This window comes from Flintibacter muris, from assembly GCF_943192995.1.
Lineage (GTDB): Bacteria > Bacillota > Clostridia > Oscillospirales > Oscillospiraceae > Lawsonibacter > Lawsonibacter muris.
This window is the reverse complement of record NZ_CALPCP010000008.1, coordinates 57,672-115,196: the sequence shown is the minus strand read 5'-3', so window position 1 is coordinate 115,196 and position 57,525 is coordinate 57,672. Positions and strand designations below refer to the sequence as shown.

The window sequence follows — 57,525 nt, the reverse complement described above, 5'->3', positions numbered from 1 at the left end:
GCAACTTTCAGGAGCTGAAAAAGATCATTGAGGACATCCTGCCCACCCATCTGGGCATTGAATACGACTTCTGGTACCTCACCTGGAGGGAACTGGAGGCCAATTTCCCCAGCTGGAAGTCCATTGAGGACCCGGAATTTTCCTGGAGTGAGCTGGAGACCTGTGTGGAATATCTGTAATCAAAACGCCCTGCGGCACAGTCCGCAGGGCGTTTTTTACTGAAAAGGGTCCCAGGCCAGGCCGTCACCTTGAACCGGCTCAGACGTGGGGACAGTATAGCTCTGATTTTTGAAGAAGGAGGCCCGCTTCCAGCAGTCCTGGTAAATTTGAAAGGTCACCGCGCCGTTGGGCTCCACCGTCACATCCTGGATATTGTCGAAGAAATAGGCGTAGACCTCCTCCTCTTGGACACTGAGGACTGCGCAGTGGACATTGATCCATTTTTCCTCCTCCTGCTCCAGCCGGAGCAGGCAGTCGGTTTGGCCGTCCCCGTTTACGTCGGCCCAGGCGGTCTCTTTCAGCTCCAGAGGCTGTTTCCCGTAAGGGTAGGCCGCCCCGGGCCGGAGATACTCCTCCAGCGTGGTCAGGCCGGTGTCCCCGTGAAAGCCGTCCCCGGACACACCAAAGAAGGGAGCGTTCCCATACAGAACCTGTTCCACGACAGCCCGTACCTGAACCTCGTCCATGGGGGCGGGGAGCTCCCGGTTCTGGTAATCGCAGACGGGCAGTACCAGGGCGGGGCTGTCCGCCGGGCGGAGCTGGGTACAGGTATAGCAGGAGGGGACAAGCTGAGCGCCGGGAATGAGCTGAGCAGGATCGGTGTAGCCCTTTTCACGGGTGTCCTCCTCAGTTTCGGTGAGGAGGGTCTCCCAGGGGCCAATGACCCCGCCCTCCCCTATGGAAAATTTCTCAATGCTGCCATAGCCCATGTGGCCGAAGCGGATGATTACCCCATCCTCCTCCGGGACGGTGTACAGGGAGGAGTGGCCCGACTGGAAGGAGCCCAGGCTGGAGATCTGCCCGCCGTGGAAGGTGTAGACCAGAGTGTAATAGTCCGCCTCGCAGTTGCCGCACTTCAAAAAGAGCTCAGGGACGCCGTCCTTGTCCACGTCGTAGAGGGAGTAGGAGTCGCTGGGCATATCATCTCCGGAAAAGGACAGCTCCCCCATCGTATGCTGGTATTCCGCCGAGCGCAGGTTTGCTAAAAATTCGGTGTAGGCCTCCTGCCAGGGGGCATAATCCCCCGGAGGCACATCGGCGGTCTGGGGCAGGGAGCGGGAGGGCTCTGTCTCTTCCTGAACAGTGATGGCGGGAGAGGGAACAGAGACGGAAGCAGAGGAGGGTGGAGCGGCGGGGGCGCAACCGGTGAGGCACAGAGCCAGCAGCAAGCAAAAGATATATTTTTTCATCTCTGGTTCTGTCCTTCCATGCCCAGCTTGGCTTTCAGTGCCTCCTGAAGTACGCCGGAAAAGTTTAGGTGAGCGGCTTCCGCTGCCTCGTTGAGCCAGGCGGGGAGAGAGAGCGTCTTCTTTACAGACCGGTTGTTTTTTCTGGCGTACTCCGCCGCATTGAACGGAATCATGACCACGAAATCCTCTCCTTCCGGAGAAAGAGCGGAGGGAGTGGTGGCCTGGGGGTATTCGCTTATCCCCTCCAGCATCAGCCCAATGGCATCTTTGGCCATCTCCACCGCTTCGTCTATGGTGTCGCCTTGGGTGGAGCAGCCCTCAATGTCCGGGATAAAGACCGAGTAACCCACCTCCTCGGGATGGAACACGGCTGGATAATATGCGTTTTTCATAGTGCAGCGCTCCTTTTGCAGACAGTTTGAATTACTTCAGTCCTGCGTCTTTCAATATCTTTTGCTCCAGACCCTTTTTAAGTCTTTTGTGTGATAGGGTACAATAACCGTCCTTTTGGTCGTTTCGTTCCAGAATTTCCGGTGTAAACCGTTGGAGTTAATGCACACATACCCATTGGCCCGGAGAAGTTGAACCATTTCCCGCGGGGTCATTGGCATTTGACATCACTCCGTTTCTATATATCAGTATATACGTGTTTTACGTATCTGTCAACAGAAAAACAAAACAGAGGGATGCTGTGTCCATCCCTCTGTTTTTGAAAGTATTATCCCTGATTCTGTGCCTCCACCAGGCGGACGCCGCAGTAGGTTTCCCGCAGTTTGGGCTTTTCGATCTTTCCGGTGGGGTTGCGGGGGACGCTGGCGAAGATGATTTTCCGGGGCCGCTTGTACCGGGGCAGGTCCATGCAGAACTGGTTGATCTCGCTCTCGGTGCAGTTCATGCCCTCCTTCACCTGGATAATGGCGGCGGCAATCTCCCCCAGCCGCTTGTCGGGCAGGCCGATCACGGCCACGTCATGTACCTTGGGGTAGGCGGACAAAAAGTCTTCAATCTGCACCGGGTACAGATTCTCGCCGCCAGAGATGATGACGTCCTTCTTCCGGTCCACCAGGAAGACAAAGCCGTCCTCGTCCTGGCGGGCCATGTCGCCGGTGTGGAGCCAGCCGTTTTCCAGCACCTCGGCAGTAGCCTCCTCGTTGTGGTAGTAGCACACCATCACGCCGGGACCCTTGACGCACAGCTCGCCTACATCTCCCTGCTTCACAGGCTGGTTCTGCTCGTCCACAATTTTAATCTTCCAGCCATAGCCGGGGACTCCAATGGCCCCCACCTTGTGGACGTTGTCCACCCCCAGGTGGACGCAGCCCGGGCCGGTGGACTCGGACAGGCCGTAATTGGTGTCATATTTGTGGTGGGGGAAGTACTCCAGCCAGTGTTTGATAAGGGAGGGGGGCACCGGCTGGGCCCCGATATGCATCAGCCGCCATTGGGACAGGTGAAAATCTTCGATATTCATCTCTCCACGGTCCAGGGCAGCCAGAATATCCTGGGCCCAGGGCACCAACAGCCAGACAATGGTACATTTTTCCTGGCTGGCCGCCTGGAAAATGGCGGAGGGGGAGTTGCCCTTGAGCAAAACCGCCTTGCTTCCGGTAAACAGGGAGCCGAACCAGTGCATCTTGGCCCCGGTGTGGTACAGGGGCGGAATGCACAAAAACACGTCCTCATGGGTGGTCTCGTGGTGGATGGCCTCCATCCGGGCGGACTGCATCAGGGCGGTGTGCTTGAGCAGAATGGCCTTGGGGAAGCCGGTGGTGCCGGAGGAGTAGTAGATGGCCCCCTCATCCTCGTCGTCCACCAGCACCTTGGGAGGGCGGCTGGAACAGTTGACGGTGGCCCACAGGTAGTCCTCAGCGAAGGGGGGGCAGTGCTCCCCCACAAAGAAGAGGAGCATCTGTCTGGAAATTTTGGGGACAATGGTCTCCATCCGCCCAATGAACTCAGGGCCGAAGAAAAGCACGTCGGCATCGGCCAGCTTGAGGCAGTATTCAATCTCGTCTGCGGTGTAGCGGAAGTTCAGGGGGACGGCCACCGCCCCGGTTTTCAGGATGCCGAAATAGATGGGCAGCCAGTCCAGGCAGTTCATCATCAGAATGGCCACCTTCTGGCCCTTTCGGATGCCCCGGCCCAGCAGCATGTTGGCCACCCGGTTGGCCTTCTCGTCAAAGACGGACCAGGTGATCTCCCGGCGGTAGGGGGCGTCGCCGGTGGGCTGGATCAGCTCATACTCCTTCCAGGTGACCCGCTGCTCCTCCCGGACCTCCGGGTTGATCTCCACCAGGGCGACCTCATCGCCGTACAGTTTGCTGTTGCGCTCCAACAGGTCGGTGATAGGCATTGCGCATGTTCCTTTCTAAAAGCGGGCGGATACCCGCGAAACTTTATTGATTTTAACCGTTAAAGTATTGTAGCGCATATTTCCCGTCCTGTCAAGAAAATTCCCGAACCCCACAGAAACCGTCATATTTGCAGGGCGGGACGACTTGGTCACCGCAGGTTGGCGGCTGCTGCCAAGGGCGCGCCGGGGCCGTCCGCAGAAATAAACAGGTCTGCCCGTGACAGGCGGGCGGCCACAGGCCGCCCTTACATATGTCAGCAAAGCTGATGATTGCTATAAACCCATAATTTTTCCCGCGTCCGCTCTTTACTTTCGCACTTTCCTATGCTAAACTTTATAGCGGTGAATTTTGCGCTGAAAAGCTGCTGGAAAAGGAGGGGTTATCATGGCGAAAGGGGACAGGAGAGAGCGGAGCATGGCCCTGTACGAGACCATCCTGAAACTGAAGGATCTGGACGAGTGCTGCCGGTTCTTCGACGATCTGTGTACCCCCACAGAGCTGCGCTCTTTGGAGCAGCGCTTTGATGTGGCGGTGTATTTGCAGCAGGGGCTGGTTTATCTGGACATTCTGGACAGAACGGGGGCCTCCAGCGCCACCATCAGCCGGGTCCGGCGGTCCATGCTGGACAACGGCGCGGGCGGCGTGATGCGGGAGGTTATCGCCCGGGAAGGGCTGCACGAAAAGGAATAAGCCTCTCTCTGAGAGGGAGGTGGCACGGCGGAGCCGCGGCGAAGGGAGTGCGTCAGACAAAAACTCCCTCAGTCACCGCCTTTGGCGGTGACTGCTCCCTCAAGGAGGGAGCCACTATAAGGAAGAAAGCAGGAAAACGATATGAAGCAACTGATGTTGGGCAACGCCGCCGTTGCCCGGGGACTGTATGAGGCGGGCTGCTGCGTGATCTCCAGCTACCCCGGCACCCCCAGCACCGAGATCACCGAGGAGGCCGCCAAGTATGATGAAATCTACTGTGAGTGGGCCCCCAACGAGAAGGTGGCTATGGAGACCGCCTTCGGGGCCTGTCTGGCGGGCAAGCGGTCCTTCTGTGCCATGAAGCACGTGGGCCTAAATGTGGCCGCCGACCCCCTGTTCACCATGAGCTACACCGGGGTCAACGCCGGTATGGTGGTGGGGGTGGCCGACGATGCCGGGATGCACTCCTCCCAGAACGAGCAGGACTCCCGCCACCACGCCATTGCCGCCAAGGTGCCCATGCTGGAGCCCTCCGACTCCGCCGAGGCTCTGGAGTTTACCAAGCTGGCCTATGAGCTGTCCGAGCAGTTTGACACCCCGGTGCTGTTAAAGATGTGTACCCGGGTGGCCCACTCTCAGTCGTTGGTAGAGACCTCTGGCCGGATGGAGCCCGCCGTAAAGCCCTATGAGAAGGATATTGCCAAGTACGTCATGATGCCCGGCAACGCCATCCGCCGCCACCCCTTTGTGGAGGAGCGCACCCGCAGGCTTCAGGCGTGGGCGGAGACCGCCTCCATCAACCGGGTGGAGATGTCGAAGGCGGAGAAGGGCGATACCACGGTAGGCGTCATTACCTCCTCCACCTCCTACCAGTACGTAAAAGAGGTCTTTGGGGACGCTGTCTCTATTCTCAAGCTGGGTATGACCAACCCCCTGCCTGTCAAGCTGATTCAGGATTTTGCCTGTAAAGTGGAAAAGCTTGTTGTGGTGGAAGAGCTGGACCCCGTCATAGAGAACCACTGTAAAGCGCTGGGCCTTGCTGTCTCCGGCAAGGATTTCCTGCCCGTTGAGGGGGAGTTCTCCCAGAACCTCATCGCGAAAAAGATGGGGGAGGAGGTCTATGAGGGCCGCGCCATTGACGACCCCATCCCGCCCCGTCCTCCCGTCATGTGCGCCGGGTGCCCCCACCGGGGACTGTTCTACACCCTGAGTAAAAACAAATGTACCGTTCTGGGTGATATCGGCTGCTACACCCTGGGGGCGGTGGCCCCCCTGGCCGCCATGGACATGACATTGTGTATGGGGGCCTCCATCTCCGCCGTCCACGGCTTCAACAAGGCTCTGGGTGCGGAGGCCGAGGGCAAAACCGTGGCCGTCATTGGTGACTCCACCTTTATGCACTCGGGCATGACGGGCCTTGCCAATATCGCCTATAACCAGTCCAACTCCACTGTGATTATTTTGGACAACTCCATTACCGGCATGACCGGACACCAGCAAAACCCCACCACCGGCTACAATATCAAGGGCGACCCCGCCGGAAAAATTGACCTGGAGGCCCTGTGCAAGGCTATGGGCTTTACACGGGTCCGGGTGGTGGACCCCTACGATTTGAAGGCCTGCGATACCGTTTTAAAGGAGGAGCTGGCCGTGGAGGAGCCCTCCGTCATCATCAGCCGCCGCCCCTGTGCACTGCTCAAATACGTCAAGCATAGCGCTCCCCTGAAGGTGGACGTGGTCAAGTGCGTGGGCTGCCGCAGCTGTATGAGAATCGGCTGTCCCGCCATCTCCATCAGGGAGGGCAAGGCCCATGTGGACGCCACCCTGTGCGTGGGCTGCGGCGTGTGCGAACAGCTGTGCGGCGTGAAGGCGTTCCAGAGTACCGGGAAGGAGGGTTGAGCAATGGAAACCAAAAATATTATGATTGTCGGCGTGGGGGGCCAGGGCTCTCTGCTGGCCTCCAAGCTGCTGGGCCACCTGCTGATGGAACAGGGCTATGACGTGAAGGTGTCCGAGGTCCACGGCATGTCCCAGCGGGGCGGGTCGGTGGTGACCTACGTGCGCTACGGCGATAAAGTAAATTCCCCTGTCATTGACAAGGGGGAGGCGGACTACATTGTCTCCTTTGAGCTGCTGGAGGCCGCCCGGTGGCTGAGCTACTTAAAGCCCGACGGCCAGATCGTCACCTCCACCCAGCAGATCGACCCCATGCCCGTCATCACCGGCGCGGCGGTCTATCCCGACAACCTGGTGGAGAAGATGCGCTCCGCCGGGGCTAAGGTGGACGCCCTGGACTGCCTCAAGCTGGCCGAGGAGGCCGGCTCAGCCAAGGCAGTGAACATTGTCCTTATGGGCCGGCTGTCCCACTACTTCGACCTGCCCGACCAGGCCTGGCAGGAATCTCTGGAGGCCATGGTGCCCCCCAAATTCCTGGAGCTGAACAAAAAGGCTTTTGAGCTGGGGAAAAACGCGTAAACGAGGTGCAGTGCGATAAGAGTGGTGAAATTTTTCAAGGAGTTGGGCTGGCTGCTTTACGGCCTTGCCGCCGCTGCCCGGGCGAAAATAAAACAGAGAAAGCTGCCGCCCTACTTCGCGAAAAACCTGCCGGAGCGGTATGTCAAGTCCCCGGTTTATGACGTCTATTTCGATTGGTACCAGGGGCTGTGTTATGCGACCATCACCCTGGATTTGCGGCTGGATGGGTTTGACCCCACGGGGATCGACCTCAACCGCAAGGAGACCACCGGCCGTCTGCAGCAGGAGGCTCTCCGGATTGGGGAGGCGTATCTCAGCAACCCGCCCATTCCGGTCAATCTCTCCTTTGCGCTGATGTTTCGGGATGGTTCTCCCAAGTATATACTCCCGGCAGGAACATTTCCCCGCTGATTCCCCGTCCACGGAAAAGCCCCTCTTTGTGACGGGGGAGTCTGGCAAAGTTCTTTTTGGTTCTTTTTCTTTCAAGAAAAAGAACATACACATAATCCGAAAGGAATGATCCCCATGGAAAGATACTACCAGCCCGAGATCGAGTGTGCGTCCCGGGAACAAATCAAGGCCTGGCAGGACGAGCGGCTTGTGAAGCAGGTGCGCCACGTCTGGGACAACGTGCCCTACTACCGGAAAAAGATGGAAGAGAAGGGCCTCACCCCGGACGACATTAAGTCCAGCGACGACCTGTACAAGCTGCCCTTTATCACCAAGGCCGACCTGCGGGAGGCCTACCCCTACGGGCTGGTAGCCAAGCCGCTGAAGGAGTGCGTGCGCATCCAGTCCACCTCCGGTACCACGGGCAAGCGGGTGGTGGCCTTCTATACCCAGCACGACATTGACCTGTGGGAGGACTGCTGCGCCCGGGCCATCATGGCCGCCGGGGGCACCGAGGAGGATGTGTGCCAGGTGTCCTACGGCTATGGCCTGTTCACCGGCGGCCCCGGTCTGAACGGCGGTTCCCACAAGGTGGGCTGTCTCACCATCCCCACCTCCTCGGGCAACACCGAGCGGCAGATCATGTTTATTCAGGACCTGTCCGCCACCATTTTGTGCTGTACCCCCTCCTACGCCGCCTATATCGGCGAGACCATGAAGGAGATGGGCCTCACCCCCGACCAGATCCCCCTGAAAGCGGGCATTTTCGGCGCGGAGGCCTGGAGCGAGGAGATGCGCCGGGACATTCAGAATACTCTGGGTATTAAAGCCTACGATATATACGGCCTGACCGAGCTTTCCGGCCCCGGCGTGTCCTTTGAGTGCTCCGCCCAGACGGGTATGCACATCAACGAGGACCACTTCATTGCCGAGATTATCGACCCCGACACCGGTGAGGTCCTGCCTGAGGGCTCCAAGGGCGAGCTGGTGTTCACCTCCATTACCAAGGAGGCCTTCCCTCTGCTTCGCTACCGCACCCGGGATATCTGCATGCTCACCCGGGAGAAGTGCTCCTGCGGCCGCACCCACGTGAAGATGTGCAAGCCCATGGGCCGGTCTGACGACATGCTCATCATCCGGGGGGTTAACGTCTTCCCCTCCCAGATTGAGACCGTCCTGCTCAACCACGGCTACCCCGCCAACTACCAGATTATCGTAGACCGGGTGAAGTCCACCGACACCCTGGACATCCAGGTGGAGATGACCCCCGAGATGTTCACCGACAACATGGGCGAGATCAACCGCCGCCAGAAGGAGCTGGTGGACGGCCTGCGCTCTATGCTGGGCATCACCGCCAAGGTCACCCTGGTGGCCCCCAAGTCCATTGTCCGCAGCGAGGGCAAGGCGGTCCGGGTTATCGACAAGCGGAAAATTTGAGGAGGGTACCATTATGATTAAGCAGATTTCTGTCTTTTTGGAGAACAAGCCCGGTTCCCTATACGCCATGACCGGCGTGCTGGCCCAGAACCAAATCGACATGCGGGCCTTTTCCCTGGCCGAGACCAGCGACTTTGGTATTGCCCGCATCATTGTGGACGACGTGTATAAGACCACCACTGTGCTGAAAGACGCCGGCTTTATCAACAACATCACCCCGGTGCTGGGGGTGGCCATCCCCGATGTGCCCGGCGGGCTGAACAAGGTCCTCCAGGCCCTTACCGACGCCAAGGTAAACGTGGAGTATATGTACGCCTTTCTGGGCGGCAAGGATGTGGACCACGCCTACATGATCTTCCGGGTGGAGGACAACTCCGCTGCCACAGCCGCCCTCTCCGCCCGGGGCATCAAGACGGTGGAGCAGGAGGAGATCGACAAGCTGTAACCGCAAAGTGTGACCCCCGCCCTGGCCGTCCCCGGAGGCGTGGGTGCTCCAGCCGGAAAATCCACAGGTGGAGGCACTGGGAAAATGCTAAACGAAATAACATACGAAAAGCACTTCAATTCAAGCAAAGGGAACAGGGTAGAATTTTGGATCACTAATTTTGATTATTTCGACGGTATTGATTATTTAGCAAAACTATTTTGTAAAAAATACCAAATGCAGGCAGATAAAAAAGTTGAGGGTATTTTCTTTGACTTTATCAAAGTTCATACCAATGATATTGAATATGTTTTAATATGGCATGAAGACATTGGAACCTTATTATACAATCTCAATCAAAATACTGATAACATTGCACAATTAGAAGCACAATTAAGTGCTATTGTTCAAGAGATAAATTCAAGTCTATCTGGAAATTGACTATAAATAAAAGCACCCTCGCCGGCAGGCCCTCAACAGGCTTGCTGGCGGGGTCCTTTGTTTGTCTCTGATAAGTTCCCCTGCTTCAGAAAGTACGGCAATCTTAATTATGCCTTGCCATTCGATAAGGTACAATAAGTTGCGCAAAAAAAAAGACAGATATGCTTTATAAGCGCAGGAAAACACTTGCGCTATGCCTGGAATGCCACGCCAAAATGCACAGCTCTTTAAGCTGACATCTGGAGAGCCGGATACATTGAGAGGTGTACGTCCGGTTCGGAGGGAAGCGTTTGGAACCCTGCCGTAGCAATACGGTAAGGCGCTGGGCGCTTACCCTACTGATGACCAGCCTTGCCCCTATCCCCTTCGCCACTATCGCCAACCGGGAGGCCGGGCACATGGGGAACAACTATTTCAAGTCCCTTTTCGCCGTGGGGTTCCAGGGGATGCTTATCATGGTCTGCATGGCGATCTACGCCGTTCTGGTGCAGGGTATCGCGGCGGGCAGCGACATGATGGGGGCCATCTGGACCTGCATGGGGTACACGGTGCTGTTGTGTTTCGTTCTCTTCAAGACCGGGAGCCTCTCGAAATCCATATGGGGCGCTCACTAAAATACTGTTGTAAAATATGCTGTTGAATTTTACATCAAATCAGGGTATACTAAGGGCAGGAAAGGAGAATATGATTATGCCGAATATCAAACCGATCTCTGATTTGAGGAATTACAGTGATGTGCTCCGTGACGTATCTGTGGGCGCACCGGTCTTTCTCACTAAAAACGGACGCGGGCGCTATGCAATCATTGACATGCAGGACTATGAAAAAACACGGGCTACTCTGAAGCTCATGGGCGAGCTTGCAAAAGGGAAAAAATCTGGAGAGGAAAAGGGATGGCTTTCGTCCTCGGATGTGAGAGCACATTTTCGGGCAAAGGCAAATGATGAATAGCACCCACTACTCCCCGGAAGCCCAGAACGATTTGGACGAAATCTGGGAGTATATTACCTTTGAATTATGTAATCCGCAAGCCGCTGAAAACACCGTAAACAAAATCATGGACACTGTTGATGAACTGGAAAATTTTTCAGAAATCGGCGCTCCGCTGTCCTCTGTGACAGATATAGAAAGCGACTACCGATTTCTCATCAGTGGAAATTACATGGTTTTCTACCGTGTGAATGGGCAGGATGTGTACATTGACCGTGTTCTCTACGGCAGACGGGATTATCTTCGGATTCTGTTTCCTGATTTGCCGCAGAATGACAACGAAGGATAAAACAAAATATAGTAACGATGGAACCGCTGGCTGACGCTGGCGGTTTTTTATTGCTCCGGGCCAAGCTGGCCCGAAGTCTGGAAGGAAGGATACCATGCCGGGACGGGCTCCACGCCGCTACAAGATGGACGAAAACAAAACCGTGCGCTCTGCCTTTCACGGAAAACCCCCGGAGGAATTTACGGAACGGGATATGGCGGCAAATCTTATTGATTGCTGTCAATTTCAATATAATGTATCAGGGCCGGGGAATCATTCCCCGGCCCTTTTCTCCGCCTGTGCGGTTTCTTCTCCGTCAGCAGAAATGTACATTTTTTCTCATTTCCGCCGGGCGGCAATCAGAATATCCAGCGCCTCCTCGCTGGCTCTGAACAAGGTTAAATACATCTCTTTGCAGTCGGGCATACTACCCCTCTCGACAATTATATGGGTGCTGACCATATTTGTCAATATCGGCGTTACCCATATTTTATAGTCTTTTTGGGTGATCGGTATGACTTTTCCGCGGATCCGAGATTTGCGTGAAGATAAGGATAAAAAGCAGATCGAACTGGCAAAGTATCTGAATGTGGACCAAAGCACATATTCGGATTACGAGCGCGGTGTGATTAACATTCCCGTTGAACAGCTGATTAAAATCGCGGATTTTTACAGCGTCAGCCTGGACTATCTGGTAGGACGGGATGACATTCCCAATCGAAAACAGAGAAAATTTTCAACGTAAGTTTTCCGCTCCGCCGCACATACTGACAGCAAAAGCGTCAGGAAAGAGGATGAGGCGGTGAACGGGAAAAAAATATGTGCTCTTTTATGCCTTCTGGCCCTGATAACCGGTCTTCCCGGGGAGGGGACGCCGGTACCGGCGGGGGCGCCGGTTGAGATAGAGGTGAATACCCCGCCCCTGGTGGCCCTCACCTTTGACGACGGCCCCCGCTCCTCCACCACCGGCCCCCTGCTGGACGGCTTGGAGCTTAGGGAGGTGCCCGCCACCTTCTTCCTGGTGGGAAACCGCATCCCGGGCAACGAGGAGCTGGTCCGCCGCATGGCGGCGGAGGGCCATCAGATTGGCATCCACACCTACGACCATGTGGAGCTGAAGGGCCTGTCCCGGCGGGACTTTGACCTTCAGGTGGGCAAGACCCGGGCCCTGATTGCCGAGTTGGCGGGAGAGGGGAATTACTGGCTGCGTCCGCCCTACGGGCTCATGGACGAGCGGGCGAAGAGCTGGTGCGGCGGCCCTGTCATCCTGTGGTCGGTGGACCCGGAGGACTGGAAGGACAACAATATCGACCGGATAGTGGCCTGCGTGGTAGAGCAGGCCTCCGACGGTGATATCATCCTGCTCCACGACCTGTTTCCCAACTCCGCCCAGGCCGCCCTGCGCATTGTAGACGCCCTGCTGGCCAAGGGCTACTGCTTTGTCACCGTAGAACAGCTGATGGAGGAACGGGGCGTTGTTCCGGAGGCAGGGGTGCGGTACAGAAAAATAAATTAAATTTTTCCAAAAACGATTGTATTTTTTGCGGTAATCGTGTAAACTGGGGACAACAGTTTTTCATAGGAGGTACAATCATGAAGGTTGCCCGCTTTGTACTGAAGATCGTGGCGCTGTCCCTGGCTGCTGCCGCCGCTGTGTGTGCCATTATTGCCTATTGGGACGGCCTCGCCGATATGTGCTGCACCGTTAAGGGTAAGCTGCAGCGCTCCGCCCACATCGACGAGTACGACGATTACGAGGAGTAATCCAAAAAGACCGCCGGTTTTGCCGGCGGTCTTGTCTTTTGTCAGTTTGCCCGGCTGTACCACCGGAGGCAGGATACATCTCCGCACCGCCGCAGCATGGCGGCGGTCAAGCAGCCGTCGGTGAGCAGGGTGGCCAGGGCCAGCCAGCCTACCAGAGGCGGAATGCGGACCAGCCAGGGGGACAGCAGCGGGTGGAGCCAGTACACCAGCCCCAAAGACAGCATCCCCCAGGCCAGGGAGAAGGGCAGGCACACCTTGCCCTGGATATTGCCGGGCAGGCCGTCGTAGTTCCAGAAGGACACCCCCAGCGCCTTTTCGTGATACAGCGCCGCCAGATACTCCGCCGCCGTGGCGGCAAGACTGCCCAGCAGAAACAGCGCCCAGGGCTGTCGGACTGCCCAGGCCGGCAAGGCTAAGATCAGGCAGGCCCCCGCCCCGTACACCGGGCACAGAGGCAGCACCAGCAGCCCCTTCCGGTCGGCGCGCCCGCCCACCAGCCTGGCAAAGGCCACCTCCAGCAGAAAGCCAATAAAGCTGTATACCATAAAATTCCAAAGCCAGACCAACATAGATTCCCTCCGTTCCACCCGTTAGGGTGTGGAGACAGAGCGGATTTATACGGCCTTCCGCGGCGGGATTGGCCGCCAGATGGGAGCCATTCCAACCGTACGCCGGGATTGTCACGCCCTACATTGATCTCTGCAAATTGTAGGCTTCACTCCTTGCGCAAACTGGCGCTTTATGGTAAGATATCGTGAAAAAAAGAGAGGGGAAAATGGAATGAGACATTTGATTGATTTCGGGGACCTGTCCCGCCAGGAGTGGGACGAGCTTTACCAGCGGGCCAGTCGGATTATGGACGATCCCCAGAAGTTTATTGACATCTGCCGGGGTAAAGTGATGGCGTCCCTGTTTTATGAGCCCTCCACCCGCACCAACTTCTCCTTTCAAACCGCAATGCTCCGTTTGGGAGGGACGGTCTTCGGCTTCGCTGACCCCAACTCCTCCTCGGTGGCCAAGGGCGAGACACTGAAAGACACCATTAAGATGGTCTCCGGCTACGCCGACGTGGTGGTCATGCGCACTCCCTGGGAGGGGGCGGCCAAGGCGGCCTCGCTGTACTCCCACGTCCCGGTGGTCAACGCCGGTGACGGCGGCCACATGCACCCCACCCAGACCACCGCCGACCTGACCACCATCACCCGCCTGCTGGGCCATGTGGACGGGCTGTCTGTGGGCCTGTGCGGCGATTTGAAAAACGGCCGCACCGTCCACTCCCTTATCAAGGCCATGGCCAAGTTTGAAAATATCCAGTTTTTCCTGATCTCCCCCCGTGAGCTGGCTGTTCCCGACTATATGCGCGCCTTCATGAGGGAAAATGATATGCGCTTTACTGAGGTCACCGGCCTGGAAGCGGTCATCCCCCAGTTGGATGTGCTGTACATGACCCGCATTCAGCGGGAGCGGTTTGTAGACCCTCTGGAGTATGAGCGGAACAAAGGCATCTACATCCTCACCCGCCGGAAGCTGGAGCGGGCCAAGGAGAAGATGCTGGTGATGCACCCCCTGCCCCGGGTGGATGAGATCACCGTAGACGTGGATGACGACCCCCGGGCCGCCTACTTCCAGCAGGCCCGGTACGGCATGTTCGCCCGCATGGCCCTGCTGGCCGATTTGGCCAACCAGCCCCGCCTGGACCGGACCGAGGCGGTGGAGATCGGCACAAAGCCTGTCTGCCGCAACCCCCGGTGCATCACCCAGACTGAACACTACCTCCCCCCTCTGGTGAAAAAGAACGGCAGCGTGGACTGCTGCGCCTTCTGCGATGGGACTCTGGAATGAGGGACGCACCCTCGCCGGGCGGGCGTTCTTTTTTTCGAGCGAAAAAGAACTAAAAAGAGCTTATGTGATAACGATGCAACTTGATGCGTTGAAGCATCAGGGGCAGCGGTGTGACCTAGGCCAGCGTGGTGTTGACCACCGGGATCAGGATAAAGGGAACAGTCAGCAAGGGGTTGAGTACAAAAGGCGTACCAAACAGGACAGGCTCATTGATATTGAAGCAGCCGGGCAGGAAACCCAGCCGTCCCAGGCTTTTCAGCCGGGTGGACTTGGCGAAGAAAGCCATGAAGATGATTGCGCCCAAGGTACAGCCGGCGCCAGACAGCGTGATAAACTTCACAAAGCCATGGGTCACGGTAAACCCGCCCATTTTAAGGACATGACAGTATCCGGGAGGTAATGCCATGTCCTTTTCTCGCAGTCTGTTGTCAAAAAAAGCCCGCCCCCTCTGACGGGAATCCCTGACCACAACTGTGAAAATTGTAATATCCTGTCGCCCCGACACGTCCGTATGGCCTTGCGCTGTGCGGACGTTTTTATATGTCCAAAAAATGACCGTAGTTATTTATTTGACAAAGGCCGTAACAAAGAAAAATAAATCCTTGCGATCTAAGAAAGTTCAGGTATAATGGTCTTACCAAAGAACAAAGGAGGTTTTCTCAATGTCCGACTGTTTATTTTGCAAAATTATCGCCGGGGAGATCCCGTCCAACAAGGTCTATGAGGATGACCAGTGCCTGGCCTTCTACGACATCGACCCTCAGGCACCCACCCACTTTCTGGTAATCCCAAAGGCTCACATCGGCTCTGTGGCTGAGGTCAACGGGGAGAACGCCGCTGTAGTGGCCCACATCTTCATCGTTATCGCCCAGCAATGCAAAAAGCTGGGGCTGGACAGCTACCGGGTGGTGTCCAACATCGGGGACCAGGCGGGGCAGAGCGTCCCCCATCTCCATTTCCACGTGCTGTCCGGCCGGGACATGACCTGGCCTCCGGGCTGAGGCGGCTATGTTCGTCAAAAATCCGGATTACTTCCTTACCATTGTCAAGGAGCGGAGTATCTCCAAGGCGGCGGAGCGGCTGTACCTGTCCCAACCCTATCTGAGTCAGTATCTGGCCAAGCTGGAGGCCGGCCTGGGGGTGGTCCTTCTGGACCGCTCTCACTCCCCGCTGCGGCTGACTCCGGCGGGGGAGCTGTTTCACGCCTATCTGGAGCGGCAGAGCTTTCTGGACCGGCAGCTGGTCAGCGACCTGCGGGATTTGCAGAACAAGAAGCGGCCTCTGCTCCACATCGGGGTGTCCCCCTGGCGGGGGTCCACCCTTCTGCCCGATATCCTGCCCCTGTTTGAGGAGCAGTACCCGGATGTTCAGGTGGTGCTCCACGAGGCTCCCGTCCCTGAGCTGGGTGAGCTGGCAGCGGCCAATGTGATCGACTTCTGCGTGATGCAGCCCCCAAACGATCTAGCCGAGCTGACCTACGAGCCGGTGATGCAGGAGCACATCTTCCTGGTGGGACACCGGGACCACCCCCTCCTCCAGGAGCTGGACAGCACCTATGACAATCCCAAGCCCTTCCCTGATCTGCGCCTTCTGGAGCACGAGCGGGTGGTGATGCTTCCCCCGGACTGGCGGCTGTCCAAGCTGCTGTACAACACCTTTTCTGTCCACAGCGTGGAGCCCCATAATATTCTGGTGACCACCAACACCACCACCGCCATCAACCTGGCCGCAGAGAAAATGGGGTTTGCCTTTTTGCAGGAGAGCGGCGTCTCCCGCACTCCCTATCTGGACCGGCTGGCCTGCTTCACAGTGGGCGAGCCGCCATTGACTTGTCCGTTGGCGGTGGTCTACAAGAAAAACGGCTTTCTGTCCCCCGCCGCCCGGACCTTCATCGATTTGGTCAAGGATTTTTACAGCCGGTACGACCGGGCAGGCGAGTAGGGAGTGTCCCTTTTACAGATTTTAATGTAGGGGCGGCCTGCGGCCGCCCGCAAAAAAAGATGGCGTTTCCTGTATCAGGCGGGCGGCCAAAAGCCGCCCCTACAGATCACACCAATTCTGATGATTGCTATAAAATGCGCAATAGGACCCTTCTTCACAGACAAAATCCCTTGACAAATTCCACACTATTCCCAAAAGGCCGGAGGCGAAAGCCCCGGCCTTTTCCATTGCACCATCTCCTCCTCTTTTCCATACAATGGGGTAGAAACCCACCGCCCCTCTCCGGGCGGTTCTGGAGGTATTGTCCTATGAAACACGAATTGAACATCTGGGTGGTGGGCGGCGACCTGCGGCAGGCCAAGCTGGCTCAGCTGCTGGCTGAGGATGGCCACACCGTCCATACCTACGCTCTGGGGGAGCCCCAGGAACCGGTTCCCGACCTCACTGTAGAAACCACCCTGCGCCGGGTGGACAAGGCGGACTGTGTGGTACTCCCCCTCACTATCTCCGCCGGAAACGGACTGCTCAACGCGCCTTTGTCCCTTTTGGAGCATCCCCTTGCCCCCATACTGGATCAGCTGGTTCCCCACCAGTTTCTCTGCGGCGGACGGGTAGATCAGTCGGTTTACGCCATGGCCAAGGAACGGGGGCTGGTTATCTACGACTACTTTGCCCGGGAGGAGCTGGCTGTGGCCAACGCCGTCCCCACGGCGTTAGCGGTGGGACACAGGTAAAAGTTTGATTGACAAGCTGCGAGAATTTGAGTAAACTGAAGATAGCGTTTAAGGAACGAGGTGAAGGGTATGCTGTCCAATACTGGAATCAAAGATCAGGTGCAGGCAGAAATCTGTCGGTTCGCGGAACGGCATCAGTTGGATAAGGTGATTCTGTTCGGTTCCCGCGCAAGAGGGGATTATCACCGGGCTAGCGACATTGATCTGGCGGTCTGGGGTGGCAGAATCGCGCGGTTTGCGGTGGATATCGATGAGGAGACGTCTACCCTGCTGAAATATGATGTGGTGGACATGGGGCAGGATATTTCTTCCGATCTGCTGGCGTCAGTCCAAAAGGAGGGACGGGTTCTCTATGAAAAAGTTTGATCACTACCGGGCCAATCTGGTGGTCCTGTCCCAAGCGGACCAGCAGGACCTGGAAAACGAATTTGTCACGGGCGGAATCATTGACAAATTTATGATCCAGTTTGAACTAGGCTGGAAAGTACTGAAGGAATTACTTCAGTATGAGGGCAGGATTGAGGCTAAATCTGGTTCACCTCGGGAGATATTAAAAACCGCTTTTCAAGTCTACGATTTTATTGACGAGGATATATGGATCGCCATGCTTAATGACCGTAACAGCATGAGCCATGTGTACGACGGAAATGCCGCCAAGAGGCTGGCCCGAGTTATCATTGATTCATATATTCCTGTGTTCCAGGGATTGGAGCGCAAAATTGTGGAGCGATATCCTGAAATTGACTCATATTGATGAGAAACCAGACCGGAGGCCCGGCTGAGCCATGTGCTCACGCCGGGCCTCCGTTTGTTTTGGTAAGCAGCAGATAGATGGCCTCCATCAGCTCGCGCTGGGCCTGACTACAGACGCATTGAAGAAGGAGCCACTCAGCGTGGACAGCGTCAATTGCACGGGCCGCGTCTGTTGTCTTGTAGTATGTTCTCATTCGGGCTGTCTGCATCGTTGCCAAGGGTCCTTTTCGCGACCGCCCTTTCAACGGCGGTATTCTGTTGACTTCATCCGCCTGTTGATTCAGTTCTGCAATGATACGTTCCAGTTCAGCTTGTTCCGGTGTGGTTGAGATTTGATTGCGGGGTACTCTCGCGGCCAACGGCTCAATGACAGGAAAAATCTCGGAATCGTCTGTTTCAGGAGATTCCAACAGCTTACGGTATTTATGGATACTGTCCAGCCATAAATCGGTGGCATCTCCTTGTTGCTTTGACATAACATACAGCTTTCTGACAAGGGCGCTCCAATGGGCGATATAGATCGGGTTTGATTTGGCGGACAGTTTCTGCTCCAGCCATTGATCGAAGACAGGGTATCCTGATCGTCGGAATTTTAGTAATTGACGGAACATATATTGAACAGAAAATAAGTCCGCGATCTGATAAGGGAAACACTGAACGCAGGCTTCGATACACCTCCACAGGGCATCCCAAGATTCTTTGGAAAAGTCGAGCCCACACCTCGCACAGGCTTCGGCGCAGATCGAAGTGATTTGCTGAAACAGTTCTTGATCTGCGTTAAGGGACTGGACAGTAATCGGAAGCGGACGGCGGACACATCCATCCTGGATTGCGTTAGCAACGCCCCAGTTACCCTGATACAGAAACCGGTGAACTGGGGAACGGAACATTTGAAAGATAATATCGGGTCGGTTCAGATAAACCGGCTGTTTACTTTTCATGAAGGACTTGCATATAAAATAGTACGCAATATCCTCCGTGTTGACGTTTGGAGAAATAAACGCCTCCATTTGGATAAGATACTTTTGGAACGCACTGTTCAGTCTGTCCACATAAGGGATCAGTTTCCCCCCTGTAACGGATCGTTCTGCAAAGCGGTGCTGAAACCTTGTCATATCCAGATACAAGTACTGTTTCAAGGCCGGTAATGCGGTTTTCCACTCGGACAAAGTACTTTGATGGAAGGCTTCGATTTGATTCAGGATGGCGCTCTCCTGTTCGTATGCAAGAGAGGGGCAATACTCTGTGACCTTTTGACCGGCACCGCAAGCTAACATGTGCCGTTTCATGGATCGATTCGGAGAATCATAGAACCGTTCCCTTGTTTGAGGAAACAGGAGGCCGCGATCTGTCAGGAATATCCTGGCCCAATCCAGTAGTTCGGAATCACACCCACCCGCTTCGACAGCACAGAGCAAAGCATGAACACCTTCGGTTTTGGAATATATGGAGTTCCCTATGGTAAAGGAAACATTATACCGAGAAAGATATTCGGCCCACGGAAGATATTCCGTGGGCTGAATACGCTTTTCAGAATAAACCCGACGAATCAATTTATAATAACCATCCATATAATCACCACCAAAAGTTTGAAATTTACGCATTATTTTCAGAAATACAAAAGATATCAGTGGAAATTGCAGCCCCTGCGCTAAAAACGCCAAAATTTGTTACGATGCTCCTGGGCCCAAAAAACAGAAAGGAGGGAATTCCTTGAACTCTGTCTTTCGTATCGCGCTGCTGCGCAGTCTGCTGAAGGCGGGGCTTATCACCAAGGAAGAGTATGAAGCCCTTGCCACTTAACGGCCCGCTGCGGGTGGCGGCCTACTGCCGGGTGTCTACGGACAAAGAGGATCAGCTGAACTCTCTGTCCGCCCAGCGGCAGTTTTTCCAGAAGTACATCACGGAGCATCCGGGCTGGTCCCTTGTCCGCGTTTTCGCGGACGAGGGCTTGTCCGGCACCTCGATCAAACGCCGGCCCCAGTTCGCGGAAATGATCAGCCGCGCTCTGGACGGTGAGATCGACCTGATTATCACCAAAGAAGTCTCCCGGTTTGCCCGGAACACTGTGGATACCCTCCAGGTGACCCGGAAACTGAAAGAAAAGGGAGTGGGCGTCCTATTCCTTAATGACAACATCGACACAAGGGACAACGACGGCGAGTTCCGACTGACTATCATGGCCAGTGTGGCTCAGGAGGAGTCCCGGAAAATATCCGAGCGGACACGATGGGGGCAGCTCCAGGCAATGAAGCGGGGGGTAGTATTTGGAAATCAATCCTTGTATGGCTACACCCTGGCCAACGGCCAGCTGACCGTCGAGCCGGAACAGGCGGAGGTGGTACGCTTAGTATATCATAAGTTTCTGGTGGAACGCAAGGGGTCTCATACCATTGCCCGGGAGCTGACCGAAGCGGGTATCCGTCCGCCCCTCAGGCCCAACGGGGCCTGGTCCTCCACAATGATAGTGAAACTCCTCAGGAATGAAAAGTATTGTGGGGATTTGCTGCAGAAAAAATACCGGACGACCGACTATCTCAGCCACCGCAAGATACTCAACGACGGAACAGAAGAACAGGTGCTTCTGCGGGACCACCATGAGCCCATCGTCAGCCGGGAGCAGTTTGAGGCCGTTCAGTCAGCTTTGTCGGAACGGGCCAGTATGGTGGAGGACAAGGGCCGGTTTTCAGCCCGGTACTGGTTTTCAGGAAAGGTCCGCTGCGGTGCGTGCGGGCGCAGCTTCACGGTGAAGCGCACACGCCGGGCCAACGGTACGGATTACCAGCGGTTCGTCTGCCGGGGACATTTTGATACCACCGTCGGCTGTCAGATGAGGGCGGTTCACGGGCCGGTTATTCTAGCCTGCGCTCAGCGTGTCCTCCGGGAGCTGGCATTGGACGGAGAGGCCATCATTGGCGGCCTCTTGCAGGAGCTGGAACAGCTTAGGCAGGCGCGGCAAGAGGACAGCGGCGGGACTCAGCGGATTCAACAGGCGATTCAAAAACAGTCGGACCGGCGGGACCGGGCATTGGAGGCTTTTTTGGACGGTAGCCTGAGCAAAAATGACATGCAGCGAATGTTAACACGTTGTGACGAAGAGATCGAACGGCTGCGGACACAGCTTGAGGAAGTCGAGAAAGAGAAAAAGCGTCTGAGCCACAATACGGAACGATTAGCGGAAATTCGAGTCCTGCTGGAGCGGGAACTGGCGGGTGGTGATGCTGTCCTGGATGAAGTGATCCAGCGGATCACCGTCTACCCGGATTACTTCATCGTCGAAGTGGCGGAGCTGCCGATCCGGTTTCTGGTTCGTGCCGGGGGGAGCGGCACGGGGCGGGGCTACAAGGTAAGCGTCACCGAGTGCCGCCCGGTCACGGAGTGAAGGCATAGGCAGGCAGGGCTCCCCCTTGCCTGCTCAATAAGCAAAGGAGGATCATTTTGAAAACTCAGGTGATTGAGATCGTAACGAATAAGCAGCAGTTTTTTGTAGTGGAGAATGAATCTGTTGCCCTGTTGACCGAAAAAAAATTAGAGAAATATATCCCTAATTTCTCGGACATGACCCTGGAGGCCCGGGAAAAACATTTCAAAAAGTGGCTGAAGAACGATGTGTACCGCATCTGCTGTGTGGAGTGCGGCCCCCAACTGCCTAATACCAGGAGAAAAATCAGGATAGATGGGCACAAGAGGATAAGTACCGAGGATGATTTTCGGCAGGCTGCACAGACCTTCCTGGCAGTTTTGGAGCTGTTTGATCCCCAAAGAACAGGATACCGACTCATAACTGATATCCTGTGCGGACAGCACGCTATGGCTTTGCGGACGGCGGAGCCGTCCTTCCACGCAATGAGCGCGACATCCTCCAGCAATCCGGAGGTCGAATCGCTGCTGTGCGGCATAGTACGGGCAGTGACCACGATTCGAGAATGGAAAGGAAAGAACTGGAGCGTCCAGCGGGGTGCGGTGCTGGACTATCGGACGGAGCAATATCTGCCGCTGCACATTCAGGATCACACCAGGCTAAAAGTCAAGTACAAAGAAACCAAGTTGACGCTTCCTATGCCCTATACCGACACGTCTGCTCTGGTGATTGGCGCATCGTCTCCACAGATCAACGAACTGACCCCGTATATTGAGGACGCATCGGTTATTTTTCTCAACTGCGCCCGGACAGAGCTCGCGCCGACACGGCAAACATCTCAGGCTATGATCCCCAAATTGCCGCTCAGCTCAGGGAGGAAACTTCGAGGATTGCCGTGCTGCTGCACTGGTGGTGGGATGGAGCCCTGGAAGATGAGGATATTTGGGCCAGGCAGGTTGTTCAAAAGGCAAGGCTGTCTTTCGGGAAACCAGACAGCCGGTACATTCAAGCGACATTAGACCCCAAGCTACTGCGGGATGCCATCCGGTATCAGGTATTACTGAGTTTCCTGGTGGAACTGCAGAAAGCAAAACTGATGTCCAATGAAGAACTGGAGCCGTACCGCCAAGGTGCAAAAGAGGTATTTGACCCTGAGCCGGGACAGAACGTGAAACTCCGACATGTGGAAGAATCTGATGTCTTTCTGGAATTGATGAGGAACCTGATCAGTGAGCGAGGCAGCGCCGTTGTCCCGGAGGACCGGCGTTTTGTCAAGGCGGACAAGCCTATGGCGGCGTGGCGTGTTATCGGCGGAGAGCGATTCTTGATCTTCCCAGAAGATACTTGGGCCGTGGAGTACAAGCGCACTGCACGGAAAGAAAAAGGTCTCGACTGTTCTTTTTTTCAACGGGACAGGTGGACACAGGATTTGCAGAAAATCCTGGCTGGGGAAGGGTTAATCAAAGCTCCGTCTTCCGGATACCGGTACCGGTATGATCTGATGGCAAACGGGACACGGGACAGCACTTACGTGGTTGCGATCCCAGCCCAGTTGCTGGAAAACCCGGCAAATATCTGAGCAAAACAGCAACCCTTCCGGCAACGCGTGCTGCCGGGAGGGTTGCCGGACAGCACAGAAGAATGTAGAACAAAATATAGATAGATAATGGAGAAATATGGATAAAAATCAGAATAAATTGGCGGAAGTAAAAGATGCAAATATCCCGGCAAAAAATTGGGAGGCCTCCGGCGGTTATGTGTTAAGAGCACTTCAGAGTCCCCCTGTTGAAGGGGTTAGAGAGAACACAGTTCCCACAGTTCCCGAAAGGCTCTGTCCAACTCTCCCTAACCCTAATCGTGGGTTCCAAGCCCTTAGCGACTATCTGATTCAAAAAATTACCAAGCGGATCATGAAACATATGAGCCGCCTGTGCAGGGAACGGGGCGCAGAGCTGGACCTGGACTACTGGGAGTACTGCACCCGAAAAATTCTAGGCCAGCACTCAACAAAGGAGGCAATCATTATTCCCGCTCCGGCCGGTTCAGGGAAATCAACTTGGATTGAAGCGTTCAATCAGGCGATGGTAGAATTATTCTGCGATGAGCCAGATTTATCAGATAATTTGATTGGGATTACAGTTGTACTCCAGAAAGTGGAGGACCTGAACCGGCTAGCGGAGGTATTGAATGAAGGGACCGAGGAAGACCGACCCAATATGGTGGCGTTGCAAGCGCTGACCGAATCCGGGAAACGGATGGGCTTTTGCATGAATCAGGATGTTAAGTCCTTCGAGGATTGCAATCCATCTACCTGTTCCTTTTCCAATCGATGTAGAATTCTGAAATTTCGTGAACAGGCTTTGACAGCACCGATAGTTGGCCTGACGCAAGAGCGATTTTTAATGCTCCGGGACTCTGGATATTTGAGCTCTGTGTTATACCGGATCGGGAAAGACGGTCGCCCCTATCCAAGGCGCTATTTGATCTTCGACGAGAAATTCCAGATGGCTCCGACTCAGGTATTGGATAAAAATGTCATAGACGAGGCATCCAAGGAACTGACCCGGCTGATCGAGAAAAAGGGAGTCTCGGATCAGCAAGTCCGATACTACCAGCAACAGTTGGACTACCAGATTAACCGACCCTATCAACACCTTCGCAGTAAGCTGCGCCTGGAAATGAACTATAGGATGGAAGATATCCAGGTTGGCTACTGCGATATGAAGGATGTGGAGTCCATGGAACGAATCAAGTATGAAGCGTTCCGCGACTCTGTATTAGAGCGAAACAAAAAATTTGCGACCAAAAACCTGCGGATTGCTTTCGCGGTGATGGATGAGCTTTACGCTGGAAAGCCCTGTCTGTTTTCCAAGGTTAACGGCTTTGCCATTGCCAGCATCCAGCCTCCGGTTGTGCAATATGGACAGTGCCAGTCACTCATTTTTGACGCGACGGCCGAAGTGGACCAAGACTACGCTATGCTGGATCATGTGCAATGGTTGAAACAGATGCCAAAGCGGAAAGCTTGCAACATAAATCTCAATATTTATACTCACCGTAATCTATCTGTCTCCAAGAGCGCCATGAATGCCCCCTGGAAGATTCCGATGCTCAGTCAACTTGCCGCAGACCTCATTTCCGGAACAAAAGGCGATGTGTTCCTTTGCACCTATCAGAAGCAAGCGGAGACGATGAAGGACACATTGCAGGGGCAGATGTCATTGGACGACTTTAAGCGTGTGCTTCTGATGGAGAGCAAAAGAAGGTCTGTGCTTCCCCATTTGGGGGGTACCAATGGGAGTAACCTGTTCCACAATGCGGAGACCGTGATTATGCTGGGCTTTCCGAGACTGAATCCTCGGGACTATCTGATTCATACTGCCGCCGCCTACGGCTCGGATTGTCTCTACGATGTGTTGGAGAAGCTGCCGCCAGAACGGTTAGTTTCAAAAGATTTGAGCGTATTGTATTCCATCCCGGCTGTGCAGACCTACATCGCTCACCATTTAGCCGCCCGGCTGGAGCAGGAAATTTTCCGTTGTGCGCTGCGCAATCCAGGGTTTGATGGGACAATCAGTATTTATCTTTTTTGTCCGCCGCTGGATGTGCTGGAGCTGTTATCCCAGCGGCTTCCGGGTAATGTCATACTTACCTATCACAATGACTTGCCTGGACACGCTGAACTGTGCAAAAGCAGGACCCGGCAGTATGAGGGTGGTCCCACGCTCCTGGCTCGGCTGGAGCTGTTTTTCCAGAAATGGGATGGCCAGCCTGTCCGAAGCACGGAAATCCGGGAACATCTGGGTGCTAGCCTGGACACATGGAAGGACTTGACGAAAGATAAGCGGTTTATACTTCTACTTCAGGAATATCACATAGAGCGCCATGGACGCGGCAGAAACTGTACTTATGTGTTAGTCCAACCGGAGTGTGCCTGACAATTAGTGGAGTATTTTCGAGGGGGGTAATTTTCTCTAAAATATAAAGGAGGGAACTCCCCCCTGGAGAATTTTCTGGAGAATCGGAGGTCAAAAAGGGATGAGCGCAGCGGAAAGGAATGTCCTTCCTATTTCTCGCTGGGTGGACATTCATTTTCGATGTGGTCACCGTTTTTGACTTCCGTTCGACAGACCAATATCAAACTCCAACCTGTTACCCCCTTGGACGGTCCCGCGATCAACATAGGATGGACTCAGATATCCATCCTATGTTGATCGCGGGACCTATAATCATTTAATTCTTTTCAGTATTAAATATAAATACTTTTAAGCGTTTGTAGAATACCAAAAGACCGGGTATGCTACATACAAAAGGCGGTGAGGGTATGGAGCGGATGGACGTTGGGGCACGAGTGCGGTATTTCCGGCATCTGCGAGGGCTGAGCCAGGAACAGCTTGCGCTGCAAGCAGGTATCAACCCGGCGTTTCTGGGGCATTTGGAACGGGGATTGAAAAGCCCCACGATCACGACCTTGGATAAGCTGGTCAGGACGTTGGGCATTACCTTTGAAGAGCTGTTCGCAGAGAACACCGGCGCAACAGATCAGACCCGGGAGGCTGCCATGCAGCGGCTCCAGCTGTTGGTGCGTGATCTCTCTGCGGAGCAGCTGAACAAGTTGTCAGATATGATCCAAGCCGTTCTGGCATTCCCTAAACCGTAGAAGACAACGCATGTCCTGCCTGAATCAAATGCTGTCCCGCAAGATAGTCCTGCAATTCCATCAAGCCTCCATTGATGGATGCTAAAAACAGAGCGAGGTCATGTTCTGATTTCGGCTGGTATATTCCTTCAATTCCGGCTTGCTCCAGAATATCCTGGCACAGTAATTTGACCTGCGGTGAATCGGCTTGTAAAAACCGTTCTGTCAATTCAGCCGCATGGCAGTTCATATAGTCCGAGAGCTTTTCCAGAGCGTGACTGATTAACGGATTGGAAGAGCATTGAAAGCGTTCCAATTCCCTATAGGTTAAGTCGCTGTCCACAAACAGCACATTATCGCCATAGCCGTTTTCAAAACAGGAGAACAGAGAGTCCTCTACCATTTCTTCCACAGTGAGAGGAAAGGGAATGTCATCCGGATTATACTCTAAGGTCTGTATCTCCTGCCGATAGAAATTGCCCAGCACAGTGATTTGGTCAAGGCCATACCAGCAGAGAGGAAAATCGACTGATTCGTCTTTGCGGTAAATATAGCAAAGATGATCAAACAGTTGTAGATTGAGCCGGTATTGTTTGAAGTTTCGGCCGTTGTTTTCGTCGACCCTATTGTTGTTCCGTTTCCAAAGCGGCGGCAATTTGGCCTCAAAGCCTGGCTGAGAACACATATAACTCTGGCGGCGGGTGAGCAGACGGAACAGGAAAAGCGGTTCTACCGATTTAAGTACAGGGGATGCTGCGGCAATTTGCATATAGTGGGACAAATTATCCAGCAGGATACGTTCCCCTCCATTTCGGGGCATATCAAACAGTTCCGCAAAGCACTGTAAAATTTCATACCTCCGTTCGGTATCGCAGTCCACAGGCTTGGGACTGCGTTTTCCTTTTACGATTTGCTCAAAGTTCCTGGCTAATTTCCTGCGCTGTGTCAGTGCCTGCATCAGCTTGCTTTGCTCCTCCAAAAAACCAAAATACTGCCAAATAATTTGTTCCTCATAGTCTGCTTGATCTTCATCGTCAGTAAGTTCCGGTTCGTGATCCAGTAAAAAACCGGGGTCACAGAGTATCCCGCAATAAATATGCAGCAGTTCCTCAGACGGCACCGATTGTGCCTGTTCACTGAGCAGGCGACACAACTCAAAGCGGTCGTAGACCGGAAGGCCCCTGTCCGACAGGCGGCGGCGGAAGTCCGCTTTATAAGCTTCTGCTCTCCGCAGCACATCCTCCTGGTCAAGCCCCTTTTCTCGCAAAATCTGGTCACAATCCGGTTCATCGGCCAGTTCGTCCATTGCGTCAAGCCAGGTATCAAAAAGTACAGGTTGTCCGTTCAATTCCTGTAAAATCATACGGTCCAGCGGGTCGTTTCTATCAAGAGACAGCATGGCGTTCACCTCAAAATCATGGAATGTCATATTTAGGATAGCATATTTTCCCTCCAGAAGCTACCGAAGTTGCTTCAAAAATAATATTTTTATTTTTGAAGTAACCTATATTCCCATATGGGTATCTCTGGGATAAAATGCGGAAAAGGAGGTGAATACCGTGCCGAAAGATATTAAAAACCCGATTTTAACCGCACTGGAGCAATACGAGCGTGATCCGGACCGGAACGGCAAAAAGGCGTTTCTGCTGACACCCCAGGGTGGATACTTCCTCTACGGAAACCGCTTTTGCAGCATTACGGAATATGAATTGGAGCTGCTGGGCAATTCCTGCCAAATTCAGGGTAGAACGGTGCAAAAACCGTTATTTTTTCACTTGAAGGGAAATCAACTGGAGGTGATTGACAAACAGTTAAGCGGCCCTGCATTGGTCAGCCTGATTTTTCATATCGACTTGGGCGAGGACGAGCCGTTTCGAGGGATTTTACTGGCGCACGGACAGAAAGCAAAGCTGGCCTTGTTCCACGATTCCGAAATGGAAGAACTGTACCGCCTGTCTCGCATAGCCATTCCGTCCACCGTTATACCGGTTTCGCCGGACGGTGAGTTTCAGCAATTTGCGGAAAACCTTCGTAAAAACGACCTGCACTGGCTGACCAGCCTCTATTTGCGGGGACAGCAGTTGAAATACCTGCCAGACGCCGGTCGTTCGGATGGCAGCTAAACGGGAACGCCGAAGTTGCGGCAAATATTTTATGTTGATATCATACTTATAAGTATGATATAATCATTTTTATAAGAACGGGCTGGTATTATGACGAAAGTAGACTTTGAAAAAGCGTTCAGTGATTTTTTGGAACGCCGGGAGTATGACCAAGCAGAAAATGCTCTGTTTGCCATGGTGCGGATCGCTTTCGTGGCTGGATGGAAAGCGGCGGGAGGTGACCCACCCAAGCCCCAGAAAATCCTGGAGCTGAGACACAAAGAAGTAATCGACATCAGCGGAATGGAAACTGATTTGAAGGAGTAGGAAAATGTTGGATTGGAGAACGTTTACTTGTATAAAGTGCGGAAAAAGATTTACAAAGGCGGTGGGTGGAGTTGTCATGAGTCCACAACAAATGCAGTTGGAAATTCGTCCCGTCTGCGACAAATGTAAGCTATCCGCAATTGCCGGTATCTTCAAATAATCGTATTGGGAGGAAAGACAATGTTATTGCAAAAAGAAATCCTGCAAAAAGCGGGAGTTCCTCAAGAGGATATTCAGCGCTTGGAAAAAGCCTGGGACGCATATCAGGCCGCTGTTTCAAATCCGGTCCGTCATATCCCGAATATCGTATGCACCGGAATTTACAATGCGGGAAAGAGCACCCTGCTCAATGCGCTATGTGGGGAGGAGAGGTTCCCCACCGGGGATGTCCCCACCACGAAAGCTGTTGCGCAGGCCGAATTTGGCGGCGCGGTCTACATCGACACCCCCGGGCTCAACGCCGAGGGCTCGGACGACCAGGAGGCGCAGGCAGCTTATGAGTCGGCGGATTTTATCATCTTCGTGTCCAGTGCTCAAAACGGAGGCATTGGCGAGGTGGAGGCCGTCTGGCTGAATAGACTGCGGGATCACTATACAGCGGACAGTCTGAAGCAGCGGATGGTCTATGTCCTGACCCACTGCGGGCAGATTGAACCGGAGCAGGTAGCGGTAATCCGGAATAAAACCACCGCCGATCTGGAAAAAATTCTCGGATTTGCGCCCGACTCAATCTTTTGCGTAGATTCCGTCGTTTATCAGAAAGGGATTGCTGAGGACAAGCCTCTTCTGGTAGAGCACAGTGCGCTTCCTCCACTCCAGGCCCATTTGGCGGAATTGATTTCGGGAACCGGGGAGACGTTGAGACAGGCCCATGAAGCGGAATTGAATGCACGGGGGAAGGCTCTTCTGAAGCAGGTCGGTCGTTGCAAGGATTACTGTTTGGAACGAATGGCAAATCTGTCTGCCCGGAAGCAGCAGGATCAGATAAAAGCGATGTTTTCCAGGACGAAAGAGATGCTTACAGAGAAAATCAATGTTGGGGTAAGTTTATATGGGTCGCTTTCCCTTAGTGGTAGAGATAAGTCATTTGAGGGAAAAGATGGAAGCTCATTGAAACGACAGGCAAGAGATCACATGCGTTCATATGCTGAGCGCGGAGTAAGCGATGCTCATAAAGCAATTAAACAAATATTTCAGAAAGCCAGACAAGACTATGGTACAACCGGGATCGACAGTGAGTACTTCAAGCTTTGCAGCACAGTAAATCAGCTGTTAGAAGAACTTCAGGTAAGCCTTGGCCAGCACGGCATTTACATCCAAGCAGTGGAGGAAATTGCAATCACTCCCGATGTCTCCGAAGTAGATGCTGATCTTTCAAGGATTGCCGATAATGGGGATTATTGGTCCCCCGGTATGTATCTTAATGTGAATGAAGACCGTATCGAGGTCAACCAATACGATAACTGGTACGAGGAACGTGGCCTGTTTGGAGTTGTGATAAAAAAGCCAAAGTACGTAATATATACGCATAACGCAACTTCCAACATCTATAAGGAAATTTCAGATACATTCAAGCAGCAAGTAGAAGAAGCACGGGATAGCCTTTCATCATATTACTGGAATCCATTTCTAAAAACACTCAAATCAGAAACTGACAAACGTTTTCAGGAAATGCGCAAGGCCGCAGATGCCAGCATTGCCAATTCCCAAAGGTCCGCCGAAAAGCCTCTGCGCGAGGCGTTAGAACATTTGGCTGCGTTGGAGAAGGAGATATCCCAATGAGTGATTTGATCCGAGACAGCTTTACCCAATTTTATGAGGATATTTGGAACTCCTACCGTCTCCTCAACGAAAACCGCGCCTGTATTGAGGACCGCAAGGCGCAGATGTTAATGCTGCTGGAAACCGGCATTACCGTCCCGGAACCACCTAAAGGCGCGGGGGAGTACCAGGACCTCTGCCGTGAAACGATGGAACATGCCAAGCTTCAGCTTCGAGGCTGGCAGGACATGGTACGCAGGCAGATAGAACGCTCCGAATTTGTCAACCGGCATGAAAAGAGCATCCTGGCCCTGGTATTTGCCGATGTGAACGCCGGAAAAAGTTCTCTGGGAAACTTTGTGGGCGGTTGGAGTTTCCGTGGCACATCCTATGAAGACCTCTATATTCCCCACGACTGCGAGATTGAGGACTACAGCGCGGCCAGCGGCGAGGACCGCAGCGTCCGCAAAATCGATCACTTCGCGGAAAACGCCGTTGAGGCCACCTCCACCATCCAGCACTACACCTTGGCCCAGGGTTTGACCTGGGTGGATACGCCGGGGCTGCACTCCCTGACCACAGAGCACGGCGATCTGGCTAAGGAGTATATCCAGTTCGCCGACCTGGTGATTTACCTGACGCCCTCCAGCAGCCCGTTCAAAAAGGATGAGCGTGAAATGCTGGCCGAGCTGTTCCGGATGGGGAAACCAGTGATTCTGGCGATTACGAAATCGGATACCTTCAAGCACACAGTGCAAGACGGCTCAATTATCAGAAAGCGCATCCCCAAACCAGCAAAGGACCGGCAGGCTCAGGAGCGGTATGTAACTGAACAGGCGAAGGAGATTAACAATAACGAAAACCTGGAAAATACTCGCATCCTGAGCCTTTCCGTTATGCTGGCCCGGGATGCTGCGGCAAAACAGGATATGGAGCTATATAAGGATAGCAATCTGGACCAATTTCTGGTACAAATGGGGGATATCCTGTCCGAAAGAGCAATCGAACTGAAAATGCGCCGCCCCAAGGCGGAGATCAGCGCCTTTATCGACCGCCTGACCGGATTGGACGAGGCGGACAACGGTAACATTCTGACCATCCGGCAACTGCGCTGCGAACTGGAAAAAAAGCAGGCGGACTTAAAACATATTCTGACTGAGTGCCAGAATGCGCAAGCCACTGTTTGCGCCGAGATTGAACAGATGTTCCCAATCAGCCTAAGCAAGCTGTTCCGCAGTCTGCGGGACCGAAAACTGCTGGGAGATGCAGAGGTTGTCAGCAGGGAGATGTCGGAGGATATTTCCAGGTTGACTGCGGAAACGTGTACAAAGGTTCTTACGGAGAAGCTGGGGATGGTATCTCTGGAGCTGGAGCTGCCCCAATTGGACGCGCAAGCCGCTGACAGCACAGAGTATCAGATTCAGTATGTGAGCCAGACCGTGACCTGCCGGGTAGAGCGTGACGCCAAGGGCTTGGTGGAGCATATTCAGTACTTCTTCGATAAGAGCAAGAAATTCTACAAAAACGTCTCTGGTTCGGAAAAGATTGCCACTGGAGATAATTTCAGCGCTTTTCTTGACGCTCAGGTAGAAAATCTCCGCCCGGAGGTGCGCAGATATGTATCCGAGACGATTGACCGTATGGCTTCTGCTTGTATTGCCCCGCTGTCTGACTGCTACCGGCAGTTGGACGGGCAGTTGGTCAGGCTAGCTGGAGAGCTGGAAAAATTGCGGTTTACAAACTGACGGAGGGAAAAGATGGAAACTATGCAAATTAACAACCACAAGCAAACCGTTATAAGCCTGCTGCAGGAGGGGGAGTCCATTTTACAGCGGTCAGGCTTGCCGGATCACGCTCGGAATGTACAGAGCGCACGGTTAGATGCCGAACAGAAAAAATCCCCTGTTATCATGTTTTACGGGTTATATAACGCAGGAAAAAGTACGCTTATCAACGCTCTGTGCAAAAAAGAGATCGCGCCTACCGGAGATGTCCCCACAACGGATAAAATCCAAACGGTACCTTGGGAGGGGTACACACTGATCGACACACCGGGTATTGACGCTCATACCGAACACACCGCGATTGCTGAACATGAAATTCTTCAAAGCGATGTCATTCTCTTCGTTATGGACAATGCGGATACCTTCGACAATGTGGCAGTTTATCAGGCGATTGTGGATATCTTGAAAAAGGGAAAGCCCCTTGCCATTATCATAAACCAAAAGAATGCAGACGGCAGCGAGGATCCCAATATCTCTGTGCCGGAGCAGTCCTCTATCCGGACGGTAAGGGAAAAGGTAGCCTCTAATCTGGAGGTCCAGGGCCGCCGTAATCAAATGCAGATTGCCGGGAAACTGAAACATTTTTTAGGCATTTTTCCCGTTAACGCTCTGGTTGCGTATGAAGCGGCAGGACGTGAACCCCTTCACTCTTTCTCCGGTCTTCCTTCTCTGTGCAATGCCCTCAACGGTGCTATTCGTCAATCGGAAGCCGTTTACATGCTGCAAACGCCCCTTACCAACCTTCAGAATAGTTTGCGTGAAGCCATCAAACAATACCAGATAGACCCAATCTATGGTGAAAAGCAGGACATGGCCAAGAACCGGGAAGCCCTGCTTGCCTCTCGCCAGCGCCTGCACGAACGCCTTATGGCCGACGGCCTGAGAAAAATTGAAGCGATCCTGGAAGATGTAAAAGCCGCCGTGACCAGAGGACAGCCGGTAGAGGGCGTAGACCGGCGAATCAGCGAAACGCTGAATACCCTGCTGAAAGAAGCGGCCGAACAGGAGCATATTGTTCTCCAGAACGAAATCAAGCTGGAGGCCATGCCGGATTACAGGCCAGAAAGTTCAGGTGAAACAGGTCAAATTACCCAGAATGACAACGATTCTGCCATTGGAGATTTGGCACAAATTGCCTCTTTTATCATAGATATTGCACCGATTCCGATTCCGGTCCCTGTTCCTATGTCCGTTATTGTAGCAGCAATACGGGTAATCATCCATCTTTTCTCAGGCAAGACATCAGAGGACGCCGCCGCTGCCCGGAGTCAGGAACAACTGGCAAACTACTACAAGTGGCTCAACGAACTCCGCGATCAGGAGATCAAAATAAAAGCCGTCTATGAAAAGTCGGTCAACGATTTTCTGACTCGGTTCTATGAGCCGCAGTTGGAGAAAATTGACCAGGCTCTGGCTGAGGTGGACAGCGGCTGCGCGGAGCATACCAAAAACCTGCGATCTATGGAAGAACTGCTGCTCCAGATTGTGGACGAGTTGGTTGCTCTGTCGGCTGCAATGTAGTTCCGTACTCTTTGTAAACAATTCAGATGAAAGTAGTTTTTTCATTTGATCCCACCTGTTTTTCAAATATATACTATAGCTACGAAGGCCTCGGGGTAATTCCCCGGGGCCTCATTTCATATTTAGGAGGGATTTATAATGTCCGCGAACATCGAAACCATGTTCTATGTCCGAGAGAAACCCTGGCACGGCCTGGGTACTAAGGTGCAGGAGGCTCCTACCTCCGCCGACGCCCTGATCTACGCTGGCTTGGATTGGGAGGTCATCCAGAAGGATGTCTACACCGAGAATGGCTCCCGAATCTCCGGCTACAAGGTCAATCTCCGCAGCATCGACAACGCCGCCCTGGGTATCGTCTCTGACCGCTACAAGGTTGTCCAGAACGAGGACGCTTTCCAGTTTACCGACGATCTGCTGGGCGCTGGCGTGACCTACGAGACTGCCGGGGCCTTGCAGGGTGGCCGCAAGGTCTGGATGCTGGCCCGGATGCCCCACCGCTACATCATTGCTGGGGACGAGATCGCTCCCTATCTGGTGGTGATGAACTCCCACGATGGCAGCTCCGGTATCAAGGTCGCCATGACCCCTATCCGGGTTGTCTGCCAGAATACCTTGAATCTGGCTCTGAACAGTGCAAAGCGTATCTGGACTACCAAGCACACCGAGAACGTCATGAGCCGTGTCCATGAGGCAGAAGAGACGTTGGGACTGGCCGAGAAGTACATGGGCGAGCTGGGCCGGGGCATTGATACCCTGTCCAGGATCAAGCTGACCGATAAGAAGGTCATGGAGTTCATGGCTGAGTTCTTCCCCGTTACCCCGGATATGCCTGACGTTCAGCGTAAGAACAATATGAGGTTGCTGAACAACATGAAGGCCCGGTACTGGGAGGCTCCCGATCTCTCTAACGTAGGGAAGAACGGCTACCGCTTCGTCAATGCCATCAGCGACTTTGCCACCCACGCCGACCCTATCCGCAAGACCAAGAACTACAACGAAAACCTGTTCCTGCGCACCGTGGAGGGCAACCCCATGATCGACAAGGCGTATAAGATGGTGCTGGAAGCGGCATAAAGGAGGGCTGTCAAAATGTCTGCAAAAATCCTTGTTTCTACCGAGAATATGCCCTATGCTGACTGGCTGGAGTATCGGAAGCAGGGCATCGGCGGCTCGGACGCTTCTGTGGTCTGTGGCATCAACCGCTATAAATCCTCTGTGGAGCTGTGGCTGGATAAGACGGGTCAGCTCCCGTCCCAAAAGACTGGGGAAGCTGCCTACTGGGGGACGCAGCTTGAACCGTTCGTCCGGGCTGAGTTCACCAAGCGCACCGGAATTGAGGTCAGCCACAAGAGTGAATTGCTCCAGAGCGAGGAATATCCCTTCATGCTGGCAAATCTGGACGGTATCTGTGAAGTCCCGGATTATGGCACCTATATTTTCGAGGCTAAGACAGCCTCCGCTTACAAGGCTGGGGAATGGGAAGATACGATTCCTGACGAGTATATGTGCCAGATTCAGCACTACATGGCGGTGACTGGCTATGCCGGGGCCTATATCGCCGTTCTCATTGGCGGCAATACCTTCCGCTGGAAGTTCGTGGAACGGGACGAGGAATTGATTTCTATGCTCATTGAGCTGGAAACCGATTTCTGGAATCATGTGCAGGATTGCACACCCCCGCCGCTGGATGACTCCAATGCAACCGCCAAATTCCTTGCTGACCGCTTTCATGACAGTATCCCCAAGTCTCACATCGCCCTGCCGGACATCGCCGCTGATCTTCTTTCGCAGTACGATGAAACCTGTGCACAGTTGGAGATTGTCACAGAGCGAAAGCAGAAGGCCGAAAATCTGCTGAAGGAGATGCTGGGTGAGAACGAGGTAGGGACTGCCGGAGGTCGTATCGTGACTTGGAAGAGCGTGGCCCAGGAGCGGCTTGACAGCAAGACCTTAAAAGCCGAGCATCCCACTCTCTATAAGAAGTACATCAACAAGACATCGTACCGCCGCTTTACCATCAAGTCGGCAAGCTGAATGGAGGTCAATCATGGATAACGCAAGACTCAAAGGCCGTATGAGCGGCAAGGTGCAGGAGTTGCAGCAGCCCACTGGAAATCAGGCTATCACTGTTACCTCTGCGCCGGAAAACTCTTTGGCCCCGGTGGATTCCACCTATCTGGCCCTGACCAGCAACGCCCTGGACATCATCCGGGCTAACTTGAAGAGCCAGCCGCTGACCCTCGACCTGTTTGATGTGGTCAAATCTCCGTCCGGTGGGGCTACGGTGTTTGAGGTGCCGGGGCTGGCGGGAAACGAAGCCGCCATGGAACTGACGGGCATTGTGCTGGACTACACCACGCCCCGGGCCTATTGGGATACGCCCGATCCGGTGGAGGGTACGCCGCCTGTTTGTATGAGCCAGAACAGCATCATTTCCCACGATGGGAAAGCCTGTGCGCACTGTCCCTACAATGACTTCGGTTCCAAGGACGGGGACAGCAACGCCAAAGCGTGTAAGGAATCGGTGCTCCTGTTCCTTCTGCGGCCCAACAGCATTATCCCTCTGCTGGTGCGTGTCCCCGTGACCAGCAAACCCCGTTTCCTGAAGTATTCCACCCGCCTCCTGAGCACCCTGACGCCGATCTCCAGCGTGGTCACGAAGATCACCTTGGAGAAGGCCACCAGCAAACAGGGCAAGCCCTACGCCCTGTTCAACTTCCAGACGGTCAGCACTCTCAGCCCGGAGGAAACGGCCCAGGCGAAGGCGTTCGGTCGGCAGTTCATGGAGATCGTGAACGCTGCCCAGATGGTGCCGGAACTGGCACAGGCCAGCTAAGAATGGGGAAGGGAGAGTTGCTATGCGTGTCTTAGTAGTTGAACCTGAGCAGAGGCCGGAAGAGAAGGAAATCGACGATTCTCTGAACTCTATGCAGGGTATCGTGGGTGGGTTAATTCAACCCATTTACTTGGAGAACTCTGTCGTGCTGGTCTGCAATGACGAGGGCAAATTGCTGGACCTTCCGGCAAACCGTGGGCTGCGGGACAAGAACGGGCAGTTATGTGATATTGTGTGCGGTACGTTCTTCCTGTGCAACGCTCCGCCGGACAGTGACCACTTTACCAGTCTGACCTCGGAGCAGATTGAGCAGTACCGGGAACAATTCTACACCCCGGAGATGTTCTGGGGCATGGATGGCCGTATCGTCTGCCTGCCGCTGGAGGTGGATTAAGCAAACCTATCTTTGAGGGAATCCCTTGTGCCGCAAAGGGTTCCCTCTATTTTACTAACTGATTGGAGTGATAAACATGAGGGCCTTGCGCCCTATGACACAGGAGGAACGGGAGTTTGCGGAGCAACACCACGATATGGTCATTGATTACCTTCGCTGCAAACGTCTCCCGATGGATGATTTTTATGACATCATAATCTTTGGTTATCTCTCCGCTGTGCAGCAGTATTTCCGCAATCCTCCTGCCGGAGTAGCGTTCAAGGCTATGGCGTTCCGGGCTATGAAGGATTCCGTTCTTCGGGAGGGTGAGTATCATGCCCGTGCGAAACGTTGCGGCGTGACTGTGGGGCTGGCTGATGCCGGCAGTCCGCTTACAGACCCCAGGCAAGATACCGAGCGGCAAATTGAGGGCAAGGTCCTTCTGGAACAGGTCGCAAGTATGGCTACGCCAAGGGAAGTGAAAATCATTCGGCTCCTGGTGGATGGCTTTGCGCTTCGTGAGGCCGCACGGTTTCTGAAGATTCCAAGAGCCACCGCCGTTAGCTGTATGAATGACTTCTGCTGCCGGGCCAGAGCCGCTATCGGCTGAGAGTTTGATTATGCAAAAACTGTGTCCCATCGCTAATGCGCTCCCCACAGCGGAAGGAGCCATCCAGCTGGCTATGGAGCATCTGCCCATTACCATCCACGGCTCCAAGGTTCTGATTATCGGCTTTGGGCGGGTGGGACGGCTGACCGCCCAGCGCTTCCAGGCCCTGGGCGCCCGGGTGAGCGTAGCCGCCCGAAAGTATGACCAGCTGGCCTGGGCCCAGGCTATGGGCTTTGGTGGAGAGCATCTGGCCCAGTTGAAGGGCTGGCTGTGCGGCTATGATTTGATTGTTAACACGGTTCCCGTTCAGATACTGGGCCGGGAGGAGCTGGAGGATGTCAAAGCCGACTGCCTCATTCTGGATCTGGCCTCCAAGCCGGGAGGCGTGGACCTGGGGGCGGCGGGTGAGTTGGGCCTCACCGTCATCTGGGCTCTCTCCCTCCCGGGCAAGGTGGCCCCCATCACCGCCGGGGCGGCCATCAAGAGTACGATTTATAACATGCTGCGGGAAATTGGATTTTGACACAGAGGATTCTTTTTAAAAAAGAATCCTCACCCCATTTTTCTCATCTCATATTGGAAAGGACTGCTTTCTTTGGAAGATAAAACCGTTGGATTCGCCGTATGCGGATCTTTTTGTACCCACGCTAAGGCGATGGAGGCGCTGGAACAGGTCAAGGCCCGGTTTGAACGGGTGGTACCCATTGTGTCCGAAATCACGGCCAGTACGGACACCCGCTTTGGCAAAGCCCATGACCTGATGCGGGAGATGGAGCGCATCTGTGACCATCGGGTCATCTGCACTGTGAAAGGCGCGGAGCCCATTGGCCCTCAAAAGCTGCTTGACCTGCTGATTATCGCTCCCTGCACAGGGAACACCCTGGGCAAGCTGGCGGCGGGGGTGACGGACACCAGCGTCACCATGGCAGCCAAAGCCCACCTGCGCAACTGCAAGCCGCTGCTCATCGCACCCTCCACCAACGATGGCCTGGCAGCCTCGGCGGCCAGTATTGGCACCCTTCTGCCCAGAAAATACATCTACTTTGTCCCCTTTGGCCAGGACGATTTTGAGAAAAAGCCCACTTCCCTGGTATCCGACTTCTCTCAGGTAGCTGACGCCGCCCAGGCGGCCCTGGAGGGAAAGCAGCTCCAGCCGCTGCTGTTAAGGGCGTAAATTGCCCATGCGGTTTGATATGCCCATATAAAGTGACACAAAAGCCGGTCAAAATCTGAATCGGCGCAGTTTGATAGAATTGGAGGAATTCGTCCAGCGGATTTCAGACGGGCTGTCGGCGATCCACATTATGGCCCTGGGGCTGGACGGGATGAACCATCAGTATGCAGGAGCGTTATATGCGGTCTGGAAATACCTCTCTGAGGCTGAGCAGGACTTTCAAAAGTGCCTGACCGCCTGCCTGAACACAGTTTGACAGAGAAAGCGCCGCCCATAAGGGCGGCGCTTTCGCATCATTCGGACTTTTCATCCCCATCCGACTGGGGCTGTTCCGCCGGGACGGGTTCCTCCTCATCCTCGGGGGGCTCCTTCGGTTCGGCGGGGGGCTCCTCCAGGGCGGGGGGCTTGATCTCCTCGCTGATAATGTGGATGGACTTGGCAGGGGGCTCAATGTCCCCGGGCACTGCCTTGCGGGTGGAGGCGTAGGCGTCCTCCACGGTGGTGGGGTCCCGGCCCTCAATGATGGCCACCATCTCGCCGCCGGTGATGGTTTCCTTCTCCAGCAGATAGGCCACCACCTTGTCCATATCCTCCCGGTTGGCCCGGATGACCTCCACTGCGTCTTTGTAGCACACATCCAGGATGGCCTTCACGGCCTTATCCATCACAGCGGCGGTGTCCTGAGCACAGTCCAGGCCGTAGCCGCCCTCCAGATACTGGTTGCGGACAGAGCCCAAGGCCATCATGCCAAATTCCTCGCTCATGCCGTACATGGCCACCATGTTGCGGGCAATGTTGGTGGCCTCCTGAATGTCCTGAGACGCGCCGTTGGTCATGGTGTCCATCACCACCTCCTCGGCGGCCCGGCCGCCCATGGAGACGGCGATTTTGGCCATCAGCTCCTCCCGGGTGCGCAGGTTGGTTTTGTCCTCCTCGGGCATAAGGAGGGTGTAGCCCAAAGAGCCCTCGGTGTGGGGGACAATGGTGATTTTCTGCACCGGCTCGGCGTTTTTCTGCTTGTAGGCCACCATGGCGTGGCCCACCTCGTGGTAGGCCACCAGCTTGCGCTCAAACTCAGTGAGGACGGAGTTTTTCTTCTCGCTTCCGGCAATGACAAACTCGAAGGAGGCCAGCAGGTCCTCCTGGTTGACGGCCCGGCGGCCGTGGCGGACGGCCCGGAGTGCGGCCTCGTTCACCAGATTGGCCAGGTCGGCGCCCACGGTACCGGCGGTGGCCAGGGCAATTTTCTTCAAATCCACATCCTCGGCCAGCTTGATCTTCCGGGTGTGGACCTGGAGGGTGGACAGGCGGCCCGCCAGATTGGGCCGGTCGATGGTGATCCGCCGGTCGAACCGTCCCGGGCGGAGGAGGGCCTTGTCCAGCACCTCGGGCCGGTTGGTGGCCCCCAGGACAATGACCCCCTTGCCGGGGTCGAAGCCGTCCAGCTCAGCCAGCAGCTGGTTCAGGGTCTGTTCCCGTTCGTCGTTGCCCCCCATGCGGTTGTCACGGGATTTGCCAATGGTGTCGATCTCATCAATAAAGATGATGCAGGGGGCCATTTTACTGGCCTCTTTGAACAGGTCCCGGACACGGGACGCGCCCACGCCTACAAACATCTCCACAAAGTCAGAGCCGCTGATGGAGAAGAAGGGCACCCCCGCCTCTCCGGCCACGGCCTTGGCGAGAAGGGTCTTGCCGGTGCCCGGAGGGCCCACCAGCAGCGCGCCCTTGGGCAGCTTAGCGCCGATTTCGGTGTACTTCTGGGGGTTATGGAGGATATCAATAATCTCCTCCAGAGACTCCTTGGCCTCGTCCTGACCGGCCACGTCCCGGAAGGTAACGCCGGTCTTCTTTTCCACATAGACCTTGGCGTTGGCCTTGCCCACGCCGCCGATACCGCCCATGCCCCCCTTGCCGCCAATGCCCCGCATGAGGAAGACCATGGCTCCCACCATAATCACAATGGGCAGCACAGTGGTAATGAGCAGATAGAGAATCTGGGAGGAGTTATCCACCGCAGGGGTCCAGTGGCGGACGTTGTGGTCGTCCAACAGGCTCTCCAGCTCCAGGTCGGCAATGGGCAGCGGGGTGGTGACATACTCGGTCTCCCGGTCGTTCTGGATGGGCATCCAGGCGAACATATTGTTGCTCTGCTGAGCCTTGTCGTCCTCCGGAATATAGGCCTTGGCCTCCTCCTCCACCCCCTCTTTCAGGGTAATGGTGAACAGGCTGCTTTCGATTTTGACCGACTCCACCAGGTCGGCCACCACCCACTGGCGGAAGGTGGAGTAAGGCACCTGGACCTGATTGGAGCTGTTGTAGCTGCTGGTGCAGCTGCGGAAGAGCAGCGTCAGCATCAGCGCCCATAAAATCAGCGAAATCAGGCCAAAGGCGTTCTTTTTGTTATTTCCTTTATCTGGTTTCAAAGGAGCGTACCTCCATTTTTCGCGTTTTTTGCAATAGATCAAAGGGTATCATACCACAGTTGGGAAGTAAAAACAAGAAAATCCCTTGTAAACTTCCGGTGAATTTTCTGTGACCCGTTTTTTGCCGGAGGCTGTCAAATTTCCACTTCCCACCGGCGGGAAAATGTGATACACTATGTTTTGTATGTGATTCGATACGGAAGGACTGTACGCTTATGAACAAACGCCCCCCTCTGCGCCGCTCCGCCCCTGTGGAGCAGGAGAACGACGGCATTATCGAGGGCCGCAACGCGGTTATTGAGGCCCTGCGGGCCGGGGTGACCATTGATAAGATTTTTATTGCCCGGGGTGAGACTGACGCCACCCTGGGCCACATCGCCTCCTCCGCCCGGGAGAAGGGCATTGTGGTGGTGGACGCCGACCGGCGCAAGCTGGACAGCATGAGCCGCACCCACTCCCACCAGGGGGTGATCGCCCAGGCCGCCGTCCGGGAGTACGCCAGCGTGGACGACATTCTCAATGCCGCCCGGGAGAAGGGGGAGGCCCCCCTGATCGTGGTGTGCGACGAGCTCAGCGACCCCCACAACCTGGGGGCGGTCATCCGCACCGCCGACGCCGCCGGAGCCCACGGGGTTATTATCCCCAAGCGCCGCTCCGCCGGGCTGACGGCCATTGTGGGCAAAACCTCCGCCGGGGCGGTGGCCCATGTGCCGGTGGCCCGGGTGCCCAACCTGCCTGCCCTGCTCAAGGAGCTGAAGGAGGAGGGGGTCTGGGTCTTCGGCGCGGCTATGGAGGGGTCCACCCCGCTGTACACGGCCGATTTAAAGGGACCCGCCGCCATTGTCATAGGCAGCGAGGGCTCCGGCCTGGGCCGTCTGGTGGAGGAAAACTGCGATTTCACCGTATCCATCCCCATGTTCGGCAAGATCAATTCCCTCAACGCCTCCGCCGCCGCCGCTGTGCTGCTGTATGAAGCGGTACGCCAGCGCACGGGCGGATAGTCCTCGTCTTCTGCGGGAAAAAGCCCCCTTCACAAAGGGGGCTGCCAGCAAAGCTGACTGGGGGTTTTCTAAAAGCGCAAGAAGAAAACCCTCCACCACCGCCTTCGGCGGCGGTCCCCCTCCCTTCGCAGAGGGGGCTTTTGAGTAATCCTACACCCTAAAGGAGCCCCGCTCATGAGCGACCGAGACAAACAACAGAATAACGGTGAGCTGATCGACATCAAATCGCTGATCGGGGACGCCGACGGGGGGGACTTCTCCCTGGATGACATCATGGCCGAGTATGGCCGCCCGTCCCAGTCCTCTCGGGGGGAGGCCCCCATTCCCCAGGGCAAGGTGGTGGCCTTTCCCGGCGTCCGCAAGCCGGAAGAGAAGGAGGAACCTTCCCAGGAACCGCCCGAGGAGCCGCCTGAGGAATTGCCTCCGGAGCCCCCCGCTCCCCAGGCGGATGAATCCAACATCACTCCCCTCCCCCGAAAGCGCGGCGCTCTGTCCACCCTTGTCCGGGACCTGAACCAGATGGCGGACGACTACGCCGAGCACATGTTTGAGGAGGACGAGTCCATTGATAAAGCGGAGGTCCGCCGCCTGGAGCGTCTGATTCCCGGCACCGACCGGGAGGCGGATGAGGAGGACCGTGTCCGCCGGTGGCGGCCCCCGCCCAGACGTCAGGAGCCGCCTCCTCCGGATGTGGCCCCCGGCGACCTGGCCCGTCAGTACGGCAAGGGGTTGAAGTGGATGCGCACCCGTGTGCTGCTGGTCTTTCTGCTGGCCGTTCTGGCTCTGGCCCAGACCATGGCCCCTTTGACGGGGCTCGCCTGGCCGGAGCCGCTGGACCAGCCCAGGCTCCAGTGTCTGATCTCCACCGGACTGCTGGGAGCGGGCGTATTGCTGGCCATGGACGTACTGCTCACCGGCCTGGCCCGGGCCCTCTGGCTGAAAACCGGCATGGACACCCTGGCCGCCCTGGCCTGTATCTTCACCCTGGCCGACGGGGTACTGCTGACCCTGTCCCAGGAGGAGGTCCAGCGCCTGCCCTACACGCTGGTGTGCCTGGCGGGACTGTTCTTCCTGCTCCACGGCTCCTACCACAAGCGCTGTGCTCTGCGGCTGTCCTGCCGCACCGCCGCCGCCTCCGCCTCCCCCTACCGCATCACTCTGGACCCGGAAAAGTGGAATGACAAGGACACCTACGCCAAATGGTCAGGCACCCAGGAGGGCTTTGGCAGCCAGGTCCAGACTGACGACGGCGCTCAGCGCATCTTCCGCCGCTTCTGCCCCCTGCTGGTCATTGGCAACCTGGTCTTCGCCCTGATGGCCTCCACCGGGGCGGACCATCCTGAGCGGCTTATCTGGGCTCTGTCCGCCATGTTCACCGCCACCTCCGCCTTTGGCGGCGCGCTGGCCTACGGGCGCGCCTTTCACAAGACAGCCCGCCGCCTGGCCGCCGACGGGGCCGCCCTGGCCGGCTGGTCCGGGATTGCCGCCTCCCGGGGCGGGTGCTGCGTCCTCATCACCGATGGCGACCTCTTCCCCCCGGGCTATGTGGAGCTCAACGGCTTCAAGGTGATGTCTGACTTCCCCGCCGAGCGGGTGGTGGCCTACACCGCAACCCTCATCCGGGACTCGGGCAGCGGGCTGACCACCCTGTTCCACAACCAGCTGCGCTCTATGGGCGGACTGATGCGCAACGCCGGCAGCCTCCAGTTCCATGAGGGGGGCGGCCTGTCCGCCAACATCCGGGGCGACCAGGTGCTGGTGGGCTCCGCCGCCTTTATGAAGCTGATGAAGGTCCGCCTGCCCCAGGGGCTGAACGTGAAAAACGCCGTTTTCTGCGCCATTGACGGCAAGCTGGCCGGTATTTTTGCCCTCAGCTACACCCTGCCCGACACCGTCTTCCCAGCCCTGGAGTCCCTGATGCTGGAGAAGATGGAGCCGGTGCTGGCCACACGGGATTTTAACCTGATCCCCGCCATGCTCCAGCAGCGGTTCAAGCTGGCGGCAGATAAGATGGCCTTCCCCGGCGTGGAACGCCGCCGGGAGCTGTCCAACCCGGACCAGGAGCACGATGGCGTGCTCACTGCCCTGCTGTGCCGGGAGGGCCTGCTCCCTTTTGCTGAGGCCATCACCGCCGCCAAGCGCCTGCGCTGGGCCACCCGTCTGGGGGCCGCGCTGTGCTGCGCCGCCTCCCTGCTGGGGATGGCTCTGGCCGCCTACCTCACCTCTGTGGGGGCTTATACCTCCCTGTCCCCCCTGAACCTGCTTATCTATATGCTCACCTGGCTGGCCCCTGTGTGGTTCCTGTCGGGATGGGTACACCGGTTTTAATAAAAATCACCCCGGCCGCCATTAGCCGGGGTGATTTTTTGCTTTAATAGGTCAATACACGGTGGATAATCTCAGCCATGTCTACTCTGGTCAGCGGCTGGGTGGGGTTGAGCCAGCTGCCGCTGGTGGGCAGATAGCCCCGCTGAACCGCGAAGGACATAGCCCCCTGGGCGTAGCCGGAGACACTGCCGCTGTCGCCGTATCCGAACAGGGCGCTGGCATAGCCGTCGTTGGCGGTCCAGCCCACCGCCTTCATGGCCCGCTGTACCATACAGATGGCGTCCTGACGTGTGAGGGTGCTGTCGGGGGCATACAGGCCGTTGCCGATCCCGCTGACGATCCCCCGGTTATACAGGGTATTCACCGCCTCGGCGTAGTAGGCGCTGCTGGATACATCCCGGAAGGCCCCGTAGGTGCCGCTGGGACTGAGCTCAAAGGCCTGATACAGCATCCGGGCAAAGTCTCCCCGGCGGATGGAGCTCTCCGGCCCATACTGGGTGGTAGTCATGCCCTGGGTGATATTGTGGTCGTAGAGGAAGTCCACTGCCGCCCGCTGGGCGTTGCTGTAGCCCGCCATGTCGCTGAAATAGGCGGAGCTGTAGGTGGGCGAGACGGTGATGATGACCTCTCCCGCGAAGGTGGAGCCATTGGAATTTGTGCCAGTGTAGGGGATGGTCACCGTTCCGGTAAAGCCCGCCCGGGGCACAAAGGCCAGCTCGGAGATCTGATAACTGCCGCTGGGCCGGTAGGCAATGTTGGTCCCGGCCAGCTGGCCATAGCGGGTGGGACTGGTGTACTGGTAGTACAGATACCCCTCGCTGGCGGCAGGCAGGCCGTTAAACTGGACAGAGCTGAGGGTGTAATGGCTCCGGGCCAGATCGCCAGAGTAGAAATACACCGGCTGCGTCCGTGTGGAGTACCGGGCCGTGACGTCCGCCGGGGGCAGGCCCACCTCAATCTCCACCGTTCCGGTAAAGCTTCCGCCGCTGCTGGCGGCTGTGGCGGTAAAGTCGATATAGACCGTTCCGGTGTAGCCGGAGACGGGGACAAAGGCCACCCGGTCCAAATCGCTGGCGGTAATGGAGGTATTGGAGGAGGTAATCCGGGTGCCGGGGCTGGAGCTGGACCGGTAGCTGCGGTACAGCGTGCCCTGGCCGGAGGAGGGGATCGTAAAGCGAACAGCGCTGATATCTCTGCCGGTCTCCCACCGGGAGAAGGCGTCAAAGTCATTCCGTGCAAAGACCGCCGGGGTCTTGGAGTCCGCCGTATAGCGGATATTGCTCCAATTACTGCTCCCGGAGCTGTCGGAGCCAATGGTCACCACTCCCTGGAAGGTTACGCCGTTGGCGGCGCGGCCCTCAAAGGGGATATTCACCAGCCCGGAAAAGCTGGTGGAGGCCCGGAAGGACAGCCGGCTGATATTGTTGTTCTGATACCGGGAGCCCACGGTGGTAATCCGTGTGCTGCCATAGTACAGCGAGCCCTCCATGGAGTCAGGCAGGCTCTGGAACACGATATAGTCCAGGGTACGGCCGGCTTGGGCCTGGCTCAGGCTGGTAAAATCGCTGCTCCGGAAACTGACGGTTCGTCCGGGCTGGCAGTTGTAATAAATATCCCCGGAGGCGCCGCCGGAGCCGCTGCGGACATTGATTTCCACATTGCCGGTAAAGCGGGTGCCGTCGGCAGTCCAGCCGGTGAAGGGGAGGCGCAGGGTGCCGGTAAAGTCCGCCGCCGGAACAAAGGCCAGCCGGTCAATGCGGGGGTTGCGGACGCCGTAGTAGTAGCTGGTTCCGGTATTGGCCCGGCTGCCGCTGCTGGTGGAGGAGCGGTAGTCGTAATACAGCACGCCCTGGCTCTCGGCGGGCAGGGAATCGAAGCGGATGTAGCTGAGCGTCTGCCGGTCATAGCGGTTCTCCTCATAGAGAACGTCCCGACAGTAGCTGTTAAAGTGCTCATCATCAAAGTGGGCCACGCCGCCCTGGAACACGTCGTAGACCAGTCCGCCGATCTCCACGCTGCCCTCCGGATTCACGGTGATATTCACCTGACCGGAGTAGGAGCCGCCATTCGCGCCCACGCCGTAGGCGGTGTAATAGACAGTAACCGAGCCGCTGTAGCCCGGGGCGGGGACAAACCAGACGTCGTCCAGCTCTTTCAGGGTGTACTGGCGGCGGATATCCACCACGCTGCCGTAGTTCCCGGAGCCGGAGTAGTTGGTGTACAGCATACCCTGGCGCTCCGGGGGCTGGGAAAAGACCACGTAGCTCAGGTTAATCCCCAGCCGCTCCCGGCAAACCCGGTTAAACTCGTCGCTGCTGAACTTGATGGGGGTGTTGTAATCGGTGGTGCAGGTAATCCCGGCGGCGGACCCGCTCTCCGAGGTCACGGTGACCAGGATTTTACAGGAGTAGTTCTTGCCGTCTTCAGACACGGCGGTGTAGCTGATGGTCACCTGGCCGCCCAGGTAGTCCGATTTGGGGACAAAGGTGATGTCCGCAATGGACCTCTGCCCGGAGGGAACCCCGCCGCTCCGGCTGGGGTGATAGTAGTTCCCGGAGCCCACGCCCGAGCCGGTAACCGATTCGGAGACATACTTATAGTAGAGCGTGCCCTGGCTGGGGTCTACGTTCAGGCCGGTGATGTGGGACAGGTTGCCGCCGGCCTGCCGCCGGATTTTTGTGAGCAGGGTGCTGAACTTCAGTATGTCGGTATTTTTGATGGGGCCCTCCTCAATGGTGGCGTTGGGGTCGGAGATTACGGTGACCTTAAAGGTGCCCCGGAAGGAGGCGCTGCCGGCGCTGACGGTAAATTGGGTGGTGCCCGGGGTAGTACCCACAATGGCGCCGTTGATGTAGGTGGCGATCAGGGAGTCATCAGACCAGTAGGTCAGCTGGCCGGTGCTGGCGCTGCCGTAGGCCTTGACAATCCCCTCCTCCACCGGATCAATGCTCTGGTTTTCCTCAATCGTAACCTCATCTTTCAGCAGCTCATAGCCGCTTACGGTCACCTTGAGCTCGGCTGTGTCACTCAGCCAGCCGCCTTTTCCGTCCGCCACTTTGGCGGTAATCACAGCCTCGCCAGGCTTGGAGGCTATCAGTTTCAGCTCACTTGTGCTGGCAACCTCCTTTTTGTCGCTGCTGAGGGCAACTTCGATATCATAGGTCTGGCCCTGTATGGAAAATTGGGCAATGGCCTTGCCGTTTCTGTTCCACATCACTTCTTTTTGTTCCGTTCTCTTATCCGAATACTCAATGGTCACCTTCATCTGCATGGTCACCGAGCCCGGATTCATGACATACGTCTCATTTGTGCCGCTGGGCTTGGGATTTTCAATGGTAATCCCCTTAATCACATTCCCCTCCGGGAGGGTATCCCCGGCCGGAGGCTTATTGGGGTCGTCCGGGTCGTCCGGATCGGTGGTGGGGTTGGGGCTGATGATACAGGTCACTGCTGCCGGGTCCGCGTCGTCGGAGGAGGCGGTAATTGTTACCGTTTTCTCCTCTGTAATGTCGGCGGCCGGAATCAGCGTGGCGACAGAGCCGTCCGTATTCGCTTCCACCCTGACAACAGAAGGGTCGCTGCTGGTCCAGGCGATATCAGTGCCTGTCTCCTTGCTTCCGTTTTTGGAAACATAGGCCATCAAATTTTTTGAGGTGCCCGCGGTAAGGTACACCTGCTCCACTGCGGCGGTGCGCTCCTCGATCCGCACATGGCGGTCGTCCACAACCGTAATCGTAAAGGTTTCTGTCTCTGTAATGCCCCCATATGTGGCCGCGACTGTAACTTCAATCTGATTATCCGCCGGGTCTTCTCCTACGCCAACAACCCTGACGCCGCCTACGGTATTTATGGGGATATACACCTTGCTGCTGTCGCTGCTGGACCAGAAGTAGGAGGTATCACGGGTCACGTCTCTCTCGCTGCCGTTTTCGCCAAGCTTTGTGTAGACCTTGACTGCCAGCCGCTTTTCTTCACCATATTTCAATGTGGCTTCCGCGTCGCCGATTACTTCAATCCGCAGCCTCCTGGCTGTATCAGGCGTAGTGGTGCTGGTATTGCCCCCGGACGCGCCGCTGCCGGATCTGGCAGCAGTAAGATTGGCCCCAGACGCCGCAAGCGCGATTGTGCCAGTAAGCATACATACCAGAACCGGAGCCAAAAGCAGGGCCAGACAGCACTGGACAAAGGTTTTCCGCATATTAAACACTCCTTTTTCAGGTGGGATAGGGATACGGGAGCGAGCCGGGGCTCGCTCCCGTGCCGGGATCAACTATTGCGTCCTGCACTTGTCCAAGTTTGACTACCCCAAGAAATATCTGTGTAGAAGTTCTTGAATGTCGCCAGAGAGTTCTCAGTCCGCTGCTGAACCTTAATGCTCAGCCCGTTGGCTGCCGGTTCGCCCGCGGAGTTAGTCAGCTTGCCGGCGGGGATGTTCAGGGCCACGTCATCCACCTTGCCAGACAGCTTGAGGGTCAGCGTGGCGCCGTTGGCGCTGTTGACCAGACTGCTATTCCTTGTGTCGATACCGCCGATCACGTTGGCCGCGTTCAGCAACTCTTGGAGGGTAGCCGGTTCGCTTCCGCCCAGGTACAGCGGGGCATTGAAGCGGATGGTGCTGGTTCCGTCCACCGTGTTGTTGCTGCTCACGCTAAAGGTGGTGCTGGCGCCCTGGGCCTGGGGGATGGCGGTGCGGGTGGTGGGCGCCGGAATCCCCGGGCCCATGCCCTGGATGGTCCAGCCGGCGCTGGCCTCGTTGCCCACGTTGATCGTCGAGCCCCAGAAAACGTTCAGATAGTAGGTGCCCTGGGTCGTTGTGGCGGTGGTCGTGTCCGGCCACCTGCTCGAGTGTACAATCTGCATACCTTCCGATCCCGCAACGTTGCTGGAGTTAATCAGCCAGCCGTTGCTGATGCCAATGGAAACGGTGGGACCACTCAACGGAAGGGTGATTGTGGAGTAGCCGGCTTGAGAGGTTTGGATATTGTGTGTATTGGCAGTCCAATTAACGCCAATGGAGGGATTAAATATGGATTGCAGGTCGCTTTTCTCAACTTTAGCTATTGTCGGGTTACCATCAGCGTCTGTACCGCCATTAAGGAAATATAGTTCCTTGTTGAAGGTAAGGGTAATCGATCCTCCTGTCACAACATTCGCATCATTAGCATCCTTGGCAACCGTAAAGCTGCCTGTGGCGTTAATCAGCTGGGGCGGGTTCTGGTCGCTCAGCTTGATTTCGTTGCCCATAAAGGAGTAGCGAATCCCGGTGGTGGTGTTGGTCATGCTGGCATCCTCCGGGTCCTTTCGTGCCATGGAAATCACATAGTAGGTCTGGTCGGCCTGGAGCACGCGGTCACTGTACAGCCAGGCGTTGGCGTTAATGTGCTCCGGTCCGCCCTGGGTGGCCGGCCCTGACGCCTCATCTCGCTCCAGCCACTCCAGGATATCGTCCTTTATCGTCTCATTGGCATAGATATCAAACACGGAGTACCGCTTGTTGAACCGCTCCGGGTTGCCCGAACCGTCTGTCGGGAAGTAGCCGGAGGTATCATTCCCCTCATTCGACGCCTTCCGGTAGGTGTAGATTTCCTTCAATGCATCATAAACGGTGTAATTCTTATAGGCAGCAGGCAGGGTGCGGCCGGGATACAGATAACTGCTGAGCAGGTCGGTGTCCTTCATATACGGGAGCTCACGGATAGAGGATTCCGAATAAATCTTATAAGTCAGCTCCGAGCCTATATCCGTGGACAGCCCCGCCCGTCCGGGCTCCGTCACCGTTGGCGGCTGGCCGACTATGGAAATCTCGGGCCGGGCCACCGGATCGGTCTTAAACTTGTAAATCTCCACCTCAGAGGGCTCCATTCCGGCCCCTCTGATGACAAAGTAGACATAGTAGGTCCGGTTGGGGGCCAGGTTTTCAATCTCCACCGTAGCGCTGGCCACGCCCCGGTATTCCAGACTGCCGGGCGGGATGATCGAGCTGCCCTCCGCCCAGTTCGGGTTTTGGATGTCACCCTTCAGCGGGTTCAACAGCACCGGCATATCCATAGTATCCCGGTCCCGTCCGCTCTCAGGGACCTGCTCTGGCCTGATCCGCTGATTCTGCTCTGTAATCGTGCGGATGGAGGGGTTCCACAAGGAGGTGTCCGCCGGTTCGTTGCCCAGCCCATCCGCATAGCCAATGGCGTAGTACACCGTGCCGGGCCGGGTCAGGGTCAGGTTCATGGTCACGGAGTTCTCATCCATCTCAAAGGAGGGGAAATCGTCCGCAAATTTAGGCTGGACAGAGTCCTCACGGTTGATCCACAGGTGCAGCCGCCGGGGGTCCTCCTGGTTCTGCGTAGAGCCGATGGACTCGCCGCCCCCGTTGTTCAGGCCGTTGTCCAGGAACTGATCCCACCTTGCCGCAGTCAGGTTGCTGGCCAGCCTGTACAGGTCGGAGGAGTTGCCCGCCGCAACATCCACGTAGAAGTTGATGTCGCCGCTCCAGGTGTCAGGATCTGTCAGGCTTCCAATCCGGCGGATGGAGACCACAAAGTCGTAGTAGACGGTCTGCCCATCCGGCGTCTCGGAACGCAGCGTGTTCAAATCGGGGAAGGGGATGGTCTGGGAACAGCCATTGAATTTGCTGTGCAGGCTCATCCCGGCCAACTGACCGGGGAGGGGGTAATACAAGCCGCTGCTGCCCAGCAGAACCCAGCCGCTCTTATCCTCCGCCGCGCTCATGTTGGGCATGCCGTAGGCAAACTTTCCGTCCTCTTCCTTATGCGTCAGCACGGTAACCGTCTGGTCCTTGTCAATGGTAACCGCCCGGTAGTACAGGTCGTACTCCATATTTGTGTCGCTCCACAGCAGCAGGTCATAGGCCATGCCGTCCGCGACAGTGTCGGTCTCCTCCGGCATCATGCGGAACTTGAAGTCCACGCCGTAGGTTCCGGTGCTGGCCCCGTCTGTATTCAGGGCCTTGATTCCCTCCGGAATCTGATTTTCAGGCAGCTGGAAGTCACCTGTCAGCCTGATCCGGGCGAACACCACCGTGAAAATGGGTACGCTGTGGCCCTTGCTCACCGACTCCGGCTGATAGTCCACCGTAGAAGGATCAATGGCGTGGCCGCTCATATCCTCAATCCCGGTGATCTCAAAGCTGTAGATACCGCCGCCCTTCAACTGAAGGCCGTCACTGAGGAACTTGAGCTGAATCCTGCCGTTAACATTGGATACATTGATATTCTCTACGGAATAGTCAATCACCCAGTTTTCGCCAACTCCATCGTCGCCCTTGATATCCGCCACGGTATCCATGCCGTATATCCACACCTTAAAGGTGATGCTGCTTCGCAGGGCCTGAATAAACTTGTTCTGGTCCTCTTCCGTGCCTGTCCGCGCGTCCTCGTACAAGGACAGGATGTCCCGTCCGCCCGCGCTGGTGAAGCAGACGTTTTCGCTGAACTCCAGCACGATATCAGTGTCCTGCATGGGGTTTTGGGTGTTGTCCTGGCCGTCATACTTGGTGAAGAACTGGCGCACGGTGGGCGGGTTGTTATCCAGCGTGCGGATACCGCCCTCCAGCTTGTAGACCTGAACAGAGTAGTTCCCGGCGGTGTCCTGGGCCAGATAGTACAGGTCATAGGACTTCTCCGCCTCCAGGCCGGTGATATTGATGGCAACCTCGGTATTCGCCGTGGCGTTCACCCGGCCGCTGCGGAAGGCGTTCATGCCATTGGCTACCTGGAGCTTGGCATAGTCGCTGTCCAGATTGGCCGTCTTGCCGTCTTCCGAGTTGTCGCTGCCGTCCTGGCTGTTGGGATTCGGCTTGGGATAGGAGGTGCCCGACTCTACCACTACCCAGTAGATGGTGCCGTTCTCTTTCAGGGTGGCCGCCATGGGAACAGAGGTGGCCTGGGCCTGACCATTTACATGGGGATGCACCACAAACTCAGGCGGGGTCACATCCGGGGTGGTAAAGGGCAGGGAGGTGATGGCGGAGCTGTTGGTGCCGTCCACGTCGGTGAGCCACAGGTACAGCACGTAGTTCTTCTGCTCCTCCAGGCGGCGGCTGACAATAATCGCCAGATCGTCGGTCCGGGCCACATTCTTCTCCAGCTCCACAATGCCGTAGCCCAGGTTGCCGCTGACGGCGGCGGATTTCAGCTCGTTCTCAGTGGGCGCCGCCGCTCCCTCGGGCAAAACGGCGTAGTACATCTGGCAGTTCTTGGTGGCCAGCACGGCGACCTGCGCGGTGATATAGCCATCGCTGGGATTTTCCTTGCCCACAAAGGACATATAGGGGTAGTTCTGGCCAAAGGCGGGCACGGTGTTGTCCGGGGTGGTGAAGGAGGTCACCTTCACCGGGCTGCGCCTGCCCTGGTCGTCCACCAGCACGGCGGACAGGTAGTAGGAGCCGCCCACTGTCAAGCCGGTAATCTGGGCGTTGACCACGGTGTCGCCGGCGGGGGCGGCCACGGAGCCGTTGCGCACCGCCTTGGAGCCGTAGGAGGGCGGGGAGATCAGGTCCTCCTCCCCAATGGAGCCGTCGGTAATGCTGCTGACAGCCCAGTAGATGGTGCCCTTCTTATTGCCGGAGAAATCCGCCCGCAGGCCGGTGGGGGCAATGTCCTTGGCCGCCGGATAGCCGGCCAGCAGGCGCGGGTCGGAGGAGCCCTCCTCCGCCGCCAGGGAGTCCATCACCACACCGGCGATGTTGGCGGTGAGGCCGGGACGGATGTAAATATTGTCGGGCAGCATGGAGACCACGCAGCCGGGGGCGTTGATGTTGAGCTGGGCAATGGCGCCATCGCCAATGACGTTGGTGGCCACGTCCAGGTTCATCTCCTTGACCCAGGTGTTCCGGTCCAGCTGAACCAGGGAGTTGGTGGCCGCCTCGTCCACGGTGAGCTTGGCCACAGTGCCCTTGGCCACCTGGATGGTGGAGTCGGGATTTTTGTTTACAACTTCCTTGATACGTCCGGCCAGAGACAGATGGGTGCCGGGCTCGCCGTCCACCTCAATGCGCATCAGTCCCTTGTCGTCGGTGTTGTTGTCCTCCAGATAGGCGGAGGTGCGCACAGTGGTCTTGGCGATATCGGTAATGCCGTCCGCCCGGATGGTGACCGTCTTGTTGCGCATGTTGTCCACCAGCATCTCTCCGGCGGTTACGTTGCGCATGACCACGCTGGCGTCGCCGCCCTCGCTCTCGCCGGTGCCGCTGACGATAATCCGCCCCAGCACATTCACATTTTCCAGCCTGATGCCGCCCAGGCCCACGCCGCCGGAGACATACAGGTCTCCGCTGATGGTGGTATTGCGCAGGGTGACGTCGGGGGAGGTGATGGTGACATTGCCGAACACGCCGCCCATCTCATAGGAGCCGCTTTGCTGGATGGGATTGCCCACGCACTGGGCAATGAGCGCGGCCATCTGTCCTCTGGAGATGGGGGCCAGGGGGTGGAAGGTGTTGTCTGTATAGCCGGAGATAATATAGTTGTCCACGGCGGTTTTGACAATGCCCCGGGCCCAGTCGCTCACATCCCGGCTGTCGGAAAAGGCCAGGCTCTCGCCCGGCGTCTCCGCCAGCATCATGTTGCGCCCCAGGATGCACACCGCCTGCTCCCTGGTGAGGGTAGCGTTGGGGGAGGCGGTGGCCTCAGAGGTGCCCGCCATGTACCCGGCGGTATAGGCGATGGACACATCATCATAGAACCAGTCGGTGGTCGCTACATCAGTAAAGGGGATGGGCCCGGTTTCGGTATAGCCGTAGGCCCGGTTGACAATGGCCATAAACTCCGCGCGGGTGAGCGCGGCATCCGGGTCGGAGGTCTGATCCGCCCGCATGACGCCCCAGTTCACCATCTGGTCCAAATAGGGGTCGGCCCAGTGCTCCGCCGAGGCAGGCTGCGTCAGCGCGGGCACAAGCCCCGCCACCATGGCGGCGGCCAAAAGCAGGGAAAGCGCCCGCTCCTTCCAGGTACGGCGCTGTTTACCGGTTGTGTGGGACATATGAGGTTCTCCTTTCTCTTTCCAACGGGAAAACAGAGGCGGCCCCAGGGGGCCGGGATTTTATTTGGTCAATCGGCGCTGTCAATCTGGATGCTGAACACCGCCTTGCGGATCAGGGTTTCCTCATCCTGGATCAGATCCACAAATTTAGAGGCGTACAGGGGCTCAGACGAGGTCTCGTCCTCCAGCTCCCGGAGAATCTGGGTTTTGACCACCAGCGGGGAATCGGTCACAGGCAGGACCATCTCCACAATCTCCCGTTCATCCAGGGGGAGGCTGGACCAGAAGGCGATACCGCCGCAGCTCAGGTCCTTGGCCCTGAGGGGGCGCTGGCCCTTCCACCGCCCGGTGACAGGGTACATAACGCTGGAAAAGTCGGTGACAATACGCAGGTTTTCCCGGGCGTTGGGGCCCAGGGCAGCGGTGGGCTGGATGACCATCTTGTCATCCCGCTGCCGGATGATTACGCCCACCTGGTTGGGGGTACTGTCGTCCATGCCGATCATCTGGATCTCCCGGTGGGCGGCTACCGCCTCCTCCTTGCCGCCCAGGATGCGGATCTGCAGCACCTCTGAGTTGGGGGGCGACTCCAGCACCGCGTTGGCCAGCGGGACACCCTGGCTGTCCAGGATCAAATACAGCCGGTCTGCCATTTAAAACGCTCCTTTCTATTCCGCAGAGGCCTGGGCCGTCTGCTCTGCCAGGGCCTGGCGCTCACGCCGGGCCTTGTCCGGGTCGTTAGGGTCAAAATTCAAAAAATAGACATAAATCTCAACAATGGCCTGATACAGCGCGTCCGGGATCTCCTGCCCCAGGGCCAGCTGGGACAGCATGGTGGCCAGAGAGTTGTCCTCATAGACGGGTACGCCGCTCTCGGTGGCCACCTCTACCATGCGCTCGGCCAGAAAGCCCATTCCGGAGGCCACCACCACCGGGGCGCCCTCCCCCTCGTACTTCAGGGCCACAGCCCGGTTGGTGGCCCGGTTATCATATCGTGACATTGACGCTGTTTCCCCCCTCAAAGATTTTCGGGAATACCCCGGAGATAGTCAGCGGCCGGCTCATCTGCTGAACCTGGACCGTTTCTGCCTTTAAGCCGTTATCGGTGATGATGCGGTGCAGCTCCCCCTGGACCAGCTGGGAGAAGGGGGCCACCTTTTCCGGACAGAACACCTGAACATCCACCCGCTCCCCCTGACAGGTGAGCACCATGTCAAAGAAGCCCAGGCTCTGGATATCGATTTTGAACAGGAAGCGCAGCACGTTTTCCCGTTCTCCCCGGCCCCGTTTCAGGTTCTCCTCCGCGTCCGGGTCCACCCACATCTCGGAAAAGACCATCTTTCCGTCCCACTCCAGCGGGAGGAGGATGTGGTTCAGGGGCATGTGGACGCTCTCGTTCACCAAAAAGGCGGATACGATATTGCGGAAGGCCTCCTGCACCTCGGCCCCCGCGCCGCTCTGGAGGGCGGACTGGGCGGCCTTGGCCAGCTGGGCGGCAAATTGATCGCCGTTGGCGGCCTTGGCAAAGCTGGTGTTCTGCAGCAGCCTGAGCAGCGCATCATCTGACAGGCTCCCCAGCTTTTCCCGCAGCCCCGGGCTGCTCATCAGCTGGTGGAAGGCCTGGAGCAGGCTGTCCTCACTGCCGTTTTCGTAGCGGGACACGTCCAGAGCCAGCATGGAGATCAGCGTGCGGGACAGGCCCATGTCGTTGGTCTTGCTGGTGTAGCCGGCCAGAAAGGTGAGAATCTTGCTTTGGAGCAGCTTAAGCGCCCCCTGCCGGTCTCCGGCGTTCATCTTCTCCTCCAGCTCAGACACCATGGGCAGCAGCTGGCTGCCCCAGCTGGCAGGGATGGCCCGGGTCAGCTTGGTCAGCGTGCGCAGCAGGTTGCCCTGGATATGGCTGGTGGAGGAGTAGTCGCTGTACTTCTTTAAAAATTGCAGGATATTGCCCCGCACCGCCTCGGAGTTGCCTGAGGCGAAGGCCTCCCGCAGGATGTTGAACAGCGCCCCGCCAAAGCGGGTTCCGTTGGCCAGCTGGGCGTTTAAAAATTTGTTCAGCGCCCCTTCGTCCATTTTCAGCATGTTGAGCAGGGCGCCCATCTCGGCGGCCAGCCCCTCCTCAATGCCGGAGGACACCACCGTGCCCTGGAACATGGCAAACAGGGTGGTCAGGCTCTCCCGCAGGTCCGGCGTGCCGGCCAGGCGCTGGAGGAAGGCGGCAAAGTTGGAGTCGTACCGCAGAGCCTGGCTGCCGGAGGAATCGCCGGCCGTCTGCTGCTCTGTGCGGTTGTCCGAACGGACCACCCGGTTCAGGTCCGGGGCGTTCTGGATGCGGGTATCGCTGGGGGATACGGGCATATTTCGGTTTACGTTGCTGTTGTCATGGCCCGGTACCGGGTTAGTCACACCAAGCAGATCTGGCATCGGCGACACTCCATTTCACATTCAAGTTCAAGCGGGGCGGCCTCCCGCCCCGATAAAAACGGGCCGGGTCTGGTCAGGATTATTTTAAACCAGCTCCGGCCAAAAGTCTATCCCCAGTTTTTTTTCTGGAAAACTTAATTTTTTAATTGACACTGCCGATATATCGAGTATGATTAGATATGGGTGGGATTACTATGCCCGCAGGCCGGTTCCCCGCCCGCATCCAAAAACCAAATGAGAAAAGGTGGCGTTTTTATGGGCAGCGGCAACGACAGCATTCTGGATATGTATCTATATGAGACCAACACCCTGCTGGAACAGTTGGATGGCATCCTGCTGACGGCGGAAGAGGCGGATACATTCTCTGAGGACAGCGTCAACGAGATATTCCGTATCATGCACACAATCAAGGGTTCCTCCGCCATGATGGAGTTCAGCTCCCTGATGACGGTGGCGCACCGGATCGAAGACATGTTCTTTATCGTCCGGGAGAAGGGCATGGACGTGGTCCCGGAGGCGACCCGGCCAGACCTGTTTGACATGCTGTTCCAGGCTGTGGACTTTTTCCGCGGCGAGATCGAGAAGGTAGAAAACGACGAACCGCTCTCTCAATCTATCGACCACATTGTAAATAAAATTAATAGCCTGATTGATAAAATTCAGGGCAATCCCGCCCATGCCGAGGCTGAGGCGCCCGCCGCCGGGGAAAGCGCCGGGGGCGAGGCGGCCGCGGCGGATGTCAGCGCCGTCAACCCGGACTACCTCTTCGGCATCCACGTCTTCTTTGACGAGGGCAGCGGGATGGAGAACCTGCGCGCCTTTATGCTGACCAACAGCGTGAAGGACTACTGCGGCGACTTCATCACCTCTCCGGCCAATGTGGAGACCGACCCCTCCACCTCCGACATCATCGCGGACCAGGGCTTCCTGGTCTGGTTCCGCACCGCCGA

57 protein-coding genes and 1 pseudogene (2 of these 58 running past the window's edge) are annotated in these 57,525 nt (G+C 56.3%); 44 read left to right on the top strand and 14 right to left on the bottom strand.

The genetic code is table 11. The annotated features are described in order from the left end of the window. Nucleotides 1-179, top strand: partial view of a DUF2313 domain-containing protein gene (locus tag NFS22_RS09155; RefSeq protein WP_251317439.1) — the final stretch only. It extends 391 nt beyond the left edge of the window; 179 of the gene's 570 nt are visible here — the last part of the coding sequence; its start codon lies off the left edge, out of view; it ends in the stop codon at nt 177-179. A 36-nt stretch (nt 180-215) separates the two neighbouring features. On the opposite strand, the gene NFS22_RS09150 is transcribed toward NFS22_RS09155, so the two are convergent. The 4 genes from NFS22_RS09150 to NFS22_RS09135 all read right to left on the bottom strand — a co-directional run bounded on the left by NFS22_RS09150 (nt 216) and on the right by NFS22_RS09135 (nt 3,762). Further along, nucleotides 216-1,409 (bottom strand): hypothetical protein, encoded by a 1,194-nt coding sequence (locus NFS22_RS09150; protein WP_251317438.1) that lies wholly within the window; start codon nt 1,407-1,409, stop codon nt 216-218. Continuing rightward, the gene (locus tag NFS22_RS09145) at nt 1,406-1,801 is read right to left on the bottom strand and encodes a type II toxin-antitoxin system HicB family antitoxin (protein WP_251317437.1); all 396 of its coding nucleotides are present in this window, start codon (nt 1,799-1,801) and stop codon (nt 1,406-1,408) included. The genes NFS22_RS09150 and NFS22_RS09145 overlap by 4 nt, the downstream gene beginning before the upstream one ends. A 51-nt stretch (nt 1,802-1,852) precedes the next feature. Then, entirely contained in the window at nt 1,853-1,999 is a 147-nt protein-coding gene (locus tag NFS22_RS09140) for a type II toxin-antitoxin system HicA family toxin (protein WP_251317493.1), read from the bottom strand. 128 nt (nt 2,000-2,127) lie between these two features. Beyond that, the gene (locus NFS22_RS09135) at nt 2,128-3,762 is read right to left on the bottom strand and encodes a class I adenylate-forming enzyme family protein (RefSeq protein ID WP_251317435.1); all 1,635 of its coding nucleotides are present in this window, start codon (nt 3,760-3,762) and stop codon (nt 2,128-2,130) included. Nucleotides 3,763-4,147: 385 nt separating this feature from the next. Between NFS22_RS09135 and NFS22_RS09130 the strand changes: the two genes are divergently transcribed. From NFS22_RS09130 to NFS22_RS09065, 15 genes and pseudogenes are all read left to right on the top strand, one after another. Then, complete coding sequence (locus NFS22_RS09130) at nt 4,148-4,453, top strand: YerC/YecD family TrpR-related protein (RefSeq protein WP_251317433.1); 306 nt, start codon at nt 4,148-4,150, stop codon at nt 4,451-4,453. 141 nt (nt 4,454-4,594) lie between these two features. Continuing rightward, nucleotides 4,595-6,352, top strand: coding sequence for an indolepyruvate ferredoxin oxidoreductase subunit alpha (iorA, locus tag NFS22_RS09125; protein WP_251317431.1), 1,758 nt, complete (start codon nt 4,595-4,597; stop codon nt 6,350-6,352). 3 nt (nt 6,353-6,355) lie between these two features. Further along, nucleotides 6,356-6,928, top strand: a complete 573-nt coding sequence (locus NFS22_RS09120) for an indolepyruvate oxidoreductase subunit beta (RefSeq protein ID WP_251317429.1) — start codon at nt 6,356-6,358, stop codon at nt 6,926-6,928. A 21-nt stretch (nt 6,929-6,949) separates the two neighbouring features. Beyond that, nucleotides 6,950-7,339, top strand: a complete 390-nt coding sequence (locus NFS22_RS09115; protein ID WP_251317427.1) for a hypothetical protein — start codon at nt 6,950-6,952, stop codon at nt 7,337-7,339. 114 nt (nt 7,340-7,453) lie between these two features. Next, on the top strand, nt 7,454-8,755 hold the full coding sequence (locus NFS22_RS09110; RefSeq protein ID WP_251317425.1) for a phenylacetate--CoA ligase family protein: 1,302 nt from the start codon (nt 7,454-7,456) through the stop codon (nt 8,753-8,755). Between the two features lie 13 nt (nt 8,756-8,768). Next, the gene (locus NFS22_RS09105; RefSeq protein ID WP_338147957.1) at nt 8,769-9,200 is read left to right on the top strand and encodes an acetolactate synthase; all 432 of its coding nucleotides are present in this window, start codon (nt 8,769-8,771) and stop codon (nt 9,198-9,200) included. 39 nt (nt 9,201-9,239) lie between these two features. Beyond that, a complete protein-coding gene (locus tag NFS22_RS09100) occupies nt 9,240-9,620 on the top strand; it encodes a hypothetical protein (RefSeq protein ID WP_251317423.1) in 381 nt (126 codons plus the stop codon). Between the two features lie 134 nt (nt 9,621-9,754). Then, a complete protein-coding gene (locus NFS22_RS24065) occupies nt 9,755-9,856 on the top strand; it encodes an HNH endonuclease (protein ID WP_420908856.1) in 102 nt (33 codons plus the stop codon). Nucleotides 9,857-9,958: 102 nt separating this feature from the next. Then, a pseudogene (locus tag NFS22_RS09095) lies at nt 9,959-10,234 on the top strand (VirB6/TrbL-like conjugal transfer protein, CD1112 family); the annotation flags it as partial. A gap of 76 nt (nt 10,235-10,310) precedes the next feature. Beyond that, nucleotides 10,311-10,571, top strand: coding sequence for a type II toxin-antitoxin system prevent-host-death family antitoxin (locus tag NFS22_RS09090; protein WP_251317421.1), 261 nt, complete (start codon nt 10,311-10,313; stop codon nt 10,569-10,571). Beyond that, entirely contained in the window at nt 10,561-10,899 is a 339-nt protein-coding gene (locus NFS22_RS09085) for a type II toxin-antitoxin system RelE/ParE family toxin (protein WP_338147956.1), read from the top strand. Before NFS22_RS09090 ends, NFS22_RS09085 begins: the two co-directional genes overlap by 11 nt. A gap of 94 nt (nt 10,900-10,993) precedes the next feature. Beyond that, nucleotides 10,994-11,374, top strand: a complete 381-nt coding sequence (locus tag NFS22_RS09080) for a hypothetical protein (protein WP_251317419.1) — start codon at nt 10,994-10,996, stop codon at nt 11,372-11,374. A gap of 18 nt (nt 11,375-11,392) precedes the next feature. Then, on the top strand, nt 11,393-11,623 hold the full coding sequence (locus NFS22_RS09075; RefSeq protein WP_251317417.1) for a helix-turn-helix domain-containing protein: 231 nt from the start codon (nt 11,393-11,395) through the stop codon (nt 11,621-11,623). Nucleotides 11,624-11,680: 57 nt separating this feature from the next. After that, on the top strand, nt 11,681-12,394 hold the full coding sequence (locus NFS22_RS09070) for a polysaccharide deacetylase family protein (RefSeq protein ID WP_251317415.1): 714 nt from the start codon (nt 11,681-11,683) through the stop codon (nt 12,392-12,394). Nucleotides 12,395-12,471: 77 nt separating this feature from the next. Beyond that, a complete protein-coding gene (locus NFS22_RS09065) occupies nt 12,472-12,642 on the top strand; it encodes a hypothetical protein (protein ID WP_251317413.1) in 171 nt (56 codons plus the stop codon). Nucleotides 12,643-12,683: 41 nt separating this feature from the next. On the opposite strand, the gene NFS22_RS09060 is transcribed toward NFS22_RS09065, so the two are convergent. Further along, complete coding sequence (locus NFS22_RS09060; protein ID WP_251317411.1) at nt 12,684-13,211, bottom strand: putative ABC transporter permease; 528 nt, start codon at nt 13,209-13,211, stop codon at nt 12,684-12,686. 211 nt (nt 13,212-13,422) lie between these two features. On the opposite strand from NFS22_RS09060, the gene pyrB reads away from it, so the two are divergent. Continuing rightward, nucleotides 13,423-14,484, top strand: a complete 1,062-nt coding sequence (gene pyrB, locus NFS22_RS09055; protein ID WP_251317409.1) for an aspartate carbamoyltransferase — start codon at nt 13,423-13,425, stop codon at nt 14,482-14,484. 115 nt (nt 14,485-14,599) lie between these two features. On the opposite strand, the gene NFS22_RS09050 is transcribed toward pyrB, so the two are convergent. Then, nucleotides 14,600-14,890 (bottom strand): PTS transporter subunit EIIC, encoded by a 291-nt coding sequence (locus tag NFS22_RS09050; protein WP_251317408.1) that lies wholly within the window; start codon nt 14,888-14,890, stop codon nt 14,600-14,602. A 256-nt stretch (nt 14,891-15,146) separates the two neighbouring features. On the opposite strand from NFS22_RS09050, the gene NFS22_RS09045 reads away from it, so the two are divergent. The 5 genes from NFS22_RS09045 (at nt 15,147) to NFS22_RS09025 (ending at nt 17,913) form a co-directional block, all read left to right on the top strand. Beyond that, nucleotides 15,147-15,485: a histidine triad nucleotide-binding protein gene (locus NFS22_RS09045; protein WP_251317407.1), complete on the top strand. Its 339-nt coding sequence runs from the start codon at nt 15,147-15,149 to the stop codon at nt 15,483-15,485. A gap of 7 nt (nt 15,486-15,492) precedes the next feature. Beyond that, the gene (locus NFS22_RS09040) at nt 15,493-16,425 is read left to right on the top strand and encodes a LysR family transcriptional regulator (RefSeq protein WP_251317406.1); all 933 of its coding nucleotides are present in this window, start codon (nt 15,493-15,495) and stop codon (nt 16,423-16,425) included. Between the two features lie 308 nt (nt 16,426-16,733). Next, nucleotides 16,734-17,159 carry a dipicolinate synthase subunit A N-terminal domain-containing protein gene (locus tag NFS22_RS09035; protein ID WP_251317404.1) on the top strand — a complete coding sequence of 142 codons (426 nt, stop codon included), beginning with the start codon at nt 16,734-16,736 and terminating at the stop codon, nt 17,157-17,159. A gap of 69 nt (nt 17,160-17,228) precedes the next feature. Continuing rightward, nucleotides 17,229-17,525 carry a nucleotidyltransferase family protein gene (locus NFS22_RS09030; RefSeq protein WP_251317403.1) on the top strand — a complete coding sequence of 99 codons (297 nt, stop codon included), beginning with the start codon at nt 17,229-17,231 and terminating at the stop codon, nt 17,523-17,525. Next, entirely contained in the window at nt 17,512-17,913 is a 402-nt protein-coding gene (locus NFS22_RS09025) for an HI0074 family nucleotidyltransferase substrate-binding subunit (RefSeq protein ID WP_251317402.1), read from the top strand. Before NFS22_RS09030 ends, NFS22_RS09025 begins: the two co-directional genes overlap by 14 nt. Nucleotides 17,914-17,950: 37 nt before the next feature. Here the strand turns inward: NFS22_RS09025 and NFS22_RS09020 are convergent, their stop codons facing one another. After that, entirely contained in the window at nt 17,951-19,576 is a 1,626-nt protein-coding gene (locus NFS22_RS09020) for a four-helix bundle copper-binding protein (RefSeq protein ID WP_251317401.1), read from the bottom strand. Nucleotides 19,577-19,625: 49 nt separating this feature from the next. Here NFS22_RS09020 and NFS22_RS23835 point away from each other — a divergent pair, with 49 nt between their 5' ends. From NFS22_RS23835 to NFS22_RS08995, 6 genes are all read left to right on the top strand, one after another. Further along, nucleotides 19,626-19,715 carry an SHOCT domain-containing protein gene (locus tag NFS22_RS23835; protein WP_338147955.1) on the top strand — a complete coding sequence of 30 codons (90 nt, stop codon included), beginning with the start codon at nt 19,626-19,628 and terminating at the stop codon, nt 19,713-19,715. Beyond that, a complete protein-coding gene (locus NFS22_RS09015; RefSeq protein WP_251317400.1) occupies nt 19,705-21,294 on the top strand; it encodes a recombinase family protein in 1,590 nt (529 codons plus the stop codon). The genes NFS22_RS23835 and NFS22_RS09015 overlap by 11 nt, the downstream gene beginning before the upstream one ends. Before the next feature lie 68 nt (nt 21,295-21,362). Beyond that, nucleotides 21,363-22,292, top strand: coding sequence for a hypothetical protein (locus tag NFS22_RS09010; protein ID WP_251317399.1), 930 nt, complete (start codon nt 21,363-21,365; stop codon nt 22,290-22,292). Nucleotides 22,293-22,345: 53 nt separating this feature from the next. Continuing rightward, nucleotides 22,346-22,852, top strand: a complete 507-nt coding sequence (locus tag NFS22_RS09005; protein WP_251317397.1) for a hypothetical protein — start codon at nt 22,346-22,348, stop codon at nt 22,850-22,852. A gap of 97 nt (nt 22,853-22,949) precedes the next feature. Next, the gene (locus NFS22_RS09000; protein WP_251317396.1) at nt 22,950-25,211 is read left to right on the top strand and encodes a hypothetical protein; all 2,262 of its coding nucleotides are present in this window, start codon (nt 22,950-22,952) and stop codon (nt 25,209-25,211) included. A 386-nt stretch (nt 25,212-25,597) separates the two neighbouring features. Further along, nucleotides 25,598-25,933, top strand: coding sequence for a helix-turn-helix domain-containing protein (locus NFS22_RS08995; RefSeq protein WP_251317395.1), 336 nt, complete (start codon nt 25,598-25,600; stop codon nt 25,931-25,933). On the opposite strand, the gene NFS22_RS08990 is transcribed toward NFS22_RS08995, so the two are convergent. Further along, nucleotides 25,923-27,311: a hypothetical protein gene (locus NFS22_RS08990; protein ID WP_251317394.1), complete on the bottom strand. Its 1,389-nt coding sequence runs from the start codon at nt 27,309-27,311 to the stop codon at nt 25,923-25,925. The two genes, NFS22_RS08995 and NFS22_RS08990, sit on opposite strands and share 11 nt — an antisense overlap. A 160-nt stretch (nt 27,312-27,471) precedes the next feature. On the opposite strand from NFS22_RS08990, the gene NFS22_RS08985 reads away from it, so the two are divergent. The 13 genes from NFS22_RS08985 to NFS22_RS08925 all read left to right on the top strand — a co-directional run bounded on the left by NFS22_RS08985 (nt 27,472) and on the right by NFS22_RS08925 (nt 38,656). Further along, nucleotides 27,472-28,035: a hypothetical protein gene (locus NFS22_RS08985; RefSeq protein ID WP_251317393.1), complete on the top strand. Its 564-nt coding sequence runs from the start codon at nt 27,472-27,474 to the stop codon at nt 28,033-28,035. A 90-nt stretch (nt 28,036-28,125) separates the two neighbouring features. Beyond that, entirely contained in the window at nt 28,126-28,341 is a 216-nt protein-coding gene (locus NFS22_RS08980) for a hypothetical protein (protein WP_251317392.1), read from the top strand. A gap of 180 nt (nt 28,342-28,521) precedes the next feature. Further along, entirely contained in the window at nt 28,522-30,123 is a 1,602-nt protein-coding gene (locus tag NFS22_RS08975) for a dynamin family protein (RefSeq protein ID WP_251317391.1), read from the top strand. After that, nucleotides 30,120-31,847 (top strand): dynamin family protein, encoded by a 1,728-nt coding sequence (locus NFS22_RS08970; RefSeq protein WP_251317390.1) that lies wholly within the window; start codon nt 30,120-30,122, stop codon nt 31,845-31,847. The genes NFS22_RS08975 and NFS22_RS08970 overlap by 4 nt, the downstream gene beginning before the upstream one ends. A 12-nt stretch (nt 31,848-31,859) precedes the next feature. Then, nucleotides 31,860-33,407, top strand: a complete 1,548-nt coding sequence (locus tag NFS22_RS08965; protein ID WP_251317389.1) for a GTPase — start codon at nt 31,860-31,862, stop codon at nt 33,405-33,407. A 138-nt stretch (nt 33,408-33,545) separates the two neighbouring features. Beyond that, the gene (locus tag NFS22_RS08960) at nt 33,546-34,481 is read left to right on the top strand and encodes a DUF932 domain-containing protein (RefSeq protein WP_251317388.1); all 936 of its coding nucleotides are present in this window, start codon (nt 33,546-33,548) and stop codon (nt 34,479-34,481) included. 15 nt (nt 34,482-34,496) lie between these two features. Continuing rightward, nucleotides 34,497-35,441: a YqaJ viral recombinase family nuclease gene (locus NFS22_RS08955; protein ID WP_251317387.1), complete on the top strand. Its 945-nt coding sequence runs from the start codon at nt 34,497-34,499 to the stop codon at nt 35,439-35,441. Nucleotides 35,442-35,454: 13 nt separating this feature from the next. After that, nucleotides 35,455-36,243, top strand: coding sequence for a hypothetical protein (locus tag NFS22_RS08950; RefSeq protein WP_251317385.1), 789 nt, complete (start codon nt 35,455-35,457; stop codon nt 36,241-36,243). A gap of 22 nt (nt 36,244-36,265) precedes the next feature. Beyond that, entirely contained in the window at nt 36,266-36,637 is a 372-nt protein-coding gene (locus NFS22_RS08945) for a DUF3846 domain-containing protein (RefSeq protein ID WP_251317384.1), read from the top strand. A gap of 94 nt (nt 36,638-36,731) precedes the next feature. Beyond that, a complete protein-coding gene (locus NFS22_RS08940) occupies nt 36,732-37,226 on the top strand; it encodes a hypothetical protein (protein ID WP_251317383.1) in 495 nt (164 codons plus the stop codon). A 10-nt stretch (nt 37,227-37,236) separates the two neighbouring features. After that, entirely contained in the window at nt 37,237-37,749 is a 513-nt protein-coding gene (locus NFS22_RS08935; RefSeq protein WP_251317382.1) for an NAD(P)-dependent oxidoreductase, read from the top strand. Between the two features lie 72 nt (nt 37,750-37,821). After that, complete coding sequence (locus NFS22_RS08930; RefSeq protein WP_251317380.1) at nt 37,822-38,400, top strand: dipicolinate synthase subunit B; 579 nt, start codon at nt 37,822-37,824, stop codon at nt 38,398-38,400. A gap of 79 nt (nt 38,401-38,479) precedes the next feature. Then, entirely contained in the window at nt 38,480-38,656 is a 177-nt protein-coding gene (locus tag NFS22_RS08925) for a hypothetical protein (RefSeq protein WP_251317378.1), read from the top strand. Nucleotides 38,657-38,693: 37 nt separating this feature from the next. Here NFS22_RS08925 and ftsH read toward each other — a convergent pair whose 3' ends face one another. Continuing rightward, entirely contained in the window at nt 38,694-40,826 is a 2,133-nt protein-coding gene (gene ftsH, locus NFS22_RS08920) for an ATP-dependent zinc metalloprotease FtsH (protein WP_251317377.1), read from the bottom strand. 215 nt (nt 40,827-41,041) lie between these two features. Here ftsH and rlmB point away from each other — a divergent pair, with 215 nt between their 5' ends. Together rlmB and NFS22_RS08910 are read left to right on the top strand one after the other, a co-directional pair. Next, nucleotides 41,042-41,827 (top strand): 23S rRNA (guanosine(2251)-2'-O)-methyltransferase RlmB, encoded by a 786-nt coding sequence (rlmB, locus tag NFS22_RS08915; RefSeq protein ID WP_251317376.1) that lies wholly within the window; start codon nt 41,042-41,044, stop codon nt 41,825-41,827. 174 nt (nt 41,828-42,001) lie between these two features. Then, a complete protein-coding gene (locus NFS22_RS08910; RefSeq protein ID WP_251317375.1) occupies nt 42,002-44,155 on the top strand; it encodes a hypothetical protein in 2,154 nt (717 codons plus the stop codon). A gap of 43 nt (nt 44,156-44,198) precedes the next feature. On the opposite strand, the gene NFS22_RS08905 is transcribed toward NFS22_RS08910, so the two are convergent. From NFS22_RS08905 to NFS22_RS08885, 5 genes are all read right to left on the bottom strand, one after another. Continuing rightward, nucleotides 44,199-48,353, bottom strand: a complete 4,155-nt coding sequence (locus NFS22_RS08905) for an S-layer homology domain-containing protein (RefSeq protein WP_251317374.1) — start codon at nt 48,351-48,353, stop codon at nt 44,199-44,201. A gap of 68 nt (nt 48,354-48,421) precedes the next feature. Beyond that, nucleotides 48,422-54,151: an S-layer homology domain-containing protein gene (locus tag NFS22_RS08900; protein ID WP_251317373.1), complete on the bottom strand. Its 5,730-nt coding sequence runs from the start codon at nt 54,149-54,151 to the stop codon at nt 48,422-48,424. 68 nt (nt 54,152-54,219) lie between these two features. Further along, entirely contained in the window at nt 54,220-54,804 is a 585-nt protein-coding gene (locus tag NFS22_RS08895; RefSeq protein WP_251317372.1) for a PilZ domain-containing protein, read from the bottom strand. A 15-nt stretch (nt 54,805-54,819) separates the two neighbouring features. Beyond that, nucleotides 54,820-55,152 (bottom strand): EscU/YscU/HrcU family type III secretion system export apparatus switch protein, encoded by a 333-nt coding sequence (locus NFS22_RS08890; RefSeq protein WP_251317371.1) that lies wholly within the window; start codon nt 55,150-55,152, stop codon nt 54,820-54,822. After that, nucleotides 55,139-56,575 (bottom strand): hypothetical protein, encoded by a 1,437-nt coding sequence (locus NFS22_RS08885; protein WP_251317370.1) that lies wholly within the window; start codon nt 56,573-56,575, stop codon nt 55,139-55,141. The genes NFS22_RS08890 and NFS22_RS08885 overlap by 14 nt, the downstream gene beginning before the upstream one ends. Before the next feature lie 255 nt (nt 56,576-56,830). Here NFS22_RS08885 and NFS22_RS08880 point away from each other — a divergent pair, with 255 nt between their 5' ends. Further along, nucleotides 56,831-57,525 carry the start of a chemotaxis protein CheA gene (locus tag NFS22_RS08880; RefSeq protein WP_251317369.1) on the top strand. It continues 1,387 nt past the right edge of the window, so only the first 695 of its 2,082 coding nucleotides appear in the window; its start codon is at nt 56,831-56,833; its stop codon lies off the right edge, out of view.

Coding starts and splice junctions, on each gene's coding strand:
- NFS22_RS09150 (WP_251317438.1), bottom strand. CDS start 1,409: ATGAAAAAATATATCTTTTGCTTGCTGCTGGCTCTGTGCCTCACCGGT.
- NFS22_RS09145 (WP_251317437.1), bottom strand. CDS start 1,801: ATGAAAAACGCATATTATCCAGCCGTGTTCCATCCCGAGGAGGTGGGT.
- NFS22_RS09140 (WP_251317493.1), bottom strand. CDS start 1,999: ATGGTTCAACTTCTCCGGGCCAATGGGTATGTGTGCATTAACTCCAAC.
- NFS22_RS09135 (WP_251317435.1), bottom strand. CDS start 3,762: ATGCCTATCACCGACCTGTTGGAGCGCAACAGCAAACTGTACGGCGAT.
- NFS22_RS09130 (WP_251317433.1), top strand. CDS start 4,148: ATGGCGAAAGGGGACAGGAGAGAGCGGAGCATGGCCCTGTACGAGACC.
- iorA (WP_251317431.1), top strand. CDS start 4,595: ATGAAGCAACTGATGTTGGGCAACGCCGCCGTTGCCCGGGGACTGTAT.
- NFS22_RS09120 (WP_251317429.1), top strand. CDS start 6,356: ATGGAAACCAAAAATATTATGATTGTCGGCGTGGGGGGCCAGGGCTCT.
- NFS22_RS09110 (WP_251317425.1), top strand. CDS start 7,454: ATGGAAAGATACTACCAGCCCGAGATCGAGTGTGCGTCCCGGGAACAA.
- NFS22_RS09105 (WP_338147957.1), top strand. CDS start 8,769: ATGATTAAGCAGATTTCTGTCTTTTTGGAGAACAAGCCCGGTTCCCTA.
- NFS22_RS09090 (WP_251317421.1), top strand. CDS start 10,311: ATGCCGAATATCAAACCGATCTCTGATTTGAGGAATTACAGTGATGTG.
- NFS22_RS09085 (WP_338147956.1), top strand. CDS start 10,561: ATGATGAATAGCACCCACTACTCCCCGGAAGCCCAGAACGATTTGGAC.
- NFS22_RS09080 (WP_251317419.1), top strand. CDS start 10,994: ATGCCGGGACGGGCTCCACGCCGCTACAAGATGGACGAAAACAAAACC.
- NFS22_RS09075 (WP_251317417.1), top strand. CDS start 11,393: ATGACTTTTCCGCGGATCCGAGATTTGCGTGAAGATAAGGATAAAAAG.
- NFS22_RS09065 (WP_251317413.1), top strand. CDS start 12,472: ATGAAGGTTGCCCGCTTTGTACTGAAGATCGTGGCGCTGTCCCTGGCT.
- NFS22_RS09060 (WP_251317411.1), bottom strand. CDS start 13,211: ATGTTGGTCTGGCTTTGGAATTTTATGGTATACAGCTTTATTGGCTTT.
- pyrB (WP_251317409.1), top strand. CDS start 13,423: ATGAGACATTTGATTGATTTCGGGGACCTGTCCCGCCAGGAGTGGGAC.
- NFS22_RS09050 (WP_251317408.1), bottom strand. CDS start 14,890: ATGGCATTACCTCCCGGATACTGTCATGTCCTTAAAATGGGCGGGTTT.
- NFS22_RS09045 (WP_251317407.1), top strand. CDS start 15,147: ATGTCCGACTGTTTATTTTGCAAAATTATCGCCGGGGAGATCCCGTCC.
- NFS22_RS09040 (WP_251317406.1), top strand. CDS start 15,493: ATGTTCGTCAAAAATCCGGATTACTTCCTTACCATTGTCAAGGAGCGG.
- NFS22_RS09035 (WP_251317404.1), top strand. CDS start 16,734: ATGAAACACGAATTGAACATCTGGGTGGTGGGCGGCGACCTGCGGCAG.
- NFS22_RS09030 (WP_251317403.1), top strand. CDS start 17,229: ATGCTGTCCAATACTGGAATCAAAGATCAGGTGCAGGCAGAAATCTGT.
- NFS22_RS09025 (WP_251317402.1), top strand. CDS start 17,512: ATGAAAAAGTTTGATCACTACCGGGCCAATCTGGTGGTCCTGTCCCAA.
- NFS22_RS09000 (WP_251317396.1), top strand. CDS start 22,950: ATGGATAAAAATCAGAATAAATTGGCGGAAGTAAAAGATGCAAATATC.
- NFS22_RS08995 (WP_251317395.1), top strand. CDS start 25,598: ATGGAGCGGATGGACGTTGGGGCACGAGTGCGGTATTTCCGGCATCTG.
- NFS22_RS08990 (WP_251317394.1), bottom strand. CDS start 27,311: ATGCTGTCTCTTGATAGAAACGACCCGCTGGACCGTATGATTTTACAG.
- NFS22_RS08980 (WP_251317392.1), top strand. CDS start 28,126: ATGACGAAAGTAGACTTTGAAAAAGCGTTCAGTGATTTTTTGGAACGC.
- NFS22_RS08975 (WP_251317391.1), top strand. CDS start 28,522: ATGTTATTGCAAAAAGAAATCCTGCAAAAAGCGGGAGTTCCTCAAGAG.
- NFS22_RS08970 (WP_251317390.1), top strand. CDS start 30,120: ATGAGTGATTTGATCCGAGACAGCTTTACCCAATTTTATGAGGATATT.
- NFS22_RS08965 (WP_251317389.1), top strand. CDS start 31,860: ATGGAAACTATGCAAATTAACAACCACAAGCAAACCGTTATAAGCCTG.
- NFS22_RS08960 (WP_251317388.1), top strand. CDS start 33,546: ATGTCCGCGAACATCGAAACCATGTTCTATGTCCGAGAGAAACCCTGG.
- NFS22_RS08955 (WP_251317387.1), top strand. CDS start 34,497: ATGTCTGCAAAAATCCTTGTTTCTACCGAGAATATGCCCTATGCTGAC.
- NFS22_RS08950 (WP_251317385.1), top strand. CDS start 35,455: ATGGATAACGCAAGACTCAAAGGCCGTATGAGCGGCAAGGTGCAGGAG.
- NFS22_RS08945 (WP_251317384.1), top strand. CDS start 36,266: ATGCGTGTCTTAGTAGTTGAACCTGAGCAGAGGCCGGAAGAGAAGGAA.
- NFS22_RS08940 (WP_251317383.1), top strand. CDS start 36,732: ATGACACAGGAGGAACGGGAGTTTGCGGAGCAACACCACGATATGGTC.
- NFS22_RS08935 (WP_251317382.1), top strand. CDS start 37,237: ATGCAAAAACTGTGTCCCATCGCTAATGCGCTCCCCACAGCGGAAGGA.
- rlmB (WP_251317376.1), top strand. CDS start 41,042: ATGAACAAACGCCCCCCTCTGCGCCGCTCCGCCCCTGTGGAGCAGGAG.
- NFS22_RS08910 (WP_251317375.1), top strand. CDS start 42,002: ATGAGCGACCGAGACAAACAACAGAATAACGGTGAGCTGATCGACATC.
- NFS22_RS08905 (WP_251317374.1), bottom strand. CDS start 48,353: ATGCGGAAAACCTTTGTCCAGTGCTGTCTGGCCCTGCTTTTGGCTCCG.
- NFS22_RS08900 (WP_251317373.1), bottom strand. CDS start 54,151: ATGTCCCACACAACCGGTAAACAGCGCCGTACCTGGAAGGAGCGGGCG.
- NFS22_RS08895 (WP_251317372.1), bottom strand. CDS start 54,804: ATGGCAGACCGGCTGTATTTGATCCTGGACAGCCAGGGTGTCCCGCTG.
- NFS22_RS08890 (WP_251317371.1), bottom strand. CDS start 55,152: ATGTCACGATATGATAACCGGGCCACCAACCGGGCTGTGGCCCTGAAG.
- NFS22_RS08885 (WP_251317370.1), bottom strand. CDS start 56,575: ATGCCAGATCTGCTTGGTGTGACTAACCCGGTACCGGGCCATGACAAC.